This is a genomic window from Mediterraneibacter sp. NSJ-151, assembly GCF_022487435.1.
Lineage (GTDB): Bacteria > Bacillota > Clostridia > Lachnospirales > Lachnospiraceae > Schaedlerella > Schaedlerella hominis.
This window is the reverse complement of the sequence record NZ_JAKVPP010000015.1, coordinates 1-57671: the sequence shown is the minus strand read 5'-3', so window position 1 is coordinate 57671 and position 57671 is coordinate 1. Positions and strand designations below refer to the sequence as shown.

At 37.9% G+C, this 57671-nt stretch carries 50 protein-coding genes and 1 tRNA gene (1 of these 51 running past the window's edge); 10 read left to right on the top strand and 41 right to left on the bottom strand.

Going from position 1 to position 57671, the window contains the following annotated elements; translation table 11 throughout:
- The 4 genes from LQE94_RS13645 to polA all read right to left on the bottom strand — a co-directional run.
- Nucleotides 1-159, bottom strand: the 5' portion of a protein-coding gene (locus tag LQE94_RS13645) for an ACT domain-containing protein (protein WP_022075764.1). Its footprint begins 114 nt before the window's first position; 159 of the gene's 273 nt are visible here — the first part of the coding sequence; it begins with the start codon at nt 157-159; the stop codon falls past the left edge of the window.
- 100 nt (nt 160-259) lie between these two features.
- Entirely contained in the window at nt 260-1057 is a 798-nt protein-coding gene (locus tag LQE94_RS13640) for an MBL fold metallo-hydrolase (RefSeq protein WP_022075765.1), read from the bottom strand.
- Nucleotides 1054-1635 (bottom strand): dephospho-CoA kinase, encoded by a 582-nt coding sequence (gene coaE / locus LQE94_RS13635; protein WP_240577938.1) that lies wholly within the window; start codon nt 1633-1635, stop codon nt 1054-1056. Before coaE ends, LQE94_RS13640 begins: the two co-directional genes overlap by 4 nt.
- A 55-nt stretch (nt 1636-1690) precedes the next feature.
- Nucleotides 1691-4306 carry a DNA polymerase I gene (gene polA / locus LQE94_RS13630; RefSeq protein ID WP_022075767.1) on the bottom strand — a complete coding sequence of 872 codons (2616 nt, stop codon included), beginning with the start codon at nt 4304-4306 and terminating at the stop codon, nt 1691-1693.
- Between the two features lie 237 nt (nt 4307-4543).
- Here polA and LQE94_RS13625 point away from each other — a divergent pair, with 237 nt between their 5' ends.
- Nucleotides 4544-5161 (top strand): HAD family hydrolase, encoded by a 618-nt coding sequence (locus tag LQE94_RS13625; protein WP_240577937.1) that lies wholly within the window; start codon nt 4544-4546, stop codon nt 5159-5161.
- A 129-nt stretch (nt 5162-5290) separates the two neighbouring features.
- Here the strand turns inward: LQE94_RS13625 and LQE94_RS13620 are convergent, their stop codons facing one another.
- Nucleotides 5291-7279 (bottom strand): glycoside hydrolase family 31 protein, encoded by a 1989-nt coding sequence (locus LQE94_RS13620; protein ID WP_240577936.1) that lies wholly within the window; start codon nt 7277-7279, stop codon nt 5291-5293.
- Nucleotides 7280-7454: 175 nt separating this feature from the next.
- Between LQE94_RS13620 and LQE94_RS13615 the strand changes: the two genes are divergently transcribed.
- The 3 genes from LQE94_RS13615 to LQE94_RS13605 all read left to right on the top strand — a co-directional run bounded on the left by LQE94_RS13615 (nt 7455) and on the right by LQE94_RS13605 (nt 9724).
- Nucleotides 7455-8357 carry a helix-turn-helix transcriptional regulator gene (locus LQE94_RS13615; protein WP_240577935.1) on the top strand — a complete coding sequence of 301 codons (903 nt, stop codon included), beginning with the start codon at nt 7455-7457 and terminating at the stop codon, nt 8355-8357.
- 114 nt (nt 8358-8471) lie between these two features.
- Nucleotides 8472-9512 carry an SPFH domain-containing protein gene (locus LQE94_RS13610; RefSeq protein ID WP_240577934.1) on the top strand — a complete coding sequence of 347 codons (1041 nt, stop codon included), beginning with the start codon at nt 8472-8474 and terminating at the stop codon, nt 9510-9512.
- Nucleotides 9513-9514: 2 nt separating this feature from the next.
- A complete protein-coding gene (locus LQE94_RS13605) occupies nt 9515-9724 on the top strand; it encodes a PTS ascorbate transporter subunit IIC (RefSeq protein ID WP_117989646.1) in 210 nt (69 codons plus the stop codon).
- 285 nt (nt 9725-10009) lie between these two features.
- On the opposite strand, the gene LQE94_RS13600 is transcribed toward LQE94_RS13605, so the two are convergent.
- Nucleotides 10010-10092 (bottom strand) — tRNA-Leu (locus tag LQE94_RS13600).
- 274 nt (nt 10093-10366) lie between these two features.
- Here LQE94_RS13600 and LQE94_RS13595 point away from each other — a divergent pair.
- Nucleotides 10367-11140, top strand: a complete 774-nt coding sequence (locus LQE94_RS13595; RefSeq protein WP_240577933.1) for a sulfite exporter TauE/SafE family protein — start codon at nt 10367-10369, stop codon at nt 11138-11140.
- Between the two features lie 210 nt (nt 11141-11350).
- A complete protein-coding gene (locus LQE94_RS13590) occupies nt 11351-11527 on the top strand; it encodes a hypothetical protein (RefSeq protein WP_240577932.1) in 177 nt (58 codons plus the stop codon).
- Nucleotides 11528-11618: 91 nt separating this feature from the next.
- On the opposite strand, the gene gpmI is transcribed toward LQE94_RS13590, so the two are convergent.
- From gpmI to LQE94_RS13545, 9 genes are all read right to left on the bottom strand, one after another.
- On the bottom strand, nt 11619-13157 hold the full coding sequence (gene gpmI, locus LQE94_RS13585) for a 2,3-bisphosphoglycerate-independent phosphoglycerate mutase (RefSeq protein ID WP_240577931.1): 1539 nt from the start codon (nt 13155-13157) through the stop codon (nt 11619-11621).
- Nucleotides 13158-13236: 79 nt separating this feature from the next.
- Entirely contained in the window at nt 13237-13986 is a 750-nt protein-coding gene (tpiA, locus tag LQE94_RS13580) for a triose-phosphate isomerase (protein ID WP_117989620.1), read from the bottom strand.
- Nucleotides 13987-14059: 73 nt separating this feature from the next.
- Nucleotides 14060-15253, bottom strand: coding sequence for a phosphoglycerate kinase (locus LQE94_RS13575; RefSeq protein WP_022075780.1), 1194 nt, complete (start codon nt 15251-15253; stop codon nt 14060-14062).
- 146 nt (nt 15254-15399) lie between these two features.
- On the bottom strand, nt 15400-16413 hold the full coding sequence (gene gap, locus LQE94_RS13570; RefSeq protein WP_118723862.1) for a type I glyceraldehyde-3-phosphate dehydrogenase: 1014 nt from the start codon (nt 16411-16413) through the stop codon (nt 15400-15402).
- Nucleotides 16414-16577: 164 nt separating this feature from the next.
- On the bottom strand, nt 16578-17396 hold the full coding sequence (locus tag LQE94_RS13565; RefSeq protein WP_022075782.1) for a histidinol-phosphatase HisJ family protein: 819 nt from the start codon (nt 17394-17396) through the stop codon (nt 16578-16580).
- Nucleotides 17393-18463 (bottom strand): tRNA 2-thiouridine(34) synthase MnmA, encoded by a 1071-nt coding sequence (gene mnmA, locus LQE94_RS13560; RefSeq protein ID WP_022075783.1) that lies wholly within the window; start codon nt 18461-18463, stop codon nt 17393-17395. Before mnmA ends, LQE94_RS13565 begins: the two co-directional genes overlap by 4 nt.
- Nucleotides 18463-18906 (bottom strand): Fe-S cluster assembly scaffold protein NifU, encoded by a 444-nt coding sequence (gene nifU, locus LQE94_RS13555; RefSeq protein ID WP_118737107.1) that lies wholly within the window; start codon nt 18904-18906, stop codon nt 18463-18465. The genes mnmA and nifU overlap by 1 nt, the downstream gene beginning before the upstream one ends.
- 35 nt (nt 18907-18941) lie before the next feature.
- Nucleotides 18942-20126, bottom strand: coding sequence for a cysteine desulfurase NifS (gene nifS / locus LQE94_RS13550; RefSeq protein ID WP_118723864.1), 1185 nt, complete (start codon nt 20124-20126; stop codon nt 18942-18944).
- 44 nt (nt 20127-20170) lie between these two features.
- On the bottom strand, nt 20171-20632 hold the full coding sequence (locus LQE94_RS13545; RefSeq protein ID WP_118723978.1) for an RrF2 family transcriptional regulator: 462 nt from the start codon (nt 20630-20632) through the stop codon (nt 20171-20173).
- A gap of 206 nt (nt 20633-20838) precedes the next feature.
- On the opposite strand from LQE94_RS13545, the gene LQE94_RS13540 reads away from it, so the two are divergent.
- Nucleotides 20839-22164, top strand: a complete 1326-nt coding sequence (locus LQE94_RS13540) for a polysaccharide biosynthesis protein (protein WP_240577930.1) — start codon at nt 20839-20841, stop codon at nt 22162-22164.
- Between the two features lie 50 nt (nt 22165-22214).
- On the opposite strand, the gene LQE94_RS13535 is transcribed toward LQE94_RS13540, so the two are convergent.
- The 11 genes from LQE94_RS13535 to LQE94_RS13485 all read right to left on the bottom strand — a co-directional run bounded on the left by LQE94_RS13535 (nt 22215) and on the right by LQE94_RS13485 (nt 34568).
- Nucleotides 22215-22754 carry a stage II sporulation protein M gene (locus tag LQE94_RS13535; protein ID WP_118723866.1) on the bottom strand — a complete coding sequence of 180 codons (540 nt, stop codon included), beginning with the start codon at nt 22752-22754 and terminating at the stop codon, nt 22215-22217.
- A 70-nt stretch (nt 22755-22824) separates the two neighbouring features.
- Complete coding sequence (locus LQE94_RS13530) at nt 22825-23364, bottom strand: NUDIX hydrolase (RefSeq protein ID WP_022075789.1); 540 nt, start codon at nt 23362-23364, stop codon at nt 22825-22827.
- Between the two features lie 107 nt (nt 23365-23471).
- Nucleotides 23472-25022 (bottom strand): ribonuclease Y, encoded by a 1551-nt coding sequence (rny, locus tag LQE94_RS13525; protein ID WP_022075790.1) that lies wholly within the window; start codon nt 25020-25022, stop codon nt 23472-23474.
- Nucleotides 25023-25106: 84 nt separating this feature from the next.
- Nucleotides 25107-25721, bottom strand: a complete 615-nt coding sequence (locus tag LQE94_RS13520; RefSeq protein WP_118723868.1) for a regulatory protein RecX — start codon at nt 25719-25721, stop codon at nt 25107-25109.
- Between the two features lies 1 nt (nt 25722).
- A complete protein-coding gene (gene recA, locus LQE94_RS13515; RefSeq protein WP_022076408.1) occupies nt 25723-26811 on the bottom strand; it encodes a recombinase RecA in 1089 nt (362 codons plus the stop codon).
- 344 nt (nt 26812-27155) lie between these two features.
- Nucleotides 27156-27632, bottom strand: a complete 477-nt coding sequence (locus LQE94_RS13510) for a methylglyoxal synthase (RefSeq protein ID WP_022076407.1) — start codon at nt 27630-27632, stop codon at nt 27156-27158.
- A 142-nt stretch (nt 27633-27774) separates the two neighbouring features.
- The gene (locus LQE94_RS13505) at nt 27775-28446 is read right to left on the bottom strand and encodes an acyltransferase (RefSeq protein WP_022076406.1); all 672 of its coding nucleotides are present in this window, start codon (nt 28444-28446) and stop codon (nt 27775-27777) included.
- Between the two features lie 15 nt (nt 28447-28461).
- Nucleotides 28462-30489 carry a DNA topoisomerase gene (locus LQE94_RS13500; protein ID WP_240577929.1) on the bottom strand — a complete coding sequence of 676 codons (2028 nt, stop codon included), beginning with the start codon at nt 30487-30489 and terminating at the stop codon, nt 28462-28464.
- 23 nt (nt 30490-30512) lie between these two features.
- Entirely contained in the window at nt 30513-31559 is a 1047-nt protein-coding gene (locus tag LQE94_RS13495; RefSeq protein WP_186865129.1) for an aldose epimerase family protein, read from the bottom strand.
- A 21-nt stretch (nt 31560-31580) separates the two neighbouring features.
- Entirely contained in the window at nt 31581-33698 is a 2118-nt protein-coding gene (ppk1, locus tag LQE94_RS13490) for a polyphosphate kinase 1 (RefSeq protein WP_240577928.1), read from the bottom strand.
- 12 nt (nt 33699-33710) lie between these two features.
- The gene (locus LQE94_RS13485; RefSeq protein WP_240577927.1) at nt 33711-34568 is read right to left on the bottom strand and encodes a patatin-like phospholipase family protein; all 858 of its coding nucleotides are present in this window, start codon (nt 34566-34568) and stop codon (nt 33711-33713) included.
- Nucleotides 34569-34853: 285 nt separating this feature from the next.
- Between LQE94_RS13485 and LQE94_RS13480 the strand changes: the two genes are divergently transcribed.
- Entirely contained in the window at nt 34854-36491 is a 1638-nt protein-coding gene (locus LQE94_RS13480) for an ABC-F family ATP-binding cassette domain-containing protein (RefSeq protein ID WP_022076401.1), read from the top strand.
- Between the two features lie 232 nt (nt 36492-36723).
- Here the strand turns inward: LQE94_RS13480 and LQE94_RS13475 are convergent, their stop codons facing one another.
- From LQE94_RS13475 to LQE94_RS13460, 4 genes are read right to left on the bottom strand one after another with little or no spacing between them, the layout of a single operon-like run.
- On the bottom strand, nt 36724-37371 hold the full coding sequence (locus LQE94_RS13475) for a histidine phosphatase family protein (RefSeq protein ID WP_118723875.1): 648 nt from the start codon (nt 37369-37371) through the stop codon (nt 36724-36726).
- Nucleotides 37372-37390: 19 nt separating this feature from the next.
- Nucleotides 37391-37939, bottom strand: coding sequence for a DUF5662 family protein (locus LQE94_RS13470; protein WP_118723876.1), 549 nt, complete (start codon nt 37937-37939; stop codon nt 37391-37393).
- A gap of 18 nt (nt 37940-37957) precedes the next feature.
- Nucleotides 37958-39655 (bottom strand): alpha-amylase family glycosyl hydrolase, encoded by a 1698-nt coding sequence (locus LQE94_RS13465; RefSeq protein ID WP_240577926.1) that lies wholly within the window; start codon nt 39653-39655, stop codon nt 37958-37960.
- A 12-nt stretch (nt 39656-39667) separates the two neighbouring features.
- A complete protein-coding gene (locus LQE94_RS13460; protein WP_240577925.1) occupies nt 39668-40684 on the bottom strand; it encodes a sugar ABC transporter substrate-binding protein in 1017 nt (338 codons plus the stop codon).
- A gap of 158 nt (nt 40685-40842) precedes the next feature.
- Here LQE94_RS13460 and LQE94_RS13455 point away from each other — a divergent pair, with 158 nt between their 5' ends.
- Nucleotides 40843-41157 (top strand): DUF1292 domain-containing protein, encoded by a 315-nt coding sequence (locus tag LQE94_RS13455; RefSeq protein ID WP_117989597.1) that lies wholly within the window; start codon nt 40843-40845, stop codon nt 41155-41157.
- Here LQE94_RS13455 and LQE94_RS13450 read toward each other — a convergent pair.
- The 11 genes from LQE94_RS13450 to LQE94_RS13400 all read right to left on the bottom strand — a co-directional run bounded on the left by LQE94_RS13450 (nt 41140) and on the right by LQE94_RS13400 (nt 56868).
- Nucleotides 41140-43026 carry an ATP-dependent helicase gene (locus tag LQE94_RS13450; protein WP_240577959.1) on the bottom strand — a complete coding sequence of 629 codons (1887 nt, stop codon included), beginning with the start codon at nt 43024-43026 and terminating at the stop codon, nt 41140-41142. The two genes, LQE94_RS13455 and LQE94_RS13450, sit on opposite strands and share 18 nt — an antisense overlap.
- Before the next feature lie 73 nt (nt 43027-43099).
- A complete protein-coding gene (gltX, locus tag LQE94_RS13445) occupies nt 43100-44554 on the bottom strand; it encodes a glutamate--tRNA ligase (protein ID WP_022076394.1) in 1455 nt (484 codons plus the stop codon).
- A 124-nt stretch (nt 44555-44678) separates the two neighbouring features.
- Nucleotides 44679-45704 carry a leucine-rich repeat domain-containing protein gene (locus tag LQE94_RS13440; RefSeq protein WP_240577924.1) on the bottom strand — a complete coding sequence of 342 codons (1026 nt, stop codon included), beginning with the start codon at nt 45702-45704 and terminating at the stop codon, nt 44679-44681.
- A gap of 190 nt (nt 45705-45894) precedes the next feature.
- Complete coding sequence (gene purB, locus LQE94_RS13435) at nt 45895-47328, bottom strand: adenylosuccinate lyase (protein ID WP_240577923.1); 1434 nt, start codon at nt 47326-47328, stop codon at nt 45895-45897.
- Between the two features lie 71 nt (nt 47329-47399).
- Nucleotides 47400-48827 (bottom strand): amidophosphoribosyltransferase, encoded by a 1428-nt coding sequence (gene purF / locus LQE94_RS13430; protein ID WP_240577922.1) that lies wholly within the window; start codon nt 48825-48827, stop codon nt 47400-47402.
- A gap of 194 nt (nt 48828-49021) precedes the next feature.
- Complete coding sequence (locus tag LQE94_RS13425; protein ID WP_022076390.1) at nt 49022-49780, bottom strand: amino acid ABC transporter ATP-binding protein; 759 nt, start codon at nt 49778-49780, stop codon at nt 49022-49024.
- A gap of 11 nt (nt 49781-49791) precedes the next feature.
- Nucleotides 49792-50439, bottom strand: a complete 648-nt coding sequence (locus LQE94_RS13420) for an amino acid ABC transporter permease (protein WP_022076389.1) — start codon at nt 50437-50439, stop codon at nt 49792-49794.
- A gap of 122 nt (nt 50440-50561) precedes the next feature.
- Nucleotides 50562-51413 carry an amino acid ABC transporter substrate-binding protein gene (locus LQE94_RS13415; RefSeq protein ID WP_240577921.1) on the bottom strand — a complete coding sequence of 284 codons (852 nt, stop codon included), beginning with the start codon at nt 51411-51413 and terminating at the stop codon, nt 50562-50564.
- Between the two features lie 124 nt (nt 51414-51537).
- Entirely contained in the window at nt 51538-52305 is a 768-nt protein-coding gene (locus tag LQE94_RS13410) for a hypothetical protein (protein WP_022076387.1), read from the bottom strand.
- Nucleotides 52280-53563, bottom strand: a complete 1284-nt coding sequence (locus tag LQE94_RS13405) for a DUF5716 family protein (RefSeq protein WP_022076386.1) — start codon at nt 53561-53563, stop codon at nt 52280-52282. The genes LQE94_RS13410 and LQE94_RS13405 overlap by 26 nt, the downstream gene beginning before the upstream one ends.
- Nucleotides 53564-53577: 14 nt before the next feature.
- Nucleotides 53578-56868, bottom strand: coding sequence for a DUF5717 family protein (locus tag LQE94_RS13400; protein WP_240577920.1), 3291 nt, complete (start codon nt 56866-56868; stop codon nt 53578-53580).
- A gap of 210 nt (nt 56869-57078) precedes the next feature.
- On the opposite strand from LQE94_RS13400, the gene LQE94_RS13395 reads away from it, so the two are divergent.
- Nucleotides 57079-57576, top strand: a complete 498-nt coding sequence (locus LQE94_RS13395; RefSeq protein WP_240577919.1) for a cytidylate kinase-like family protein — start codon at nt 57079-57081, stop codon at nt 57574-57576.
- The last annotated feature ends 95 nt before the right edge of the window (nt 57577-57671 follow it).

Genomic DNA, 57671 nt, shown 5'->3' with positions numbered 1-57671 from the left:
ATTTGCTGCATCAACAACCATCATCATGTTAAAATATCCCTGTACGATTGTCTGAGAAATATCCAGAATATTAATCTGGTTGTCTGCCAAGTATGTACATACCTTTGCGATAATTCCTACGGTGTCTTTTCCCACTACAGTTACGATACATTTCTTCATGATTTTCTCCTCCTAATTGTCTCAAGATGTACATTGTTCCATATTATATTTCTGTCTATACCGGAAATCATATCCGGCACGCATACCTGAATATATCAGGCTAGACCTCTATGATATCAGATACCGAATCGCGCTTTGCGACCCACATATCCAGGTCTTCTCCTTTGTAAGCATTATCCGCCAGTGTCACTTCCAGCTTCACTGTTTCATATGCAAGTCTTGCATAATTATTCTCTTTGCTCAAGTGTCCCAGCATGATATGTTTCAAATTATCATGTAGTATATCACAAAGTAACTGACCTGACAATTCATTTGATAAATGACCTTTATCCCCAAGAATTCTTCTCTTTAACGGGTAAGGATATCCGCCTACTTCCAGCATATGTATATCATGGTTTGCTTCCAGTAAAACTGCATCCAGATTTTTTAGTTTTTTTACGATGTAATCATCATATGTTCCAAGATCTGTCGCAACTGCAACTGCTTTTCCTGCATTCTCCATCCGATATCCGCATGGTTCATTTGCATCATGCGAAATCTGAAATGGATGGATATCGATATCTCCCAACTGAAACATCTTATCTGTCTCGATTGGATGCAATAACCCTTCCGGCATTTTTCCAAGACTGGAAGATTTTTCAATTCCTCGGATTGTTCCCGGTGTTGCATAAATCGGTATCGCATATTTACGGCTAAATACCCCCAGTCCCTGGATATGATCTGAATGTTCATGTGTCACAAGAATTCCATCCAGTTCCTCTCCTTTCACATCCAGTTCTTTTAATCCTTCCTCAATACGCTTTTTGCTAATGCCTGTATCCACAAGCAAATGTGTATCATCGCTTCCTACATAAATACAGTTGCCACTGCTTCCGCTGGCAATGCTGCACATTCTCATAATATTTCTCCTATCTGCTTCTCTGTATCTTTAAAATCCCCACTGTTATCGATCACATGTGTACATACTTCCCGAAATAGTTCTTCTGAATTTTGTGATGCTATCATCCTTGTGATACGCTCATCGCTATATCCGCGGGATGCTTTTAATCTTTCTCTACGAATAGCTTCTTTCGTATAAATGTACCACATATCCTGACAGATATCTTCATATCCTGCCTCCGGCAACAGGGCCGACTCAATCACAAACAGTGGTGTATCTTTTTTCTGTTCCTCTATAATCTGACGGGTCACTTCCACCTTCACCTGGGGATGAACAATTTCATTTAACATTTCCAGCTTATCCGCATCTTGAAACACAATACTGCTTAAAACAGGTCTATTCAGCTCACCATCTTCTCCTATCACCTGTTCTCCGAATGTTTCTACGATTTTTTGAAAACATGGCTTTCCTCTTTTTTGTAATTCTTTTCCCACCTCATCAAGCTGACAAACTTTTGCCTTATATGTTTTTTCCAAATATCCAAGAACCTGACTCTTGCCCGAGCCAACTCCTCCTGTAATTCCTATTACTTTCATTTCATACTCCGCAATTATATTGCATATCTATATTGGCTTTGATATCGTTCCTTTGTTATTTTGCTTCATACCAGTTGTTTCCGCTGTGCATATCTACGATCAAAGGTACTTTTAGTTCTGCCGCATGCTCCATCTGGTCTTTTAAAATTGTCTGCACTTCTTCTACTTCATCCTGATATGCTTCGATCAACAATTCATCATGCACCTGCAAAATCAATCTGGATTTCATATTACGATTCTTTAATTCTCTGTTTACTCCGAGCATTGCTATTTTCATAATATCGGCAGCAGTTCCCTGGATCGGTGCGTTCATGGCTACTCGTTCTCCAAAATTTCTCTGCATAAAATTGCTTGATTTCAACTCCGGTACAGGTCGTCTTCTTCCATATAATGTCACTGCATATCCATGTTCTTTCGCATTTTCCACAGATTCATCCAAAAATGTCTTAATTCCCGGATAAGTTTGGAAATAATTCTCTATATATTGTGCTGCTTCTTTTCTTGTAATACTCAAATCCTGACTTAAACCAAATGAGCTGATTCCGTATACTATTCCAAAGTTTACAGCCTTTGCATTTCTTCTCTGCAAATCTGTTACTTCATCAAATGGAATATGGAATACCTGAGATGCCGTAATCCTATGAATATCTCTTGCCTCTCGGTATGCCTGAATCAACTGTTCATCCCCTGAACAGTGTGCCAATATACGCAATTCAATCTGAGAATAATCCGCATCTACAAAAACATATCCTTCTTCCGGGACAAACACCTTTCGAAGCAGTCGTCCAAGTTCTGTCCTGATTGGAATATTCTGCAAGTTCGGTTCTGTACTGCTGATACGTCCGGTAGCAGTAATCGTCTGATTAAAAGTTCCATGTATTCTTCCGTCTGTCTGAATAAAACCTGCAAGTCCGTCTGCATAAGTAGATTTCAGTTTTGTTAGCTGACGATATTCTAAAATCTCTGATACAATTGGATAATCCGGTGCCAGTTTATCTAATACATCTGCTGCTGTTGAATATCCGGTCTTTGTTTTTTTCCCGTTCGGCAGCCCCATCTTTTCAAACAAAATCACACCCAACTGTTTCGGTGAATTAATATTAAATACCTCTCCTGCTTTGTCATAAATATTCTTTTCAAGCTCCACAATTTTACTTCCGAGCTGCTCCCCATAAGTTTTCAAAGCGTCTGCCTCTATTTTCACCCCTGCATGCTCCATATCATACAAGGTAAATAATAATGGCATCTCGATCTCGTCAAACAATTTTTTCATCTTTGTCTCATCGAGCTTTTTCTTTAATATTTCTACAGATGCAAATGCTGTGTACGCTTCATAACAGGATTTTGTTTTTTCATCTGCTTTTTCATCAATTATCAAATTTAACTGTTCTCTGGCAATATCTTCAAAATCATAATCATTTTTCAAAGGATTCAACAAATATGCTGCCAAAATCGGATCAAAACAATGTTCTTCTTTTTCCACAGAAATCAATGATAAATATTTTTTCAGATTACATAATGCAAATGTATCTACCTTCTTTGCAAGCTCTGTAAGCTTTCCAAACAGATAATCCATGGTCACTTCCATGTCTGCCGGAATGGTATAAATTTTTTCTCTATCATAAGCCAGAGAAATTCTTCCGTATCCGGACTCGTGTGCAAATAATGGCAGAACATTTCCCGCATCTTCTGAAATTCCGACTCCCACAAGCTTTGTCTTCATTGCTTCCGCAAATACCTGTTCAATCTCTGCTTTTTCTGTGATTTCTTTAAAATATTCTTCTACATCATTCGAATCTGCCTCTACATCAAATCGTCCGAGAAGATTTTTAAACTGTAATCTCTGGAAATAATCATGTGCTTCCTTTGTATACATGTTGCCATGTCTGGCAGCCTCCAGATCAAATGGCACATCTGCATGGATATCAATTGTAGCAAGTGTTTTACTCAGTACTGCCTGATCCCAGAATTCATCCAGATTTTTGCTTGCTCTTGGCGGTTTTAACTCTGACACATGTTCGTGTGCATTTTCAATATTCCCGTATTCTACAATAATCTTTGTTGCAGTCTTCTCTCCGATTCCCGGCACGCCAGGAATATTATCCGCGGTATCTCCCATCAATGCCTTTACATCAATAAATTCAGTTGGTGTCACACCATATTTTTCCTTTACATCCGAAGCAAAGTAATCCTCTATCTCTGTACGGCCCTGCTTCGTCTTTGGAATTCTGATTTTGACATGTTCTGTTGCCAGCTGCAAAGTATCCCGATCCCCCGAGATAATCGCCACATCCATCCCTTTTTCTTCGCAGGAATGTGATATTGTTCCAAGCAGGTCATCTGCCTCTAAACCTGCTTTCTCGATCGTTGCAATATTCATTGCCTGCAGTACTTCTTTAATAACAGGAACCTGCTGTCTTAGTTCTTCTGCCATTGGTTTTCTTGTACCCTTATACTCCGGATACATCTCATGGCGAAATGTCGGCGCATGTACATCAAATGTAACAGTAAGATATTCTGGCTGTTCTTCATCTAATATTTTAAACAAAATATTCAAAAATCCATATATCGCATTGGTATGCAGTCCTTCCGCATTTGTCAAATCCGGAACACCGTAAAATGCTCTGTTCAAAATACTGTGTCCGTCTATCAAAACAATTTTCTCACGCATATCATCTTCTCCATTCAATGGCCTTTTAAATTCAAAAAGGCAATTCTTTCGCTTTTATGAGTATACACTAAATCCGCTTGTTTTTAAAGGGGAAGTTCTAACAGAAAGTACTCTAAAACTTGAAGATTTTTAGTTCTTCTGCTATATTATATTGCGTAATAATTGCAGTCTCTTACTCTTATGACTGCAATCCATAAATTTAGATTTTTTTACCACAATAAAAGGAGACTCTTATAAATGGATGGAATTATTTTTGATGTAGACGGAACGCTTTGGAACTCAACTGATGCTGTCGCAAAGGCATGGACAAAAGCGATCCGGGAAAACTCGGATCTTGATTTAATCGTTGATGCACCGCTTCTAAACAGAATCTTTGGCAAAACAATGGATGAAATCTGTGACATTGTTTTTCCTATGCTTCCTTTAAAAGAACGCACACACCTCGGAGATTTATGCTTTGAATATGAAAATCAACTGCTTGCAAAAGAACCTTGTCCTGTATTCGATGGAGTTGTAGAAACATTTCAAAAACTTTCCCAAAAGCACAAACTCTTTATTGTCAGTAACTGCGCCTGTGGTTATATAGAAGTTATGCTTTCTACTTCCGGTCTTGATAAATATGTTACAGACACGCTTTGTTTTGGTCAGACAAACACATCCAAAGGCAAAACGATCCGTACCTTAATGGAACGTAACAATCTAAAAGATGTTGTTTATGTCGGTGACACACAAGGCGATGCCGATGCATGCAAAGAAGCTGATGTTCCCTTCATTTTTGCAGAATATGGATTTGGTGATGTTCCTGATGCAAAGACAAAAATTAAAGACATCACTGACCTGACAACACTTTTTTAATTCTGCCGGATAATTTAAGGTGCAACAAATATTATCTTTCATTTGTTGCACCTTTTATGTATTTTCCCGGATGATTCACCTATGCTTCTGTCACCGTTTTATTTTTTATAAATTTTTTCAGTATGATTTTTACATCTTTAGTTTCCGATAATTTTCTACATTACCGTAATCTTTATGAATTCCATCATCTTCATATAGTGTATATTGTGCACCTTCAAATCCAATCATTTTCAAATTTTCTGTATCCAGCTCTGCCACAGATTCAGCTGTTTCTGCCAATGGAATGCATTTTCCACTTCGGATAAATAATGGCACTTCATTTAATGCAACCTCAACATAATGATTGCCTTTTTCCAAAATTTCTTCCAAGATTGTTCCGTCTGGTAAGAACTTGACAAACTTCATTGTCTCTGGAAGATAAACATAACGGCCTCGTGCATTCTGTTCGTAAACCGGTGCAATCATAATCTCATTTCCAAGCATTAACTGATCTTCTACACGAACAGCCCTCTTATCCTTTGGATATTCAAACGCCAATGGCTTAAAATACATATCGTCATTCAATGCAGCTTTCATATATTCACTGTACAAATATGGAATCAGACGATATCTGACACCTATTACATGCTGAAAATCTTCAATCTGCTCAAACTGATAACATTCCTGCTCTCTCGTGCCCTTTGCCGCATGATCACGCATCAATGGTGTAAAGACACCTAATGCAAGATGGCGTAACAACAAATCTCTTGTTGTATCTGCCCCAAATCCACCGAGGTCTGCTCCTGTATACAAGAAACCACACATATTCAAGGACGGCATCATTTTCAAATTTAACAAAATGTGTGACCACCAGGATTTGTTATCTCCTGTCCATATTCCACCATAACGATGCATGCCCACATACGAAGAACGCGAGAACATAAGAAAACGTTTCTCAGGATCAATCCGTTCAAATGCTTCTCCTGCTGCTCTGGTCATATTATACCCGAACAGATTGTGCACTTTGTCATGACGCACTTTCTTTCCATTTACAAGATGATAAAATCTACGATAATCTTCATGATTATTTGCAAGTCCAAATAATTTTCCACCTACTTCCCACAAGTTCACCTTGCCTTCTTCATCATCTGCAAATCGTCTTGCAACCTCCTTTGCTTCGGCAAGCCCTTCTTTTGAGTAGAAAATAGACGGCTCATTCATATCATTCCAAAAACCTTCAATTCCCTGCTCTGTCAAAAAACGATACTGGTCTCCAAACCATTTTCTTGCATCTGCATTCAATACATCTGGGAAATGTGTATCTCCCGGCCAAACTGCTGCCACAAAATCACTTCCGTCTTCACGTTTACAGAAGTATTGTTTTTCCACACCTTCTTCATAAATCGAATATCCATCTTCGACTTTAACACCTGCATCAATAATCGGTATCAAGCGAATATTTTTATCTTTCATTTCCTGTACAAATCCCGGGAAATCTTTAAAGTTTTCCTCATTTAATGTAAAATCTTTAAAATCCTGCATGTAATCAATATCCATATATATCATATCCAATGGAATATGATTCTCACGATATTTTGCTGCCACTTCACAAAAATCTTCTTTTGTCTCATATCCCCATCTGCTCTGTCCGAATCCAAACGCAAATTTAGGTGGGATATAACTACGTCCGATTGCTTTGCGGAACTGTTTTACAATATCGTATGCATTTTCTCCTTCAAATACATACAAATTCAAATCCGCATTTTCACAGGATACTTTCATTGTATCCATTCGTGTATATCCAATATCAAATGTCAATGTTGACGGATAATCAAAGAACATTCCAAATGTCTGCTTGCCGCTCACAATAATAAAATTATGTGCCGCATATAAAGAGCGTTTATCTTCTGTATGTTCAGGATCATCTGAACAGTCACTGATATAACAATAACCTCTCTTATTAATTCCTCGATTCGCCTCACCAAGACCATAAACGATATCATCGTCATCCATAATATAAGTAAATACAAATCCTTCTTTCTGTGAAATAGTTCCGTACTTTGGATTTCCTTTTGTTGCATCAACCTTCTCTACGATTGCTTCTGTGTCAAATGGATTTCCATATTCATAACGCTTCATTTTGATTCCTCCCTAGTTTTATTTTCGTCACTTGTCTGATAAATGGTTGCCTTATAATCACAGTATATCGTTATGGATTTGATATTTCTTGCAATATCCGCTATAATTATAACACAATATTGACTTTTTATAGGTGTTATAAATTTAATTGATACATTTGAAAGGACTTTGATTTATGTATAATAAAACTTATCTCGATACTTCCTTAAAGGAACATGCATCTCACGGAACCAAAAAGCATCCTATGATCGGACTCCACTTTGAATCAGGAAACAACTCATTTTATCCAAATCATTTCTTTGTGGAGCGCCACTGGCATCACACAATAGAAATCATCTTAATCCTCAAAGGAAGTTATGAATTTGAAATCAATCTGGAGCAATATATATTAAACGAAGGTGATATTGCTTTTTTAAATAGTGGGGATTTACATCAAATCACCGGGTTAAAAAAAGGCACCATACACGACGTATTCATTTTCAATCCTGAGCTTTTGGCTTTTCAATATTCTGATGCATTGCAGACAGATATCCTGCAGCCATTTATAAACCATGATAATATTTTTCCTCACGTATTACACCCAAATGATGCTCTTTATCCTGTGCTTTATCCACGGATTCAAAAAATTTTGCATGATTCTCTCTTACAAACTGAAAATTGGTATATTTCCTGTAAGTTGCAGTTATTGGAATTGATGAGCACGATGTATTTGCATCATTTTTTTCTTCAGAAAAACGATACACTTTCATCCTGTGAACGCCAGAAAATTGCACGCTACAAAAAACTTGTTTCCTATATGAAATTGCATTATCCTGAACATATTTCTTTAGATAACCTTGCTGAAATTGCGGAATGTAACAGCCAATACCTATGCCGTTTTTTCAAAGATATCACCGGTATGCCGCCAATGAAATACCTGATTCAATACCGTATCGAACAAGCTTGTGAAATGTTGCGAGATACTACTAAGAGCGTACTGGAGATTAGTTTGGACTGCGGATTTGAAAATGTAAGTTATTTTATTCGAAAATTTAAAGAGCTGAAAGGATCTACGCCTCAAAAGTATCGACAACTTTAATGACTCTTATCCCTTACCATTAATCTTTTATTTTTAGTATATTGACTTTTTCGCAAGAGATGATATCATAATGATATCAAATGAATTTCATTCTATTTCAAAGGAGGAATCAAGATGAATGAGAAAATATTGTCAACTAAAAAGAATGGAATGGGAATGCTTCTGCTTTTTTCTTTCCTTTATATGATTGCAATTGCCGGATGTATTTTTTCTGCTATATCCATGGGATTTTCAGTTACTGCACCTGCTATTACTGTATTGATTATCAGTATTATCTGGCTTAGTATTGGATGGGTTCCATTCCTCGGTCTGAAAGTCCTTAAACCACAGGAAGCTCTCGTACTTACTCTTTTCGGTAATTATGTGGGGACACTTAAAGAGGCTGGATTCTATTTTGTGAATCCTTTCTGTACAAGTGTAAATCCTGCTTCCAAAACAAAATTAAGCCAGAGTGGTGATGTTGATAATAATGCAAAGAAAAATGCAAATCTTTCTAACATTTTAGGAATTTCTACAACCGGAACATCAGAAGAATCTTCAAGCAAAAAGATTTCTCTCAAGGTTATGACACTCAATAATTCCCGTCAGAAAATTAATGACTGTCTCGGAAATCCAATTGAAATCGGGATTGCTGTCACATGGCGCGTAGTGGACACAGCGAAAGCTGTTTTCAATGTAGATAATTACAAAGAATATCTTTCCCTGCAATGTGATGGTGCGCTTCGTAATATTGTCCGCATCTACCCATATGATACTGCACCTGATGTAGATACAACGGGGGATGGTCAGGCAGATGAAGGAAGTCTGCGTGGCTCCAGTGAGATTGTTGCCGCGAGAATCCGCGAGGAAATTCAGAATAAAGTGGCTGATGCAGGTCTTGAGATTATTGAAGCAAGAATCACTTATCTTGCTTACGCCCCTGAAATTGCCGCTGTTATGCTTCAACGTCAGCAAGCCTCTGCAATCATCGATGCAAGAAAAATGATTGTTGACGGTGCTGTCGGAATGGTTGAAATGGCTCTTAATCAATTAAGTGAAAAAGATGTTGTAGAACTGGATGAAGAACGTAAGGCTGCTATGGTATCTAATCTACTGGTTGTTCTGTGTGGTAACCATGACACCCAACCAATTATTAATTCTGGAAGCCTGTACTAATTATGGCTGAAAAGGATAATAAAAAGAAACAAGTCCCTCTGCGCCTCTCCAACAAATTGTACGACGCAATTGCAGCCTGGGCAGAAGATGATTTTCGTTCTGTGAATGGTCAGATTGAATATCTTCTGACTGAATGCGTCCGACAACGAAAGAAAAATGGGAAATATGTTTCTGAACATCTGGATGAGCCGATTGATTTAGATATTTCTTAAAAAGATAGTTTATCTCAGTCGAGAAGACTCCCACCTCTTCAGGTGGTGAGTAATAGCAAATTTGTCTCAGTGGGAGTCCAATCTCCGACTGAGATAAACGCTCCGCGAGGATGCGCAGTGATTCTGATAGGAATATGTCAGCTTCGCTGACCAGAATCACGCGTCAAGTCTCACGGACGTTCGACTTGAATGATATGCAAAATAAAAAAGGTCCATTGGACCTTTTTTTCGTATACATAACAATAAAAAACCTGAGAACAATTACTGCTCTCAGGTCTTGATTCATGCGGATGGCGGGACTTGAACCCGCACGTAGTCACCTACGCAAGATTTTGAGTCTTGTGCGTCTGCCATTCCGCCACATCCGCTCGCGGTTCGTATTAACTCCGAACCGAGATTTATCTTACCATATCATTTCTACTTTTGCAATAGCTTTTTTTGATTTTTTTCAATTTTTTTCAAAAAAACATAAAATTTCTTTAATTCAATATGTTTTTATTAAAAAATCTCAAATTTTTGAGCTGCCAGACACTTCAAACCAACTACTTATATTTACACTTTATCCTTCTTTATGCTATACTTTGACATGTTCATCTATTCAGATTATGACACTAAATCTATTTTACTACAAGGAGAATTTTCATGAATACCATTATTACAATCGAACCGACGATTTCTATGTTTCTGATTGTCTGTCCGTTTTTATTTCTCGCTGGATTGGTTGACGCAATCGGCGGCGGAGGCGGTCTGATCTCGCTTCCTGCTTATCTGATTGCCGGACTTCCTACCCATACTGCGATTGCAACTAACAAACTTTCATCAACCTGCGGGACTACCCTTGCAACCGCCCGCTTTATCAAGAATAGCCTGGTAAATTTTAAATTAGCAGTTCCATCCGTTATTATGGCAATTATCGGCTCTGCCATCGGAGCTCATATTTCTCTGATTATTCCCGAAAAAATAATGATGCATGTACTGATTGTCATTCTGCCGATTGCTGCGTTTTTTGTACTAAACAAAAAGCTGTTCCATGATAATGAAACCGATGTTATTACACTTGATAAACGTACTTATCTCACTGCTTCCATTGCTGCTTTTGTGATTGGAATGTATGATGGATTTTATGGTCCGGGAACCGGTACATTTTTAATTATCGCCTTTACTGTATTTGCTAAACTTAGTATTAAAACAGCCAATGCACAGGCAAAAGTTATTAATCTTACAACCAATATCACTTCTTTAGTCATATTCTTTTTAAACGGGCAGGTACTTATTCCTCTTGGAATTGCTGCTGCCCTTTGTAATATGCTTGGAGGTTATCTTGGCGCAGGAATGGTAATGAAAAGTGGAGCTAAAATTGTTCGTCCTAGTATTTTACTTGTACTATTTCTGCTCCTGCTGAAAATCATCATATAGGGACGGAGTTTTCCGGCTCTTTTCCGATGGAAAAAGCTGGAAAACCCCGTCCCTATTCGTCCTATTCGGCTTTTTAATGTCAATAATGACCTATTTTTTACACAAAAACATATCTAAACAATTTATTTGAGTAATGCTATTATAATACACGTAGCAAGGGAAAAGAAATTTTCCAAAACAATTATGTAAGATAAGAAAAGGAGATATATTATGTTTGATTTTGCATTAACACCAGAAATGTCAAAAGAATTTTTTAACTATCAGGAAGAATTATTAAATAAAGTAGTTTCTTCAATCAAAAAATATTTTTCAGAAAATTGTGAGACAATTGTCAAGGGGCTTGCATGTATGAATGGTAATTTTTCTGGATATATGTACAGAAAGTAAGATGCCATGGCTGAAAATATTTTAATACTCAACAAATAAGGAGTAGAATTCCATTATAAGAATTCTGCTCCTTTTATTTTTTGTCTATTTATTATTTTACAAGTAAAGATTTACCTGTCATCTCAGCTGGCTGTTCCATTCCCATCAATTCGATTAATGTAGGAGCGATATCTGCCAGACATCCACCTTCTCTTAATTTGTATGCAGGATCTGCATTTACAAGAATAAATGGAACCGGATTTGTTGTGTGAGCTGTAAATGGCTCTCCAGTTTCATCATCGATCAGCTGCTCTGCATTTCCGTGGTCTGCACAAATAAACATCTGTCCATCTACTTCTTTGATGGCATCTACTGCTTTGCCAACACACTCATCAACAGCTTCAATCGCTTTGATTGCTGCATCTTCTACACCAGTATGTCCAACCATATCCGGATTAGCAAAGTTGATGATAATTACATCATACTTATCAGATTTGATTGCATCTACTAATTTATCGCACACTTCATATGCACTCATCTCAGGTTTCAAGTCATATGTTGCTACCTTTGGAGATTTTACAAGAATTCTGTCTTCTCCTTCATTTGGCTCTTCTACTCCACCATTAAAGAAGAATGTTACATGTGCATATTTTTCTGTTTCTGCAATACGAGCCTGTTTCAGACCATTTTTTGCAAGGAATTCTCCAAATGTATTTGTAATTTCATCTTTTACAAATGCAACCTGTTTGTTTTCGATTGTAACATCATACTCTGTAAAGCAAACAAATGTTGTTTTTACTCTTTCTCCTCTTTCGAATCCTGTAAATTCATCATCGCAAAGAGTTCTTGTGATCTCTCTTGCTCTGTCAGGACGGAAGTTAAAGAAGATAACAGAGTCATTTTCTTTGATTGTTGCGAGTGGTGCACCATCTTTTACAATGACTGTTGGAAGTACAAATTCATCTGTCACATCATTGTCATAAGATGCCTGAATTCCTGCTGTAGCAGACTCAGCTGTCTCGCCTTCCCCTTTAACGATTGCATTGTAAGCTTTTTCCACACGATCCCAACGATTATCACGATCCATTGCATAATAACGTCCTGATACGCTTGCAACCGCTCCAACACCAAGTTCTTTCATCTTAGCTTCTAACTGCTCTACATATTCTTTTCCTGATGCCGGAGGTGTGTCACGTCCATCAAGGAAGCAATGTACATATACTTTTTCAATTCCTTGTTTTTTAGCAAGTTCAAGAAGTCCAAATACATGTTCAATATGGCTGTGTACTCCACCATCAGACATTAATCCCATTAAATGCAGTGCAGAATCATTGCTCTTTACATTTTCGCAAGCTGCAATAAGTGCTTTATTCTCAAAGAACTCTCCATCCTGGATTGCTTTTGTGATCTTTGTAAGATCCTGATATACAATTCTTCCTGCTCCCATGTTCAGATGTCCTACTTCTGAGTTACCCATCTGTCCATCTGGAAGTCCTACAGCCATTCCACTTGCATAGCCTTTTACAAATGGATATTCTGCCATAAGCTTATCCATAACCGGAGTTTTACCTTCAGCAACAGCATTGCCCTTTTCTTTATCATTCAATCCATATCCATCAAGAATCATCAATACGGTTGGTTTTTTACTCATTATATGTGTTTCCTTTCTATCTTTAAGGTAACAGCAATCGTGGAGAGCCTGTTCGACTCCCCACGCCAATGCTTTTTAATTATTTGTAGTTCACAATTTTTCCAAAATCAGCTTTGAGGGAAGCTCCTCCAACAAGACCTCCATCGATATCTGCCTGAGCAAATAACTCTGCTGCATTACCAGCATTTACAGATCCGCCGTACTGAATGCGAATTGCTTCAGCTGTAGCTTCATCATAAACTTCAGCGATGCAAGCACGGATTCCTGCACAAACTTCTTCAGCCTGCTCTGTTGTAGCTGTTTTTCCTGTTCCGATAGCCCAGATTGGCTCGTAAGCGATAACTGCTTCTTTAGCCTGATCTGCTGTTACATTCTGGAATCCAACTTTAACCTGCTGGCGGATAAAGTCCATTGTAACACCCTGTTCTCTCTGCTCAAGAGTTTCTCCACAGCACATGATTGGTGTAAGACCATGCTCAAATGCTTTAAGAACTTTTTTATTTACATCTTCGTTTGTCTCTCCGAAGTAATCTCTTCTCTCAGAATGTCCAAGAACAACATATTTTACTCCTGCATCTACAAGCATTGCTGGAGAAATCTCTCCTGTGTAAGCTCCGCTCTCTTCGAAATACATGTTCTCAGCACCAACCTGGATGTTTGTTCCTTTTGTTGCTTCCACAACAGGAACGATGTCGATTGCTGGTACACAGAATACAACATCAACTTCTTCATTTGCTACTAATGGTTTTAATTCTTCTACAAGTGCTACTGCCTCACTTGGAGTTTTGTTCATTTTCCAGTTTCCTGCTACAATTTTCTTTCTTGCCATTTTATTGGCCTCCTCATCTATTTTTTGTTAAAACAATTTTATTATTCAAAATCATTTGCTGAATAACAGATAATTAACGGTCATTTGCTGCTGCAACACCTGGTAATTCTTTTCCTTCAAGGAATTCCAGAGAAGCTCCACCACCTGTTGAGATATGTGTCATCTTGTCACCATATCCAAGCTGGTTAACTGCTGCTGCAGAATCTCCACCACCAATGATTGTAACTGCATCAGTATCAGCAAGTGCTTTTGCAACTGTCTCTGTTCCTGTAGCGAATTTAGGCATCTCGAAACATCCCATTGGTCCGTTCCATACAACTGTCTTCGCATCTTTTACAGCGTCAGCATATAACTTAGCTGTCTCTGGACCTACATCAAGTCCCATCCATCCTTCTGGAATCTCTCCCATAGGAACTACTTTTGTATTTGCATCATTAGAGAATTCATCTGCAATGATTGCATCTACAGGAAGAAGAAGTTTTACACCTTTTTCTTCAGCTTTTTTGATCATATCCAATGCATACTGGCAGTAATCCTCTTCAAGAAGAGAATTTCCTACTTTTCCACCCTGAGCTTTACTGAATGTGAAGCACATTCCACCACCGATGATCAATGTATCTACTTTATCAAGTAAGTTCTCGATTACAGAGATTTTGCTTGAAACTTTAGAACCACCAAGGATTGCTACGAATGGTCTCTCTGGATTGTTTACTGCATTACCAAGGAAATCAATCTCTTTCTGCATTAAGTATCCAACAACTGCTGTATCAACGAACTGTGTTACACCAACGTTAGAGCAGTGTGCTCTATGAGCTGTTCCGAATGCATCGTTAACGAATACATCACACAGAGATGCAAGATCTTTGCTGAATGCCTCTCCGTTCTTTGTCTCTTCAGCTCTGTAACGAGTGTTCTCAAGAAGGATGATATCTCCATCTTTCATAGCTTCTACTGCTGCTCTTGCGTTTGGTCCTACTACTTCTGGATCAGCAGCAAATTTTACTTCCTGTCCAAGTAATTCTGATAAACGAACTGCTACTGGAGCAAGTGATAATTCTGGCTTTGGCTCTCCCTTTGGTTTTCCAAGGTGAGAACAAAGAATAATCTTTCCTCCATCTGCAACTAATTTTTTGATTGTTGGAAGAGCTGCTACAAGACGGTTTTCATCTGTAATTTTTCCATCGATCAATGGAACGTTGAAGTCGCATCTTACAAGAACTCTTTTGCCCTTTACGTTGATATCATCTACTGATTTTTTGTTAAGCATAGTTGTAATTCTCCTTTTTTATAAAGCATTTTAAATTTATAGAAAATCGTTCCTTATAAATTTAAAAAGGGTCCGGCCCCAATAAGACCGGACCCTTTGTGAGTCTATTTCCGGACATACATCCGTTTCATATTCCCAATTTCGGCTTACAGTAATGTTCCGAAATGTTTGATTGTTCTTACCATCTGGCTTGTGTAAGAGTTCTCGTTGTCATACCAAGATACAACCTGAACCTCTGTATTTCCATCACCTGTTGGAAGAGCCATTGTCTGTGTAGCATCGAACAGAGAACCAAATTTCATTCCTACGATATCGCTAGATACGATCTGATCTGTGTTGTATCCGAATGATTCGTTAGAAGCTGCTTTCATAGCTTCGTTGATCTGGTCAACTGTAACTTCACCTTTAACTACTGCTGTAAGGATTGTTGTTGATCCTGTTGGAGTAGGAACACGCTGAGCAGAACCAATCAGTTTTCCGTTCAGTTCTGGGATAACCAGACCGATTGCTTTTGCTGCACCTGTGCTGTTAGGTACGATATTAACTGCTGCTGCACGAGATCTTCTGAGGTCACCTTTTCTCTGTGGCCCATCAAGAGTCATCTGATCTCCTGTATATGCATGGATTGTGCACATGATACCAGACTGAATTTCTGCAAGATCATTCAATGCTTTAGCCATTGGAGCTAAACAGTTTGTTGTACAAGAAGCTGCTGAGATGATTGTATCATCTTTTGTAAGCTGCTCGTGGTTTACATTGTAAACGATTGTAGGAAGGTCATTTCCTGCTGGTGCAGAAATAATAACGTGTTTAGCACCTGCATCGATATGAGCCTGAGCTTTTGCTTTAGATGTGTAGAATCCTGTACACTCCAGAACAACGTCAACACCAATCTCTCCCCATGGAAGTTCAGCTGCGTTAGCTTTTGCGTAAATTTTGATTTCTTTTCCGTCAACTGTGATAGAGTCTTCTCCTGCCTCTACTTTGTCAGCCAGTGCATATCTTCCCTGTGTTGAATCATATTTCAACAGGTGAGCAAGCATGCTTGGAGATGTTAAATCGTTGATTGCTACAATTTCAAATCCCTCTGCTCCGAACATCTGTCTGAATGCAAGACGTCCAATACGTCCAAAACCATTAATCGCTACTTTTACTGCCATGATTAATTCCTCCTAAAGTTATATAAATTGTTAACTGTAATACAGTCTATCATGGTGATATCCATTTAACAAAGCTCAATTACTTTGTTAAAGATTCATCAACTGAGATTATTGTACTAAAACAAAAACAAAAATTCAAGTCCTAAATCCATTTTGTTTGTTTTTTATGTAAGTTGTTTAAAAATCGGTTTTCTTTCTTCAAATTCTGTATAATATTTAAACCCACAAGCCTTTAAGACATCATTTACCTTTCCGAAATCATATGCAATATGTTCCGGCTTATGTCCGTCCGCTCCAATCGTTATGATTTCTCCTCCAAGCTCCCGGTATCTTTTCAACACATCCGGGTGCGGATTACAAAACGGAAGTCCATATTTCCATCCTGCGGTATTTAACTCAATGCCCTTTCCAAGCTCAATAACGCGTTTTAGAATTTCATCAATAATATCTGAAAACTCTGTCTGTGAATATTCTTTTTCCTTGTAAGTCCCATAACGCACTACATAGTCCAAATGCCCCAGCACATCGAATGCTGTTACATGTTGCAGGTTTTCTAAAGTATTCTCAAATCCTTTTCTATATAATTCGCGGTCCGACAATTCAGCGAACCCCTCTCTGTAGTACGGATCTTTCCCATCTACCAGATGTACAGAACCAATTACAAAATCAAATGGATACTGTTGTGTCAGTTTTTGATAGAATTCTTGCAAATGAGTCTGCAGTCCAAGCTCTATTCCAATTCGAATATGTATCTTATCTTCATATTCTTTCTGTATTTTTTTCATGGTATGCATATATTCATCCAAATCGAATTGAAAAGCATCTTTCCCAAATTCTGTATCAGAAGGAAAATCTTTATCAAAATGATCTGTAATGCAAATTGATCTTAATCCTTTTGCTATTGCACCATCTATCATTTTTTCCACCGGCGTATCACTGTCTGTAGAAAAAATGGTGTGCATATGGCTGTCGCTTAATATCATATGATTGTTCCGCCTCCAAGTACATATTCTCCATCATACAATACAACTGCCTGTCCCGGGGTCACTGCTCTTTGTGGTTCTTCAAATGTACAGGTAATCTCATCTTCACCTGTTTTTTCTACCGTACACCAGGCACCTTTATGATTATATCTGATTTTTGCAAAAACTCTTTTTGGTTCCGGCAAATCTTCAACCGACATAAAATTCACCCTGTTTGCCTTTAATGTGGTTGTCATTGAATCTTCATTTGTTCCAATCACAACTTCATTTGTCTCCGGACGAATTTCCAATACAAAAGCCGGGTATCCCAATGACAGACCAAGACCTTTTCGTTGCCCCACTGTATAATGAATGATTCCTTTATGCTTTCCTAAAACCTTCCCATCTAATGTTACAAAATTACCTTCCGGAATTTTTACACCTGCATTTTCTTCTATATAAGCAGCATAGTCTCCATCCGGTACAAAACATATATCCTGACTGTCCGGCTTATTTGCAACCAATAATCCTATCTTCTCTGCTATCTTGCGAATCTCATCTTTTGAATACTGTCCGACTGGCATCAACGTTCTTTTCAGTTGTTCTTGTGTCAAATTGTACAGTGCATAAGTCTGATCCTTTGCCAGTGTAGCAGAACGCCGAATCGCATATCTGCCATTCTCAAGCTGATCAATTCTCGCATAATGTCCTGTCGCAATATAATCTGCTCCAATTGAAAGACTTCTTGTCAGCAAGGACTCCCATTTTACATATCGATTGCATGCAATACACGGATTTGGAGTTCTTCCATGAAGATATTCATCCACAAAATAATCTATCACATTTTCTTTGAATTCCTGTTTGAAATTCATTACATAATATGGAATTCCCAAATTTGCTGCTACGCGGCGTGCATCTTCTACTGCACTCAACCCGCAGCATCCACCATTTTCTTCTTGTACAGCCTGTTCTTCATCCTGCCAGATCTGCATTGTCACTCCTACTACATCATATCCTTGTTCTTTCAACAGATATGCTGCAACAGAAGAATCCACACCTCCGGACATTCCTACTACTACTGTGCTCATTAATATTCCTCTTCTTCCTCTTCTTCACCTTCATGGATATCTGATTTTGGTTTTTCAAGTCCTTCAATCTTAATACCATTTTTTTCTGCATAATCCCAAAGTGCTGCATGGATGGCTTCTTCGGCAAGCAGTGAGCAATGTACTTTTACCGGTGGAAGTCCATCAAGAGCCTCCATAACTGCTTTGTTTGTAATCTGCATTGCCTCCTGGATATTTTTACCTTTTACAAGTTCTGTTGCCATACTGCTTGTTGCAACTGCTGCACCGCATCCAAATGTTTTAAACTTTACATCACGGATGATCTGATTTTCATCAATATCAAGATAAATTCTCATGATATCTCCACATTTTGCATTACCTACTGTACCTACTCCACTTGCGTTTTCGATTTCTCCTACATTTCTTGGATGTTGAAAATGATCCATAACTTTTTCTGAATACATATTATATTTCCTCCTGGTTTTCTTTCGCTTATCTTTTATTTATTTTGTTTTTTCACAAAATCCTCATATAATGGAGACATCTTTCTTAAATTCTCCACAATTGCTTTTAAGTTGTCTACTACATAATCCAAATCTTCTTTTGACACTTCCTCACTCAATGTCATTCTCAAAGAACCATGTGCAATTTCATGTGGAAGTCCGATTGCCAAAAGTACATGGGATGGATCCAATGAACCTGATGTACATGCTGAACCACTTGAAGCACAAATACCTTTCATATCAAGCATGATCAAAAGGGATTCTCCTTCTACAAAGCGGAAACTGAAATTCACATTATTTGGTAAACGTTTTTTTCTATCTCCGTTAAGGCGGCAATACGGAATCTCATTTTCAATTCTTTCGATCAGATAATCTCTCAATTCTATTTCTTTTGCAGTACGTTCTTTCATTGTGCTGATTGCACGCTCTGTTGCTTTTCCTATTCCGACGATTCCAGGAACATTCTCTGTACCTGCACGACGTTTTCTTTCCTGTGCACCGCCATGAACAAACGAACGTATTTTAACACCTGTTCTAATATATAAGAAACCGATTCCCTTCGGTCCATTCAACTTATGTCCACTTGCACTAAGCATATCAATATGACATTCATCTACATTAATTGGAACCTGTCCAAATGCCTGAACCGCATCTGTATGGAAGAGAATTCCATGTTCATGTGCAATCTCACCAATCTCTTTGATTGGCTGAATTGTACCAATCTCATTATTTGCAAACATAACTGAAATTAAAATTGTATCCGGACGGATTGCAGCTTTGAGTTCCTCCAAATCCACGACACCATTCTCATCTACATTAAGGTATGTCACTTCATAGCCACGCTTCTCAAGATATTCACATGTATGCAGAATCGCATGGTGTTCGATTTTACTTGTGATAATATGTTTTCCTTTTTTCTCGTAAGCTTCCGCTGTTGCTTTCAGTGCCCAGTTGTCGGATTCCGAACCACCTGCTGTGAAATAAATTTCATTTGTTTTTGCACCCAATGCATTTGCAATTGTTTCTCTTTGCTTTGTAATCACTTCTTTGTTCGCAGCAGCAAATCCATAAATACTAGATGGATTTCCATAATGTTCTGTAAAATATGGAAGCATTGCTTCTACAACTTCCGGTGCAGTTTTTGTTGTTGCTGCATTATCTAAATAAATTAATCTGCTCATTGTATTTCCTCCGCCAGTTCTATTATCTTGTCTTATTTTTTATCTTAATTCTTACATTTCCCAGACTGTGTCATACCTGCATCACAGCATTTCTGTTTACTTTCTTCTACAAGTTGATCTAACATAATACTGTCTACCGTCTGATTGATACTGTCATTAATCTTTTGCCATACATATTTGGTAACGCAATTTTCCGAGGCTGAACAGCCTTCTTCAGCACTGAGCCCTGAACATTCTACCGGATCTAAACTTCCCTCCAATGCTCTTAATACATCTCCTACTGAAATCTCATGCATATCTTTTCCTAATATATACCCGCCTCCGGCGCCTCGTATACTTTTTACGATTTCTGCTTTCTTAAGCTTTGCCATAAGCTGTTCTAAATAACGTTCTGAGATTCCCTGTCTGTTGGAAATGCTTGTTATAGAAACAGGCTCCTCCTCACTATATTGTGCCAGATCGATCAGCGCACGCAGTCCATATCTTCCTTTTGTAGATAATTTCAATTTATCACCTTCTGACTTTTTATGCATCTATTTCCTAGTGTTTTATTTCCTACTGTTTTAATTCCTATTATTCTGCTAGGATTTTACATTGGTAGAATATCATTTTTCTATTGTTCTGTCAAGGAAGGGAATTGAATATTTTATAGAAATAGCATTTTGAAATCACAGTTTTTTCTTTTTATAATTGTGATTATATAAGGTTTTCTATGTCTAAAAAGCAATCAATTATTCTCGGAACAGTTATTTTAACATTAACTGGTTTTCTAAGCCGGTTTATAGGATTTTTTTATCGTATTTTTTTGAGTCGTGTTTTTGGTGAAGAAGGCATCGGTCTTTATCAGCTTATTTTCCCTGTATATGCACTTTGCATCTCATTTTCCATTTCTGGTATAGAAACCGCTCTTTCTCGTACCGTTGCCCGCAAACAGGCTCTTGGCAAACCCGATGAAGCCAAAGAAGTTTTATTATCAGGATTAACTATCGCTTTCTTTCTTTCCCTTTTTTGTACTTTCTTTATTCAAAAAAACGCATTCTTTATCGCCGATAGGCTTTTACATGATTCCCGCTGTAAAAACATGCTAATCATCTTGTCCTATGCTTTCCCTTTCTGTGCTATTCACAGTTGTATCTGTGGATATTATTATGGTCTTAAGGAAACTAAGATTCCTGCTATTTCGCAGCTTATAGAACAAAGTACTCGTATTTTATCCGTTTACATTTTTTTCTTCCTTCTAATCCGAAAAGGACATACCGTATCTATTTCCATAGCCGTCAGTGGTCTTGTTATAGGTGAATTATTTTCAACCGCATATGCCGCACAAATTTTTAATTATTTTTCTTGTACTTTGACTACAATAACTAATCTATGCAAAAATTTTCCCCGTCACTTACGCGAGTTATTATCTTTGTCCATTCCACTCACTGCCAATCGCGTATTAATTAATCTCTTACAGAGTATAGAAGCAATTTCCATCCCTGTGCAATTAAGACGTTTTCAGTATTCCGCTTCGGAGTCTCTTCGGATTTACGGTGTATTAAACGGAATGGCTTTGCCATGCATTCTTTTCCCTACGGCTGTCACTAGTTCATTGTCTATTATGTTGATGCCCGCTGTTGCTGAGATTCAGGCAGCTCAAGATCCTTCTTCTTTACTACGAATTATAAAAAAAGTAAGCAGATTTTGTTTTTCTCTTGGTTTATTCTCCTGTTTATGCTTTCTGCTTTTTGGTCATTTACTCGGAAATATTCTTTTTCATAGTGATTCAGCCGGAAATTTTATTGTAACGCTTTCTTGGATTTGCCCTTTCTTGTATGTAAATTCTTCTTTTTTAAGTATTATAAATGGTCTGGGTAAAACAGGATGGACATTTCTAATTAATACATTCGGCTTGTCTGTAAGAATTCTCAGTGTTTTTTATATCATCCCGCTCTTTGGAATACAAGGTTATTTATGGGGACTGCTCAGCAGTCAATTACTTGTCAGTCTTCTTTGCATTCTTCTTATCTATCACTGGTTTTCTATAAACCAATAAAAAATATGGTAGTTTCATGCATTTTAATTTACATGAAGCTACCATACTTTTTAGTACTGCCTTAAAATACTTCTTATTATTACCGGCGTCAGATATGCCTCTATCATCATCCCTATCATCAACATGCCAAAGACAAAAACTGTTTTCTGTCGGCTCCACTGTCCGCTCGGATATTGCATACAGTATATCAATAAAACTAAATATGCCGGCACATAACATATCGTTTGAGGAATTACGGATACAATACAAAGTAAAACTCCTTTCATTCCCATTTTTATAACTGCAACTGTCAGTAATATTCCAATCGAAAACGCACTGCCACTGACCACAATCGGCATTAACAGCTTCTTTATTTTTGTAAATGCCAATGCCATTAATAACGCAAACGGAATTAGACGGATTTGGACAATATAGAGGAAATAAATGTTTCCAAATGAGTTTATTTCTGTATACTTCTTTAAAATTTCAATATCAAAAAGATTCGTATCTACTATTGTCTGTTTCAAAAAGCAATTGGCATATAAAATACCAATTAAAAAGCCTGGCATAAAAAAAGCTAAAAGTTGCTTTTTCACCTGAAGTGATCTCACAGATATTCCTCCTGTTTTTCATAATTGATACTCCATTATATGCCAGGCATTTTAACTACATACTTTATTCTTATTGATGAAATTTTACTGCATACGCCATCAAAGCAGATACTGTTTTTGAATCTTCGATTTCCCCTGAAAAGATTTTTTCTTTCAATTCATCCAATGTATACTCTTTCAAATCGATAAATTCATCTTCATCCAGATGCTGATGTGATGGAATCAAATCTCTTGCTACAAATACTTCTATTTTTTCATTACAAAATGCTACTGTTGTCCGAAGAGTGATAAGCCATTCCAAATTGTTACTCTTATATCCTGTCTCTTCTTCCAGTTCTCTTGATGCACATTCGATTCCTGGTTCATCTACCGCATCCAACGCGCCTGCAGGTATCTCCAATGTATATCGATCTAATGCATTACGGTATTGTCTTACCATCAGAATTTTTCCTTCTTTTGTAACAGGAACAACAGCCGCAGCTCCTTTGTGGTTAATAAAATCCCAGGTTGCTGTATGATTCCCATCAATCTCCATCGTATCCTGATAAAAATCAATAATCGCGCCTTTAAATTTTAATTCTCTTTTTAATCTTTTAAAATGTTCACTCATTTTATCTCCTTTTCTTGTACCGGGCAAATATTCTACATACCGGATATACAAAGAAACCCTTGTCTTACGACAAGGGTCATACTTTTATAAAACAGTCCGATTATCTGTTATTTTGCATAATCTGTAACACGTGATTCACGAATTACATTTACTTTAATCTGACCCGGATATTCTAATTCAAATTCAATCTGTTTTGCAATATCTCTAGCCATAAGTACCATATCATCATCGGTTACCTGTTCTGGAACTACCATTACTCGAATCTCTCTACCTGCCTGAATAGCAAAAGATTTATCAACCCCTTTAAACTGGTTTGTAATCTCTTCTAACTGTTTTAATCTGTTTGTATATGTTTCAATTGTCTCTCTTCTTGCTCCCGGTCTTGCTGCAGAAATTGTGTCTGCTGCCTGAACCACACATGCAATCAAAGTTTGTGGTTCTGTATCTCCATGATGAGACTCTACTGTATTGATAACAGTTGCGGATTCTTTGTATTTTCTACAAAGATCAGCACCAATCTGAATATGAGATCCTTCTACATCATGATCAATTGATTTACCGATATCATGTAATAGACCTGCACGTTTTGCCATACGAACATCCAGACCAATCTCCCCGGCTAATAAACCTGAAAGCTGTGCTACTTCTACAGAATGTTTTAATGCATTCTGTCCGTAACTTGTTCTGAACTTCATACGTCCAAGTAAGCGAATCAATTCCGGATGGATACCTGTTACACCAACTTCCAGTGCTGCAGCCTCTCCTTCTTCTCGGATCATTGTTTCTACTTCTCTTTGTGCTTTTTCCACCATCTCCTCAATTCTTGCCGGATGGATACGACCATCTACGATCAATCTTTCCAGAGCAATTCTTGCGATTTCACGACGAATTGGGTCAAATCCGGACAATACAACCGCTTCCGGTGTATCATCAATAATCAGTTCAACACCTGTCAACGTCTCAAGGGTACGGATATTACGTCCCTCACGTCCGATAATTCTTCCTTTCATTTCATCGCTTGGAAGCTGTACAACAGAAATTGTTGTCTCAGCTACATGATCTGCTGCACAACGCTGAATGGCACTGACAACATATTCTTTTGCTTTCTTGTCAGCATCCGCTTTTGCCTGTGTCTCCAAGTCTTTGATCATCTTAGCTGTATCATGCTTCACATCATCTTCCACAGTTTTTAACAGATATTCTTTTGCTTGTTCGGAGGTAAGTCCTGAGATTCGTTCCAGTTCCTGTACTCTTTTTTGATTCAGCTCTTCCACTTTCAGTTCTTTCTGTCTGAGCTGTTCTTCCTTCGCTGTAAACCTTGCTTCGCGCTGTCCGATTGCCTCTGTTCTTTTGTCAACTGACGCTTCTTTTGCAAGCACACGTTTTTCATAAGACTGCAATTCGGCTCTTCTTTCCTTTGTCTCTTTCTCAAGTTCATTCTTTGTCTTTATAGACTCTTCCTTCACTTCCAAAAGAGCTTCTTTTTTCGTTGTTTCAGCAGTTTTAACGGCATCATCGATTATCTCTCTTGCCTTTGATTCTGCATTTCCAATTTTAGAATCTGCATCCTTCTTTAAATTGGAAATCGTAACAAAGTGAGTAACAATCCCAACTATCAACGCGAGGGCTATAGCAATAATTATACTTATTAATTGCACAGGAGCACCTCCTTATTAAATTTTCATTGTACATTTTTTCTCATAAATACAACATATAAATTTTATACTGTTTTCACAATTCTGTCAAGCATTGTCCTTATAGTTTTGTATCACTTGACGGATATCATCATATTGAAATCCTTTTCGTGCAAGATAACCATATAATTTGTGTAATTCTTGCTCGGAAGCATGCAAAATATCCACATTTCTTTTGCGGATCAGGCGCGAAATTGCCTCTTGCTCTGTGTTTTTTTCATAACATTGTTCAAACACCAGGTCAATTTGTTCTGATGACACTCCTTTTCCAAGTAACAATGCATAAATCTCTTTTCTGCTTTTTGTTTCTCGTTTGCTTTGTATAAAATTTTCAATATATGCTTCATCATTGATATAACCAAATGATTTTACATATGCGATTGCTTGTGATATCACATCTTCCGGATACATATTTCTTTTTAGTTTATCCCTCAATTGTGATTCTGTCCTTGCCATATCTGTCAGCAAATGCATCGCCCGCAATTTTGCCCTTTTTAACACGACATTCTTCTTAATCTGTTCATACAATTCTTCACTGAGTTCTCCATTCACTTCAATTCCAAATCGTGATATTTCTTTCTTATACAAAACGAAGGCGAACTGGCCATCCAGTTCCACCTTCCACTTTGTCTTTGTCAGTGCTTCTACTTTTGTTACCTGCATCTTATTTTTCTTCCGGACTTTCCACTTTTTCTACATCAGCAGGAGCTTTTTTTAACTTCAGATCCTCTGCAGCATCTTCTGCATATTCTGCCCCAAGATGATAGTGTGTTCTTACCTTTTTCTCGATTTCATCCATAATCTCTGGGTTTGCTTCCAGGAAAGATTTTGCGTTTTCACGTCCCTGTCCGATTTTTTCTCCTTCATAAGCATACCATGCACCACTCTTCTTCACAACATCGCAGTTTGCTGCAAGGTCCAGAATATCCCCTGATTTAGAAATTCCTTTTCCGAACATAATATCAAATTCTGCCTCTTTAAACGGAGGTGCAATCTTATTCTTCACAATCTTGATTCGGGTACGGTTACCTACCATCTCACCGCTTTGCTTTAATGTCTCAATACGACGCACGTCCATACGCACAGAAGCATAAAACTTCAACGCACGACCACCTGTTGTTGTCTCTGGATTACCGAACATAACTCCAACTTTTTCTCGCAACTGATTGATAAAAATAACAACGCAATTAGACTTACTGATAACCGGTGTCAATTTTCTCAACGCCTGTGACATTAATCTTGCCTGCAGACCGACATGACTGTCACCCATATCCCCTTCAATCTCCTGTCTCGGAACCAATGCTGCTACAGAGTCAATAACAATAATATCCATCGCTCCTGAACGCACCATCGTCTCAGCGATCTCAAGTGCCTGATCTCCGCTGTCCGGCTGCGAAATATATAACTCGTCGATATCAACACCTATATTCTTTGCATATACAGGATCCAATGCGTGCTCTGCATCTACAAATCCAGCAATTCCGCCTCTCTTCTGTACTTCTGCGATCATATGTAATGCAACTGTTGTCTTACCGCTTGACTCTGGTCCGTACACTTCAATAATTCTTCCCTTTGGCACTCCGCCAAGTCCCAATGCCAGATCAAGACTCAAACAGCCTGTAGGAACAGTCTCCACATTCACATGAGCTCCGGAATCTCCCAGCTTCATCACTGCCCCTTTACCAAAATCTTTCTCTAATTTTGCAATCGCTGCATCCAGCGCTTTCTTCTTCTCTTCATTTGCGTTCGCCATAGCTTGACTCTCCTTTTAAATTCGAACAGTTGTTCGTCCTTCTGTTAATATAGTAGTATAATTATTTCAAAAAGTCAATAAATATTTTTATCCACTTTACCACCTCGCTTTTTTCAGGCTCTATTCAATTTTTATATTTTTCTTTGGAAATAGTAAGAATCAAAAGATATTCTGACTCTTTATGCGATTTGAATCCTCGCACATTGATTCCACAGATTTTGTGGATAAATTTATTATAATATGGTTGTTTCATTTTTTGCAAGCAGTTTTTCAAATTTCTCATTACGATAACAAAAAAGAGCAGTCCCTGTCATAAAACAACGTTCTGCCCTCTTCTATCTATTCTATTTCATTCGGTTCACACGATCCTGAATTGTCTTACCAAAATTCTCAATCTTTCTCTCGTATGGCTTATCCATAAATTCAGAATGCAATATAAAGTCTGCTGTCGCCAGATTATTCGCTACCGGAATATCATATACGACTGCAATTCTAAGCAATGCTTTTACATCAGGATCATGTGGCTGCGCTTCCAACGGATCCCACAGGAAAATCATAAAATCAATCTGTCCTTCTACAATCTTAGCTCCAATCTGCTGGTCTCCTCCTAATGGTCCGCTGCAATATCCTTTTACCGGAAGTCCCGTCTTCTCTGAAATTAATTTTGCTGTTGTACCTGTACCACAAAGAAAATGTCCTTTTAAAATTTCTTTGTTTTTATCGCACCATTCTACCAATTCTTTCTTCTTTCCATCATGGGCTACAAGTGCTATATGTTTTGCTTTCCCAATTTCCAATGTTACAAAATTTTCATCCAACATAATGTCGTCCTCCTGTCTTCTTTCTCCTGTTATATAATTCAGACGGCGCCTTGTAACAAATTTTATCAAGGACATCGAATTGTATTTATTGTACCATAAATCTAGGCTTAACAGCAGTTTTTTTATTTGTTTTACCAATTTTTTACAAATTCTGTTTTTCTACCACTTCGCCCTGTTTTTTGTAAATACTTCCTGCCGGAACAAATCCTCTCACTGAAGACAATGGATAAATATTTGTGTGGCTTCCCACTACTGTTCCCGGATTCAAAATACTTCCGCATCCAACTTCTACTTCATCTCCAACCATAGCTCCAAACTTCTTCATCCCTGTCTCGATATTTCCTTCTTCTGTCTTAACAACAACCAGTTTCTTATCTGATTTTACATTGGATGTAATAGAACCTGCTCCCATGTGTGATTTATATCCAAGAATAGAGTCGCCTACATAATTATAATGTGGAACCTGTACTTTATTAAAAAGAACTACATTTTTTAATTCCGTTGAGTTTCCAACGACTGCGCCTTCACCTACGATTGCATTTCCTCTTATAAATGCACAATGTCTTACTTCCGCATTTTTCCCAATGATAGCCGGTCCGTTGATGTAAGCTGTCGGTGCAACTGTAGCGGATTTTGCAACCCAGACATTCTCTCCACGTTTTTCATATTCCTCTTCACTTAATGTTGCTCCCAGCTCCAAGATAAATGCACTGATTTTAGGAAGCACTTCCCATGGATAAGTAACTCCTTCAAATAAATCTTTTGCGATTGTCTCATCTAACGTATAAAGTTCTTTTACTGTTAATTCTTTCATTTTTGAATGCTCCTTCTATTTTGATTTTTTCACTTTTGTTGTATTTGTATGATAAAATATTGCCGCTCTATCATAACAATTTCTTAACTGATATTGATTATTTAAACCGCGTACCCCTTCTGTCCTGCTGACGATAAAGTGTTCGAGTTTCTGCATGTATTCATCTGGCGTGATATCTCCTTCTGCCACATAATTCAGTCCCTTTTCCCAACTTGCTGTCAATTCCGGATTTAATAAAGAGCGGATTGAGTGATTCACCACATCATAAATCATCTCACCTTGTAATGTCGGTGTAATAATCTGCGTTTTTTTATTTAACGATAAATACTTAATATTCACCAGCTTTTTCAAAATCTCAGCCCTCGTAGCACTTGTTCCAATCCCGCTTCCTTTAATCTGGGCACGTAATTCTTCATCTTCTATAAGCTGTCCTGCATTTTCCATTGCCAGAATCATAGACCCTGAATTATAACGCTTCGGAGGTGATGTCTCACCTTCTTTTATATTTAACGCCTTTACCGGCAAATGCATTCCTTTTTTTAATGCCTGCACAGTCTGAAAAAATGCAGCATCCAGATTCTGTGCATTATCATCTTCATTTTTCGAATCTTGTCCTATTTTTTTCTGTGGAACACCAACTACTTTTAAATAGCCCTCCTCTGCCAGCACTTTAAAACTTGAAAAAAAGCTTTCCTCTCTAATTTTTGTTGTGATTGAAACTTTTTGATATACTGCCGGCGGATAGAAAATACTTAAGAAACGCCTTACAATGCAATCATATACCTTTCCTGCTGTCACCGATACACTCTTTAATGCCGCTATCCCCTGACCGGTTGGAATAATTGCATAGTGATCTGTAATCTGCTTATCATTTACATATCGCGTTTTTGTCAGCCCTTTATGTGTTCCAAACTTCACGATTTCCTGTAAATAAGGTACTGCCATCGGATATTTCATTAACCCATTCAAATTATGTCCGATTTCTTTTGCAACTGCAGTCGACAATACTCTCGCATCTGTTCTTGGATACGTCACCAGTTTCTTCTCGTAAAGCTCCTGCACGATTCGCAATGTCTCATCCGGGCTGATTTTAAATCGTTTTGAACAATCATTCTGTAACTCTGCCAGATTATACAACAATGGTGGATTTTTCTTTTCTTTCTTTTTTTCAATGGATACAATTTCGCATTCCATTGGTTGTTTTTCCTTAAGATACGAAATCAACTCTTCTGCTTTTTTTCTTTCTTTAAATCCATTTTCTTTATACAGATCAAATGATTCAAAATAACGTGACCCTTTTACTGCACGCCATTCTCCCTCGAATGTCTGTCCTGATACATCTATCGTACTTAACACACGATAAAATGGTGTTTTTACAAAATCCCGGATTTCCCGCTCTCTTCTTACAACCATTCCAAGTACGCAGGTCATTACTCTGCCGACTGAAACAACCGCATATTTTGTATGCAGATAATTTGAAATACTATTTCCATATTTCAATGTCAACAATCGCGAAAAATTAATCCCCATCAAATAGTCTTCTTTTGCCCGCAAGTATGCTGAAGCACTTAAATTATCGTATTCTGACAAATCTTTCGCTTCCTTGATTCCTCTTAAGATTTCTTCTTCTGTCTGAGAATCGATCCAGACACGTTTTCTTTCTTTTCCTTCTACATGTGCCTCTTGCTCTACCAGACGATAAATATATTCTCCTTCACGTCCTGAGTCCGTACACACATAAATACAATCCACATCTTCTCGATTTAAAATATTACTCACAATCCGAAACTGCTTTTCCACCCCCGGAATCACTTCATACTTAAAATCCTGTGGGAGAAACGGCAGCGTGTCAAGATTCCATTTCTTCAAAGAAGCATCATAAGCTTCCGGATAACTCATCGTCACAAGGTGTCCCACACACCAGGTAACAATTGCTTCATCTGATTCCAGGAATCCATCCCCGCGTCTTGTTTTTAATTTTAATGCCTTGGCAAACTCCTGTGCCACACTCGGCTTTTCTGCTATATATACCGATTTCCCCATTCTTACCCTATCCGTTTCTACTACTATTTTGTTTCAAATTTGTAAGATGTCACTGTGTGATATGGCATGCCCTTTTTGCAGATTGGACTGGCAAAATTTTCGTGATGTACTGCATCTGGAAAATACTGTGTCTCGAAACATACTGCATCCCGAATACCGTATACTGCACCATTTTTTCCGTGTTCATTATCAAGGAAATTTGCTGTATACATCTGCATTCCCGGCAAATCTGTCCATACTTCCATAACAATCCCACTTTTTTCTGAAACTGCTTGTGCTACTTTATCAAATTTTCCATTATTTTTCAATACCCAGTTATGATCGTATCCTTTTCCCAACCGGACTGCTTCATAATCTGCATCAATTGCTTCACCAAGTGCTCTTGGCATTCTAAAGTCCATCGGTGTTCCTGTCACATCCACTAATTCACCTGTTGGAATCGACTGTGCATCTGCTCTTGTAAAATAATCCGCATCTAGTGTTACCAGTTCTTTTAAGACGTTCCCACTGTCATGTCCGTCAAGATTAAAATAACTATGATTTGTCATATTGATAATGGTATCCTGATCTGGAACCGCATCATATATAAGTCTCAGCTCATTGTCTTCTGTCAACTCATATGTAACATGCATATCCAGCGTTCCCGGATATCCCTGATCCCCATCCGGACTATGCAAAACAAATTCTATTTTAGAATCTGTTTTTTCACCCACATTCCATATTCTCTTATTATAATAATTTGTTCCACTGTGAAGATTATTTCCATTATCATTTTTCTCAAGTTCATATGTCTTATCCTGAATTGTAATAACAGCACCTCCGATACGGTTCGCATTACGACCTACCGGTGCGCCAAACGATCCGCCTCCTTTTTCGTATCCGGTCACATCATCATACCCCAAAACTACATCTCTTAATTTTCCTTCTTTATCCGGCACATTCAATTTTACTAATGCTGCACCATAGTTTGTTATAGATGCTGACATTCCATTTTCGTTTGTCAGTGTATATAAAACTGCTTCTTCTTTCTTTGATGTACTTCCAAATGTTTCGACACGAACTGCTTTCATAGTTGTTCTCCTTTTGCTGTCTTATTTTCTTTTTATTTTTAAAAATTTTTTTAATTTTTCAAACGGAGTGATATGTTTTTCTTTCTTTTCAGGACGCTTTGCTGTAATCGCATATTTCATAAATTCATCCTGTGCACAGATTATTCTGTCTCCCCGGTTCTTTTTCCGATAAGTTCCATCGCTCTTCATCTCTCTTGCTTTTACATTATCCGCAAGCATAATCTTCAAATCGCGGAGCAGACGTTTTTTAATATTTGGATCATAAACCGGACACGCAACTTCTACACGTTTTTCCGTATTTCTTGTCATCATATCTGCTGATCCGATATATATCGTAGCATTTTCATCTTTTCCAAACACAAATACTCTTGGATGTTCCAGATATCGTCCGACAATACTTGTCACTTTCAAATTCTCGGTCTCATCTTTAATCCCCGGCAATATACAACAAATTCCGCGAACAATCAGATCCACCTTCACACCTGCTTTGGAAGCTTCTGAAACTTTTCTCATGAAATCCATATCCGTCACCGAATTCATTTTCATCAAAATACGTCCTTCTGCTCCTTTTTTGATTTCTTCATCCATCAGGCTTAACACCTTTGTTTTTAAGCTGGTAGGTGATACGATCAAATGTTTATAAACTCCATCAAGATTACCGATTGACATGTTCTTAAAGAAAAGTGCTGCATCTTCTCCTATTGATTGATTTGAAGTCATCAGAGAATAATCCGTATATAATTTCGCTGTCTTTTCGTTGTAATTTCCTGTTCCAATCTGTGTAATATATTTGATCTCATTTCGGTTTCGATACGTGATCAGGCAGATTTTCGAATGTACTTTATATCCTTCAAACCCGTAAATTACCCTGCATCCTGCCTCTTCCATTCTTTCTGACCAGTCGATATTATTCTGCTCATCAAACCTTGCTCTAAGCTCAATCAATACGGTTACTTCTTTACCATTTTCCGCAGCTGCGCACAAATATTCCGCCAGACGTGTTTTCTTCGCCAGACGGTAAATGGTAATTTTAATTGTTATAACATCCGGGTCTGTAGATGCTTCTTTGATCAACTGCAAAAATGGTTCCATACTCTCATAAGGATAAGCCAGCATGATGTCTCTTTTCTTTATCTGTGTCATCACACTGCTACCTTCCACAAGAGAAACTGACGGCTGTGGTGAAAATGGTTCATCTATCAAGGAGCGCTTCATCGAATCCGGCACTTTATCGATAATCTTAAAAATAAAATCCAGTTTCATCGGCATCTTTGTACGGAAAATGCATTCATGTCCGATTTTAATTTTTTCGCAGAAATATTTTTCCATTTCTTTGCTCAATGGATTTGCCGTTTCGAGTCTTACTGCTGCCATTTTTCTTCTCTTATGTAATGTTTCCTTCATAACAAAACGAAAATCTTCATTATCAGCATAAGCCTCGTCATCTGGTGACACATCCGCATTTCTTGTCACGCAGATATAATTTTTTTCCGATACTTGATATTGTTCAAACACAATATCAAGATATTCCATAATTACTTTCTCCATTCGGATATAACGTATATCATGCCCCGGAAGATATAAAATATCTGAGACAAACTGTGGCACCGGAACGATTCCGATCATTGAGCGATCTTCATATTTCAACATTGCCACAACATAAATCTCTTTATTAAGCAAATGCGGAAACGGATGATTCGCATCGACTATCTGAGGAGACAAAATCGGAAGAATCTGTTCTTTAAAATATTTTTTTACATACTTCTTCTCCTGCTGCTCTAATTCTTTAAAATCAAGACCGCAGATTCCATATGGTGAAAGTTGCTTTTTAATCTCGCTATAGGTTTTATCACGTTCTTTGTAAAGTGGAGCTACCGCTTCATAAATTGCATGAAGCTGTTCCTGCGCTGTCATTCCGGATCTTTTGTCTATTTTTTTTGCATCCGCTTCTGCCATATCATAAAGACTGCCGACTCGGATCATAAAAAACTCATCCAGATTACTTGTGAAAATAGATACGAATTTCATGCGCTCCAACAACGGAACGCTCTCGTCCTGTGCCTCTTCTAATACTCTCTGATCAAAGCGAAGCCAGGATAATTCACGATTCTGTGTATATGCCAAATGTTCTTTCGCCATGTTATTCCTCCTCTAAACTTCCAGATATTTTATCAATCTATCATATTCACGTTCCATCAACTGATATCCATGATCGTAAAACTCCTTCAATGTTGCCGCATTACGCTCAATTCTGGACACTGGTTTCACTTCCGGACGAAGTACAAATATTTTTCCTTCTCTCTCAAGACGTTCAATATGATTCATTTCTTTATTATACATAAAACTTCTGGTAAGAATTGTCTTCACCAGATTTGGATATGCTGCATACTGTTTACGATACAGATGAACTATACTGCTTTTCATTGTTTTCTTACGATATCCTTTGTTTCTCGTCAATATAACCACAATTTTTTCGTTTCCCAATTCCTGTGCATGACGAATCGGAATAGAATCTGCCAGTCCGCCATCCAAATATGGAACCTCATCTACATTCACAATTGGACTTACCAGCGGCATACTGCAGGATGCACGACAGATTTTCATCAGTCGCTTCTCATCCTTTCCTTCCTCAAGATACTCTGCTTCTCCTGTCAGACAATTCGTTGCCACAATCTCACATTTAGTCTCTGATTTAAAATATGTTTCAAAATCAAATGGAAATATTTCATGAGGAAATTTATCAAAAATCATATCCATATTCATCAATGATTTTTCTTTAATAAAAGTACGTAAACCATTCACATAATTCAGACTTTTATCTGTCGGAATCATACAGTCTCTCGTCCGTCCCGGCTGTTTTGAAACATAATCTACTGCATTGCACGACCCTGCCGATACCCCGATCACATTTGAAAAATACAAATCTTTTTCCATCAGATAATCCAAAACACCTGATGTAAATACGCCTCTTGTTGCTCCGCCTTCTAGTACAATCGTTGCTTTCTCCATATATGTCATCCTCACTTTCTTGCGACTGGCTCCACAATAAAAATTTTAATAGCTCTATTATATAACGTTTTTTGCCTTTGGAAAATAACAATCTCCACAAATTTCTTAAAACATTTCCACTCTTTTTGAATAGAAAATGAAATTCTTCACAAAAAGCAATTTCCAAGGTCAACACACCTTGCCTTTTGCCTCCAAACCATGTTAATATAAGCGTTGGAGTTCTGATAACAATTGAAGCTTGTTATCCATTAACAAAGTTTTTTATTTTAAAGGAGAAACCAAAACATGATTAGTGCAAACAACGTAACACTGCGCGTCGGGAAGAAAGCGCTGTTTGAAGATGTTAATATCAAATTTACTGAAGGAAACTGTTATGGAATGATCGGTGCCAACGGTGCCGGAAAATCTACATTCTTAAAAATTCTTTCCGGACAGATTGAACCAACAAACGGAGAAATCGTGATCACTCCGGGACAGAGACTTTCTTTCCTGCAGCAGGATCATTTCAAATATGACGATTATCTTGTATTAGATACCGTTATTATGGGGAATGCCCGTCTGTATGAAATTATGAAGGAAAAAGAAGAAATTTATGCCAAAGAAGATTTCACAGATGAAGATGGTATCAAAGCCAGCGAACTGGAAGCAGAATTCGCTACCATGGACGGATGGAATGCAGAATCCGATGCTGCTACATTATTGAACGGACTCGGTATTGATACTGATTTACATTATAAATATCTTCGTGACCTGACAGGTGCTGAAAAAGTGAAAGTTCTGCTTGCTCAGGCTTTGTTCGGTAATCCGGATATTCTGCTTCTCGATGAGCCTACTAACCATTTGGACCTGGATGCGATTGCCTGGCTTGAAGAGTTTTTGATCAACTTCGAAAACACAGTTATTGTTGTATCCCATGACCGTTATTTCTTAAATAAAGTCTGTACACAGATTGCCGATATTGATTATGGTAAAATCCAGTTATACGCCGGTAACTATGATTTCTGGTATGAGTCCAGTCAGCTTTTGATCCGTCAGATGAAAGAAGCAAACAAAAAGAAAGAGGAAAAAATCAAAGAATTACAGGAGTTCATTTCTCGATTCAGTGCCAATGCTTCTAAATCCAAACAGGCTACTTCAAGAAAACGTGCTCTTGAAAAAATCGAACTGGATGAGATCAAACCTTCCAGCAGAAAATATCCTTATATTGATTTCCGACCAAATCGTGAGATTGGTAATGAAGTATTATCTGTTGAAGGAATTTCAAAAACAATTGATGGTGTAAAAGTTTTGGATAACATTTCCTTTACTCTAAATCATGATGACAAAGTTGCCTTTGTCGGAAGCAACGAGCTTGCAAAGACAGTTCTGTTTAAGATTCTGATCGGTGAGATGGAACCGGACGAAGGTGTTTATAAGTGGGGAATCACAACTTCTCAGGCATATTTTCCAAAAGATTTTGGCGGAGAATTCGATAATGATTATACAATCACAGAGTGGCTGACACAGTATTCAGAAAACAAAGATGCTACTTATGTCAGAGGATTCCTTGGTCGTATGCTCTTTGCCGGAGATGATGGTGTAAAACGTCTGAAAGTTTTATCCGGTGGTGAGAAAGTTCGTTGTCTTTTATCTAAGATGATGATTTCCGGTGCTAATGTATTACTCTTAGATGAGCCTACTAACCATTTAGATATGGAGTCTATCACTGCACTCAACAACGGTATGATCAAATTCCCTGGTGTTCTCTTATTTACATCTCGTGACCACCAGATTGTACAGACAACAGCTAATCGTATCATGGAGATTGTTCCTGGCGGAAAACTGATCGATAAGATCACAACTTACGATGAGTATCTTGAAAATGACGAGATGGCAAGAAAGAGACAGACTTATACTGTAGATAAAGAAGACGACGAAGATTAATTTTCTCACTTACTTTTTATCACAGTTCATAATTTGTTACTGTTCACTCCCGTGTCAATCACTACGCTGATTGGCACGGAGGATGCACGTTTTATCTTGAACGGCATCTCGCCCATTGCCAAAGGCAATTTAAAATGGCGAGATGCGTTGCTGGTCACAGGTACTGTGAACAGTAACCATAATTTAAGAGCTTCGGATGATATATTCGTCCGAAGCTCTTTTTATCTGGTTTTTATTTTCCTACTTTCCAGGTGCGAACCTGTTCTTTATAATAAATTACATTTTCTTTTATAATTTCCGGTTTTCCTTCCTTCACATCTACAATTGTAACTGCACAGTTTGCCGGAACTCCATTTTTCCAAAATGCCGCCACATCAAAATTTTCTTTGATATTGTTTAATAATGCTGTCATCGCAGCGCCGTGTGTAGTAACCAGAACATTCTTCTGAGATAGTTCCTTATTTTCACACAGCTCACGCAAAAACTCTCCTGTCCTTTTCATCAACTGCGGTACAGTTTCTCCGCCATCTATAGGAACATAATTTTCTGTATCCACAAAAAATTTATTAAACTCACCACTTTTCGGATCCATCTTTTCCCCGCCTATGCACATACCTTCATAAGCGCCGAAACAAATTTCCTGTATTCGTTTATCTTCTTTTATTTTTATATTACGTCCTTTCAAAATCACTTCCGCAGTCTTTTTTGCTCTGCTAAGCGGACTGGAATATGCTGCATCAAATCTGATATTCTCCAAGCCGTCCGCCGTCTCTTCTGCGAGATGGATTCCATATTTATTTAACGGAATATCGACAGCCCCCTGTACTTTATGCTCTTTGTTCCAATCTGTCTCTCCATGTCGTACAATATAAATCAGCATTGTTTTCTCCTCTTTTTCTCTAATATGAGAAATTTTTATCCTTCAGCACAACTTTTTTGATATATTCAAATGTTTCTGCTTCTCCTTTGTCTGCCAACATCCGAAGCAATTTTTCCAAAAGTGCTTTTGTATCTTCATGCATCACATATCCATCTGTTCCGCCATGTGTAAAATATTCCAGCGGATCAGAATCTTTGTATGCATCTCCTTTATACACCTTGCTTGCCGCAATACGATCCAGTACCATCTCCACCACATAATTTTTGGGCATCTTCATACCGATCAGAGCTTTCTTCCCATCAAGTCCGTAATCAATCCAATATTCATAATGATGCTTATTTCTTCCTTTATGATGAAGCCATGCTGAAGAATAACCGAGAGTTTCTCTTTCCGCATTATTCGGACTTCTAGTGCCCTGATAATACTTACATCCTACTCTGAATTCTGTCCAGCCGTATTTTGACATATCATGCAATAATCCCTGTCGATATAAGCCTACGCGAAAACACTCTTTCATAACCAATATTTTGTGTTTCGTAATTGTTCGAAAATGTTGTACTGCCTTCAAAATATCTTCCTACTTTCTTTATTTTCCACACAATACTACGATACTTCTCTCATCAAGCCGAACTGCCTTCTGCATTTCCTCCAGCTTTTCACCACACGTTTCTGTTGCTGTATCCATAACTCGATACCATTTTTTTCCTTTCGGCAAGGATGGCAATGCAAATGTATGCTTTAACCAGTGCATATTGTAGGCTATATAACAAGTATCCTGCTTTGCTTCATTATCACAATACAATACGCCGAGCTGCCTGCTATAAACAGCTGCCGGCGTCTGCCATGCCAGTTCTCCGTGAAATGAAATGTCAGGAAGCCCACATGCGGTCTTATCCATACCTAGCAATGGCATTTCTTTATGAAGAGAAGTATGTTCTTTTCTAAATTGAATCAATGTTCTCACATATTCAAACAATGCTTCATTCATCTTTTTCTTATTCCAATTCAGCCACGCCGTCTCATTATCCTGACAATACACGTTATTGTTTCCCTTCTGGGTATTGCCAAACTCATCTCCTGCAAGCAGGCATGGTGTTCCCTGAGATAGCAATAACAACATCAAAGCATTGCGGATTTGTTTTTTTCGTAATTCTACAATTGCCTTTTTCCTGCTTGGACCTTCTGCTCCGCAGTTCCAGCTATAGTTATAATCTGGTCCATCCTGGTTATTTTCTCCATTTTCTTCATTATGCTTTGCATCATATGATACAAGATCCTGAAGGGTAAAACCTGTCTGATTCGTCACATAATTATACTTATTATCTTCACTGGAATTATGTTTGATTGCCCAGGTAACGTCCGGGATCATGCCCTCATCTCCCTTCAAAAAGCGACGCATCACATTTTGGAATCCATCGTCTTTTTGGATCAGCTTAATTCCTTTTAAAAGAGGATCTTGCTTCATACTTTCCCACGGAGCATTATATGGATTGAGTACAAACCCATCTATATGATATTCCAGCATATAATATTTCAGACATTCAATTGCCATCTGCGGCAGTATCTCCGGTGTAAATGGCATCTCTACCACCACTTCAATACCTGCTCTATGACATGCTTTCACCATATCCTTCAATTCACGACACGCATGCCCTGAAGCACTGTAAGACGGCTTTGGAGCAAAATAATATCCTTTTCCATATCCCCAGTAATTTGTCTTATGTCCGACAATCTCTGAAAACTCATAAATCGGCATACACTGAATTTGATTTACGCCAAGAGACTTCAAATACGGTATCTTCTCGATTACTCCTAAAAATGTACCTTTGTGTTTTACCTTTGATGAGCTGTGTTTTGTAAATCCTCTTATATGTAAACTATATGCTATCACTTCATTCAATGGTAATTTTAAATGATGATCTTGTTCCCAGTCATACGCTGTTTCTGGAACCCGCCCACGGATTTCGTGTTTCTGCGGATTTGGTTTTTCTCCAAAACGTTTTGTTCGCGAAACTTCTCTTACATAAGGATCTATACAAACCTGTTTATCTATTTCAAAATTATATTCCTGTCTGTCTGCACGAAATCCCTCCAGACCAAGAAATCGAACTTCACCAATTCCTTCTTCTTCCAGCATATCAAATGTTTGTACCGGTTCTACTTTTCCTCTCTGATAGATCAATAAACGACATGTTTTCCCTGCCGGTACTGATACTGCAAAATTTGTATAACCCGGGTACGATGTTGCCCCCAGTGGCTGTGGTGTTCCTTCCACTCTCCTCATTCTGATGTCCTCCTACTGCCAGCCATTTGTTCCATATAGTTCTACATTATCTTTATTAATGATAAATGTTTCCTCTCGTATCTCTTCTTCATAATCTTTATCTTCCAGTACTGCCATAACTGTTTTTGCAGCATCTTTTCCGATATTAATCGGTGACTGTGCTCCTGTTCCCACAAATGCACTTCCTTCTTTTGCAATTTCTTCCTTTGCTTCCGGACAGCCGTCAGCTCCATAAATATAAATATCCTTACGTCCTGCCTCATTCACCGCCTGAAGTACTCCCAATGCAACTTCATCCGTTCCACACATGACTGCATTAATTTCCGGATATTGTTTCAAAAAACTCTTCATCTGTTCATATGCTTTTTGCTTTTCTCCATTCACATCAGCACGATTCAACACTTCAAATCCCGCATTGGAAATAGCTTGTTCAAATCCTGTAATTCGTTCATTTACAGAGTTGATACCCTTATTTTCAAAAATCAGGATTTTTCCTCCATCCGGACATTTTTCCTTCAAATCTTTTCCGCACACATATCCTGCATTTTTATTATCTGATCCTATAAATGCTGCCGTAAGATCAGAGTTTTTCACCTGTGTATCCAGATTGATAACCGGAATGCCTGCTTCTTTCAATGCTTCCAGTGCACTCTCAATCTGTTCCCAGTCTACCGGGCTCAAAAATACTGCATCTACTCCCATATCAATCATTTCCTGTATCTGCTGATTCTGTTTCTGAGCATCGTTCTCAGCTCCCATAGACACAATTCGAACATCTTCTCCGATAGATGTCTCTATCGCCTTTTCCAGTGCCTGGAAATATGGATTATCTAAATTGATACAACTATATCCAAACAGAAGCCCTGCTTCTTCCTCTTCTTGTGCTTCTTCCTGGGCTTCTTTTGCCTTTGCCTCTTCTGTCTCTTTTGTTGTATTATCCTGTGGTGTTCCTGCAGTTTTTTTACAACCTGCTAAAAGTAATGTTATCATCATGACTGCCATCAATATCGTAAATATACGTTTCTTCAATTTCAATCTCCTCCTGCAATAATTCAAATTCACTGATTCTATTCTAACTTTTTTTCATCGTTTGTCAATTCGTTTTCATCTTCTTCTTGCGTTTCATCTTTATCTTTGTTAAAGTAAATCTAGATAAATATTGTCAATACTTCAAAAAGGAGACTCTTATGGAACAGAATGAATTGGGTACTGTAACCCTGTATTTAGACAATGATGAAACAATTGAATGTCAGATTTTATGTATATTGGATGTAAATGAACAACAATACATTGCACTTCTTCCACCGGATGAAGAAGGCGGCGAAGAAAGCCCTGTATACATCTACCGCTACACACAGGATGCGGACGGAGAACCTGGACTGGAATCCATCGAAGATGATGAAGAATACGAAGCAGTCTGTGATGCATATGATGAATGGCTCGATACTATGGAGTACGAGGCACTTGATCTGGATGCACTTGGATTAGACTCCCTCGAATAATTCTTCAACAAAACGGGAAGGACTGATTTCCTTTCCGTTTTTATTTTTTACATAACTGATCTTTAAAACTTCTTTCGCTCTGGTCATTGCAACATAAAACAGTCTTCTTTCTTCTTCCAGCCCATTTTCTTCTAACGCACGTTTATAAGGAATACACCCTTCATTTGTGTGAATCAGATATACGGTATCAAATTCCAGTCCTTTTGACGCATGCATCGTCATTAAATGAATCCCTCGTCGATTTTCTCCACTCTTTTGCTCTTTCATTTTCAATGCGACACTATATTCTTCAATATGGGTAAACCATTCCTGTAAAGTCTCATATGGTTTTGCTGCTTCTTCAATCTCAGAAAGTACGTCAAACAGATCACTTTTTTGCATCTGATGCTGTGTTGCATATTCTCTTAAGAATTCATCGTACCCGATTCGTTTTCGCAAATATTGAATTGCTGCATAAGTGGCCATCTTTCCAAGCATCTTAATATCCCATTCCATCTGGTCTATACGATCTATCATCCAGGCTTTATCTTTGTAGAATTTCCGTACATCATCATAAAGACTTTTTTCTTTTCCCGAAACACTGTCCCTGCTGATATAACGTTTTGGTCGATTCATGATCTGTAAGAAATCTGCCCTCGTCAATTTACCAAGCGCTATACGAAAATATGCCTGGATATCTTTTGCAATAAAATGCTGATATAAATTTGGCATGTGTTCTTTCATTTGAAAAGGAATCTTACTGTCAATCAACTTTTCCACTAAAGCTCTCGCATCTGTGTGTACTCGGTATAACACAGCAATCTGTTCTGCCAAAACACCTTCTGCTATTCTCGATGCGATTTCTTCTGCAATGTATCTGCTCTCTTCTTCAGAATCCCTTACTTCCTGTACATGCAGACTCTTTCCGGCTTTCTTCTTCGTCTTAATCGCCTTATCAAAGCGCACCTCATTATGCTCAATTACTTTCAACGCATTTTTCACAATATTGGCTGTTGACCGGTAATTAATATCCAGCAAAATCTGTTTCGCTTCCGGATAGTCTTTTTGAAATTGAAACATCAGCTTCGCATCCGCACCCCTGAATCCGTAAATGGACTGGTCATCGTCACCTACAGCAAAAAGATTGTTCTGCGGAGCAGCCAGCATTTTAATCACGTCATACTGTACTTGATTGATATCTTGAAATTCATCAATCAATATATACTGAAACTTTTCCTGCCACAGCTTTAACAAATCCGGCCGGCTTGTAAACAACTGATAACACAGAACAAGCATATCATCGAAATCTATTTTTCTTAACTGCTTCCGCTCTCTTTCGTATTCCTGGTAAATATTCCGAAAGATATCCGGCCGGCATCTCTTTGATTCGTATGTATCTATCTGATTACGATTGTTTTTCACAACACCGATCTCGGTAATTACGTCTTTCAAAAAATCTTCTTCATCCATAATCTCCAGTTCGTCCTGATGATTCACAATCTGACGGACCAGTTTATACTTTTCTTCCTCCGATAAAATATTTTCCGATCCGAACCGATACGCCCATTTCAAAATACCATAATAGATTCCGTGAAACGTGCCCATTGTTACCGGAAGTTTTTTCCCTTCCATACTGGACTGTAATCGCAATTTCATCTCTGTTGCCGCATATTTAGTAAAAGTAATGACCAGAATTTCTTCTGGCCGTACATGTAATTCTTCTATTAGATATTTTATTCTGTTTACAATTGTCATTGTCTTCCCGGAACCGGGACCTGCCAATACAAGACATGGTCCCTTTCCGTGAAGCACGGCACTTTTCTGTGCCTGACTAAGTGAAGTCCGTCTGGCTTTCTGCGTGCCAGTGGCGCCGTTATAAGAAACAGGCATCTGCTTCTCTGTGTGGCTATCTGAACTCATCTTTACCTCTTTCAAATCTATCTTTTTACAAGTGCTATTTGAATTATGACAGTTTTTCAATTCCTGCTTTCAGACGACTCAGTGATTCTTCTTTTCCAAGAACCTCCATAAGCTCTGTAGCACCTCCAGGTGTATTCTGTTTTCCTGAAATTGCAGTACGGATTGGCCACATTACATAACCTACCTTGTATTCCTTTTCCGTTGCAAATGCTTTCAATGTCTCAAATAAAGCATCGTTGCTAAAATCATCCTGAGCTTCCAGTACAGGAACAACTTCTTTTAATAATTCCAGTGAATTCTCTGGATTTGTTTTCATTTTCTTATGTGTATACAATGCAACATCGTATTCCGGAACTTCCTCAAAGAAATCTATCTGATCTTTGATGTCAGGCAGAATCTCAATTCTTGACTTAACAAGTGCTGCGATTTTTCTCAGATCAAACTCTTTTGTGACAACTTCTTTGATATATGGTTCTGCCATCTTATAGAAACAATCATCATCCATTGCTTTCAAGTACTCACCATTCATCCATTTTAATTTCACTGTATCAAAGACTGCCGGAGACTTGCTCATATGTCTGTAGTCAAATGCTTCTACCAGCTCTTCTAAGCTAAAAATCTCACGATTGTCTGTTGGACACCATCCAAGAAGTGCCACATAATTTACAACCGCTTCAGAAATAAATCCCTGGTCGATCAAATCCTCATATGAAGAGTGTCCGCAACGCTTGCTTAACTTCTTATGGTTCTCATCCGTGATTAATGGACAGTGCACATATATCGGTACTTCCCATCCAAATGCCTCATATAATCTGTTATATTTTGGTGCAGAAGAAAGGTACTCATTTCCTCTTACAACATGTGTGATCTCCATCAAGTGGTCATCTACTACATTCGCAAAATTGTATGTTGGATATCCGTCCGACTTAATCAGGATCATATCATCTAATTCTGCATTTGGCACTGTAATATCACCATAAATCTCGTCATGGAATGTTGTTGTTCCTTCATTTGGTACATTCAAACGAATAACCCATGGTTTTCCTGCTGCCAGGTTTGCTTCTACTTCTTCTTTTGATAAATTCAGACAATGCTTGTCATATACCACAATCTCTGTTCCATTTTCTGATACAGATGTCTTCAGAGACTCTAAACGTTCTTTATCACAGAAACAATAGTATGCATCTCCCTGCTCAACCAGCTGCTTCGCATATTTTAAATAGATTCCCTGTGCGTTACGCTCACTCTGAACATATGGGCCATAGCCTTTATCCTTATCCGGACCTTCATCGTGTACAAGACCCGTCTTGGCAAGTGTACGATAAATAATATCAAGTGCTCCCTCCACAAATCTTTCCTGGTCTGTATCTTCTACACGAAGGATAAAATCTCCTCCCTCATGTTTTGCAATCAAATATGCATAAAGTGCTGTACGTAGATTTCCAACATGCATTCTTCCTGTTGGGCTTGGTGCAAATCTTGTTCTTACCTTACTCATTTTTTCATTCTCCACTTCTTGTTTTTTAACATAATTCTATTCAAATATCACTGTTTGTACATTTACAAACAGCAACATTAAAGCCACGCTCTATTATAAAGCAAGTGGGATAAATGTTCAAGTGTTACTGTTCACATCTCACCAATTGTGCTGCCCTGTCATCTTCTATCAAAAGCGTTCCACAGTCACGAATATCAATCACCGACAATCCTGTCTGTGCAAATGCATTTGCTGCAATTCTTTCTGTCTGTGTCGGAACAATATATCCTCCTGTTCTTCCTGCCGGAAATGCTAATAATGTTATTTCTTCTTCATCATATAGCACACCATCAATTGAGGTGTAATTTATATTTCCTTCTTCCACCATAATATCAAATAAATTATCAATCCCATCAAAGGCACCTGTTTCAATCACTGAGATATTAGATGGTATGTAAATCTCGTAAATATCAGTAAAGCCATTTATAAATGCATGACTGCGGATTCCAACGCAATTTTCTGATGGAAGTTCCAATACACCACTTCTACAATCCAGCATTTCTTCATTGATTCCATAAAGCATTCCGGCTTCATCAATTAAAAATGGCGTTGCTGTCTCTGCAATATCTGTTTTGGCATCCTCACTTTCTTCCGTATCATTTTTCGGAATATCATTTGATTCATTCACAATCGTATCCTTTGGCTCGTCTGTGATAACATCTTTTGCTTCATCCACAATCGTATCCTTCGGTTCGTCTGTGATAACATCTTTTGCTTCATCCACAACCGTATTCTTTGGTGTATCCATGATAATGTCTTTTGTTCCATCTACGATTATATTCTTTGGTACGTCTACAATATTTACTTTCGATTCAGCCGCAATTATAGCTTCCTCTTTCTCTGCAAGATTGTCTTTCGCCTCTGCCATAACAGTTTTGTCCGGCTCACTTACTATAATCTCCTGAGATTCTGCTGTAACAATTTTCTCCATCTTACTTACTGCAATATCATTTCTTGTTTCTTCTTGCTTTTCTGCACTTAAATATTCTTTTGTTCCTACAGCTTTTCTTGAAAATACAGCACCTGTTAAAATAGCAACACACAACATCCCCACAATTGTGCGTTTTATAATTGGTCTGTAAAATCCGTAAATTTCCAAACATGCTTCCATAGTTATCCCTCACCATCTCTTATTCTATAGATTCGGCAACATTTTATAGACAAAGCTATTTACTTTTTTTGCCAATTGTGAAAAATTCTATAAAAGAAAAAGGAACGCTGCAATCAAATGCAACATTCCTTTGCTTTTTTCTTCAAATCTTAACAGGATGTCCAGTAAAGCTGTATTTTTGTTCTGTACTTTATACGTTAATCTCTGCTTTTACACCAAGCACTTCTTTGTTCTTCTCTAACAATGGACGAATCACACGATTTAAATATGCATCAACCTGCTCTTTTGCACGTCCTACATATCTTGATGGTTCCATTGTCTTCTGAAGGTCTTCCAATGAAAGGTTGAACGCTGAATCTGCTGCAATAAGCTCAAGCAGATTGTTATCCAGACCTTTTTCTTTTACATTTCTTCCTGCTTCCATAGACAATTCACGGATTCTCTCATGTAATTCCTGTCTGTCTCCGCCTGCTTTTACTGCATCCATCATGATATTTTCTGTTGCCATAAATGGAAGCTCTGCCATCAGACGTTTCTCTATTACTTTTGGATATACAACCAGACCATCAACTACGTTCAGGCACAGATCCAAAATACCATCAATTGCAAGAAATCCCTCTGGTACACTGAGACGTTTGTTTGCTGAATCATCCAATGTTCTCTCAAACCACTGTGTAGCTGAAGTGATTGCCGGATTCAAAGCATCAATCATCACATATCTGGAAAGTGATGCGATACGCTCACTTCTCATCGGATTTCTCTTATAAGCCATTGCTGAAGAACCAATCTGCGTCTTCTCAAATGGCTCTTCTACTTCTTTCAAGTGCTGAAGAAGACGGATATCATTTGAGAATTTGTGTGCACTTGCCGCAATACCTGCAAGTACATTGAGCACTCTTGTATCCACTTTACGTGAATATGTCTGACCTGATACCGGATAGCAAGCTTTAAATCCAAGTTTTTCAGCAATCATCGGATCAATCTTGTCGATTGTCTCCTGATCTCCGTCAAAAAGTTCCAAAAAGCTTGCCTGTGTTCCTGTTGTTCCCTTTGAACCAAGCAATTTCAAGCTCTCAAGTACATATTCAAGATCTTCTAAATCCATCTCAAATTCCTGCATCCATAAAGTTGCTCTCTTACCAACTGTTGTTGGCTGTGCCGGCTGGAAGTGAGTAAATGCAAGTGTAGGCTGTGCTTTATACTCATCAGCAAATTTTGCCAGCTCTGCAATTACATTAATCAACTTTGTACGAACAAGTTTTAAAGCCTCTGCCATTACGATAATATCTGTGTTATCTCCAACATAACATGATGTTGCACCAAGGTGGATGATACCTTTTGCTTTTGGACACTGTACACCATATGCATATACATGTGACATCACATCATGACGTACAACTTTTTCACGTTCTCTTGCAACATCATAATTAATATCCTCTGCATGTGCTTTTAATTCTTCAATCTGCTCATCAGTAATATTGAGTCCTAATTCTTTTTCTGTCTCTGCAAGTGCAATCCATAACTTTCTCCATGTTTTAAATTTCTTGTCCTGAGAAAAAATATACTGCATTTCTTTACTTGCGTAACGTTCTGAAAGCGGACTTGTATAACGGTCTGTTGCCATAATTATATTCTCCTTTGTTGTTATCCTATTAGATTTATTATATAAGATATTAAAAAGTCTCGTCAAGTGCTTCAATCGAATGCATGACTGACATCTTCATTCGGAACCTCGATTGGGTATTTTCCTGTGAAACATGCATCACAATATTTTAAATCTCCAACCATATCTTTCAGCTTGTCAATTTCCATATATCCAAGTGAATCTGCTCCGATCATTTCACGAATTTGCTCTGTTGTATGTGAGTGTGCGATCAACTGTTCATTAGATGGAACATCTGTTCCAAAATAGCATGGATATAAAAACGGTGGTGAACTGATTCTTACATGAACCTCTGTTGCTCCGGCCTTTTTTAACATCTTAATGATATTTGCACAAGTTGTTCCACGTACAATGGAATCATCTACCATTACAATTCTTTTTCCTTTTACTACTTCTTCTATAACATTCAGCTTAATCTTAACACTTGACTCTCTTTCACTCTGTGTTGGTTTAATGAATGTACGGCCTACATAACTATTTTTATGAAATGCCATTCCATATGGAATACCTGATGCTTCAGAATATCCTTTTGCTGCCACCAGACCAGAATCCGGAACACCTACTACAAGGTCTGCCTCAACCGGGTATGATTCTGCCAATGCTTTTCCTGCTGTGATTCTTGCATGATATACATTCACATTGTCAATTGTACTATCTGTTCTTGCAAAATAAATATACTCAAAAATACATCTTGCCTGCTCTTCCTCTGGAATTGCCATGCTCATATCTGAAGCGATACCATTTTTTGTTATAGTAACAATCTCTCCTGGTTTTACATCACGAACAAATTCTGCACCAACTGCAGCGATTGCACAACTTTCAGATGCCAGCAGATAAGTATTATCTCTTTTTCCTATGCACAATGGTTTAAATCCCCAAGGATCACGTGCTCCGATCATTTTTCTCGGACTGCTGATGACAAGTGCATACGCACCTTTAATCTTCTTCATTGCATTTCTCACTGCGATTTCTGCAGTAGGTGTATTCAAACGTTCTCTTGCAATATGGTATGCAATTACTTCCGAATCAATTGTCGTCTGGAAAATCGCACCAGTGTACTCCAGTTCTTTTCTCAGTTCAACTGCATTTGTCAAGTTACCATTATGTGCTATTGCGAGTGTTCCTTTTACATAATTAATAACCAATGGCTGTGCATTCTCGACGCGTGTCGCACCTGCTGTAGAGTATCGAACATGTCCTACTCCCAGATTTCCTTTTAACTCTGTCAAAGACTCACGGTCAAACACATCATTGACATGTCCCAATCCTTTTTGGGAAAGGACCTTTCTCTTTCCATATGTATCTGTCACTGCGATTCCACAGCTTTCCTGTCCACGATGCTGCAATGCAAACAGTCCATAATAAACTGTAGAAGCGACATCGCCGCCATCCATATCGTAAGCACCAAAGACACCACACTCTTCACCCAATCCTGTTGTTACTTCTTCAAATTCGCTCATGAATGAAACTCCTTCATCTATTTTTATCCTGTTTTTGCCGAATAACCTGCACGATGATTATAATACAAGGCAGGTTGAAAATCAACATTTCTACCCGCCTTGTCCGTCTTCGCAGTCATTATTTATTTCAAATTTTATATATAAGTCTTCCTAATAATATTGGTTAATTTTTCACTTTTTCTGTCAGACCTATGCTATTCTTCTGCCAGTTTTCCCAAAAATTCTTTCATTCTGGCATTATCTGAGGCAAAGACTTCTTCCGGAGTTCCTTCCTCTGCAATTACACCTTTATCCATAAAAATAATCTTATCTGCAACTTTTCGTGCAAAATTCATTTCATGTGTAACAATAACCATAGTCATATGCTCTGACGCCAGACTTTTGATAACTTTCAAAATCTCACCGGTAAGTTCCGGATCCAATGCCGATGTTGGTTCATCAAAAAACAACATCTTCGGTTTCATTGCCAGAGCTCTTGCAATTGACACACGCTGCTGCTGTCCACCGGACAACTGATATGGATATGCATCTGCTTTATCCTCCAGTCCCATCTTTTTTAGCAGCTCTTTTGCTTCCTTATATACTTCCTCTTTCTTTCTTTTCTGTACTTTAATCGGCGCATCTGTTATATTTTTCATTACAGAAAAATGTGGAAATAAATTAAAATTCTGGAATACCAGTCCAAAGCAGGACTGTATCTCTTTTCTTTCTTCTTTCTTTGGAAATACTGGTTTTCCATTTTCTATCCAGGCCGCCTTTTTCCCCAGATACAGAATTTCACCATCGCTTATTGTCTCTAACATTGTCGCGCAGCGGAGTAATGTTGATTTTCCAGAACCGGATGGTCCAATAATAGCAAGTATTTCTCCTTGTTCAACGGATAAGGATATATCTTTAATAACCTGAACTCCGTCGAAATTCTTTTTTATATGATTCATTTCTAAAAGCTTCATACTGCCGTCTCCTATCGATAGTAATTCAATTTCTTTTCAAGCAGCTCCATCACACCTGCAACCGCATAGTTAAATATATAGTAAAAAACACCTGCTATAAAGAACGGCATAACCGTTGTCTGAGCCGCCGCAATCTGCTTTGCTACCGCAAACATTTCAATATAAGACAATGAATATACAAGCGATGTATCTTTTACCAGTGTTATAACTTCATTTGTCACTGATGGCAACACGATTTTCACGACCTGTGGCAATACAATTTTGCAGAATGTCTGCTGTTTAGAATATCCCAATAAAGTTGCTGCCTCATACTGTCCTTTCGGAATTGATTCAATTCCCGAACGATAAATTTCTGCAAAATATGCTGCATAATTTAAAGAACAGCCCAATAAGATTGCCGTCAATTTGTATCCACCTATGTTCATTCCCCACAAATAATATGGTCCGAAATACCATACCAAAAGCTGAAGCATCAACGGTGTTCCCCTCATAATAGAAATGTATACTTTAACCAGCCAGCTAACTGGTTTAAATTTGCTTACCCTACCGAAATATACAACCATTCCAAGCGGCAACGAAAATACTAATGTTAAAATAAATATTAAAAATGTCTGTCCAAACCCTGCGCCAAGCTGACGCAGCATTACTTCAAAACTCATTTTGCCTCCTCTCATGTAAAAAAACTTTCCCATTGCTTTTTACATTTCTATGCTAACGAAACTATGCCCCTCTGAATCTCTTCAGAGGGGTATAGTCATCCTGCACCATTCATCTTGTCTTATTATTTTAATGTTACCATATCGGCAATTTCATATTTCTCTGCCAGTTTTTCAACTGTACCATCTTCTGCCAGTTTCTCCAAATCTGCATTCACTTTGTCGCAAAGCTCTGTATTTCCTTTTTTGAATCCAATCGCATACTGCTCTTTATTCAAAGTTTCATCCAGGATTTTATATCCGTCTCCTCTGGAATTAATCTGATATTTTGCAACACCGATATCAATTGCAAGTGCATCCAGTGCTCCTGCCTGAAGCTCTGTAAATGCTGTATTGTAATCAGCAAACTCGTTAAGAGAACCGAATGTATCTGCCAGTGCTTTCTGCCCCCCCTCTTCTTCGCTGTTCAGAAGATCAAGTGCTGCGGAAGCTGCCTGCACACCTACTGTCTTTCCTGCAAGATCTGAAAGTTTTTCAATTCCTGAATTTTCAGCAACTACGATTACCTGGCTGTTATCAACATATGGTGTAGAGAATGTGTAATCATCTTCTCTTCCATTCATTGTAAATCCATTCCAGATGCAATCAATAGAACCAGAATTTAATTCCATATCTTTTGAATCCCAGTTAATTGGTTTTTTTACAAGTGTCCACCCTTCCAGATCACATACTGCCTGTGCAAGTTCCAAGTCAAAACCTGTATATTCTCCGTCATCATCCATGTATCCATATGGTGGATATTCTGCATCAAATCCTACTGTAAAAGTATTGCCTTCATTTGATACTGAATCCTTCGTGCTTTCTGTTTTTGTCTCTTTTGTATCTGTAGATGAAGAATCTTTACTGCTTCCGCATCCCACTGCCAATGTTGATACTGTCAACGCTGCAATCAATACTACTGCCAATTTCTTTTTCATTGTATCACCCTCCTGCGCCGGTGGTTTGCGTCATTCTTTTATCAATTGACCGCTTTACCACACTAAATTACTTAGGCAGTGTAACATATTTTAAGATACTTGTCAATTATTGACTGCACATAACTTATATATTGCTCCTACGATATTTGCGTTTCCACTCATCAATTTGTATTTCGTTATTCTCTGACAATGATTTTGCTTTTACATCTTCTACTTCTTGGCGCATCTGTGCATTCACTTCCACGTAATCCGCGTGTTTTGTAAGTAAAATATGATATTCTTCCATTGACATATATTTGTAAGATGCATAAAGATATGGTTTTAAATATTTTTTATCTTCACAAATTTTATACGCATGATCATACATTTTGGCAGCTTCCTGATATAAGAATAATTTTCCGTATGCTGCACCCAATCCTGCATAAATTTGTCCATAAAACTTATCCTCTACACTTTCGTCACGCTCTTCATTTAATATTTCCTGATAAACAAGGATTGCCTCTTCAATTTCTCCGCTTTCCAGCAGATTATCTCCTTTGAATTTCTGGCGCTCAATGTCTTTCTGGTTTTTCAGACGTTCCAGAACATTTTGAATTCGTATCATCTGTGCTTCACGGTAAATCTTTGATTCCTTTAATATCGTCAGTACAAATTTTTCTACTGAACCATGCATCTGCATCATCTCTCGCAATTGCTCTGACAAAGCAGAAAGTCCTAATTCTTCGTCCAGCCAGTTACACAATTGCTCATTCATAATGGTGTAATCGATCAGATAAAGATTATTACACAGATAATAGCACAGTTCTTCTATTGTATATATTTTGCAGTGGATCCTGGAAATCTCATAAGGATGTGCTGCATGCTGCTCATGACATAGAACTAAATTTCCCATCATTGCCTCCTAAATGAATAATCTTCTCTTTCTGAAAATCTGTCGCCGGATAAAATTCTCCGAATCCCATATCACGCACAATGATCTTACATGTCTTTTCATCCATAAACAGTGTTTCAATCATCAGGCGCATCGCATACTCAGAGCGTCTCGGAAATTTATCCATCGGGATTACTTCTGTTCGTACTGTTCCTTGAACAAGTGACTCAATATGCAATTCGATATCCTCTACCTTTTCCAATAAAACTTCCCACTGATTATTTGACTCGTACCACTGCGCTCCCCAGGATACGATTGGATACCACATCTCCTGACCGTTCACCCTGAGATTAAGTGTAATCTGATCTGTCAGCTTGCCATCCGACAAATAAACCGGATCTTCTACCTGCATATACATCTTTCTATAAGAGGTAAAGCAAGCACCTTTACTATATAGATTATTGCCTATGAAAGCTCTTCGTCCATTACAAAGCAGACGCAAAGCATTCGGATACCAGTTGTTCTCAAAGCCTTCACCTGTCAAAAACACAGATGAGACAATTCTCTTATCAAATACCCCTTCTATGAACTTACAGAACATAGAATCTGCTTCTCTGGCCTTGTCTTCGTTTAAAACCGGATATACTGCTGCCAATTCTTTCATATGTGCGCTTGCGACCTCGTCAACAGTCACAAATGTAGTTTTCCCACCGCCAAGTCCCGGTTTTAATCTTCTAAGCATATATGCCTTTATTTCATTGCGATCACAGCAAAACAGTGCTGCTTCATACTGCCATAATTCTTTTGGCTGATAAAACAGGTAATTACAAAAACTTTCTTTATAATCCTGAATAAAAATATGCTGTTTATCAATATTCATACGGACAGCAATTCCTCTTAATAGCTTTGCCAGTTCTTCTGTCAACTCCGGCACTGTAAAGACAATCCCATCAATTTTAGGGAATGCCTGCAAAGACATCTGAATGAACTTTGATAAGAGCCATACTGCATCATACGTATCTTCTCCAAATTCAACCTTTTCTCCGTCCAGACTTCTCTCCAGCAGCCTTGTCACAGTAAACCCCTCACTGATTGACACCAGTCTTTTAGCCTCTTTTCCATAAGCCCAGGTATCTCTAAGTTTTCCAATGATCAGCGGAATCTGATAATTATCAGATTCTGACTCCAATGTCTCCGGTTCCAACTGCTGATCATTATAGAAACTGATCTGGCAGGTTTTTTCATTTATTTCGTATCCTATTATATTTCCCTGCATCATGCAGATAAGCCTCCTTAATTTTCTCCGAATATATGAGCAGCGACAGCATCTTCTATCTCATACTCTTTCATCTTTGCTTCTTTTTCTTCTCCATCTAAAAGCAGAATATCATTGATTCTTCCATAACGTCCCCGTTCGCCTTGTTCCACTTTTTTTGTACACTCTGCTTTTTCGCTTCGATATACATTACCATCTATTATTTCTTTAAAATAATATTTTAATTTTTCATTGGCAAACAGGACAAATTTTTTAACATATAAATTTTCATACATTGGTGTCAATACTTCTGTTGAATAATCCACATTTTCAGAATCACCTTTCTGCAACTGATAATACAGCATGACTCTGCTACCCTTCTGACCTTTGTATTCAATTAATGTCTTATCCCACAGCTGCTGTTCAATCAGCCATTCTTTCTCATAATTCATAAAGAATGGGAAATATATCTGTTTTCCACATAAATCCTGCATAAACTTTTTCAATGTTTTTCTCATTGAAGAATCATATTCTTTCTGTGCATAATATTTCAGCACCGCAATCTTACAGATATCGATTGTCTCTTCACCTTTTTCAAATTCTTTGCAGATAATATCAATCACACTCTTACTGATTTTTCTATTTTCTACTACATACGCTCTCGACATATATGCCAGATAAGCCTGCTGCAGTCCAATATATGCACCTTCTGCATAATATTCCTCAAAAATGGCAGCCTCGCCAAATAAAGATTCTGAAAAAAGCATCTGTGTCAGGATTCGTTCTCCGAGCTTGTGAGTATGCACCTCATATTCCTTTGCTTCTCTCCAGAGTTCTTTCATCTCGATCGTAGCTCCACAATAATAATTTGCAAGATATGTCAGGATTACTTTGTCATACTGTCCTCTTTTAAACAGTCTGAAACATACATATGTAAGGAAATCATCGCATGCATAATTATTTTCACGGATTGTTTTACTGCTAAGTGCCAGCATCTCACTGTCTTCGTATTTTTCCACGCCATTTTTCTGTACGATTTCTAAAGTCAGTTCAGGGACAGCTTCTTCTTCCTGATTTATTTTCAAACTATTTAAATAGCGCTTACAAACATCCATGTAACGAAGTTCATAGAACATACGCTTGCTATCATATGGAATAGAATCTGTATAATGTCTTCCATCTTTGTTTTCCCACACAAGGCGGTCTGATTTTGCATACAGACAGATTAGTGTGCCCTGCTCTGAATATGGCACTCTCTGTGTAATCTTCCCATCTTCTGCAATGACATAAATAAATTTTATGTTATGTACCTTCGTTTTCACCTCATAAGAATAGCAAATATCATATAATGCCTTCACACGTTCCGGATTCAGTTCTTTTTCTGAAATAAATCTTTTATATATTGTTCTTAAATGTGCATTAATATGTCTGCGTTCCAACTGTCTCCATGCAAATGATTCCATCTCTTCACGATAATGTGCATAAATTTCGCTGCTCTCATCTTCATAGGTAATAACATTGGCATACAAAAATGCACATTTATTGTAATCAAGCATATTGCCATGCAAAAAATACAAATATACAGATCGTGGTAATGGCTTCTGAAACATATCTACATCCACTGATTCCATATAAAATTCGTAAAGCTGTGCGATTTTCAATTCCTCTTCAACAGCCTTTTCATACCACTCAAAATACTCTTTTCCTACACAGTTTCCTTTTATCAAAAGGGTACAGATAGAAGTCAGTATCATACTTTCCGGATATGCTTTATAGCACAGCACCAATGTCTGGAACAAATGTTTATCATATGCTTTCGACTGACTTGCCAGATTAGCTGTATAAAGTGCAAGCTCCTTTGTCATCAATCCGTATTTTGCCGCAAATAAAAGTACTCGGATTTCAAACATGCCTAATTTTTTCAAGCTTGTACTCTTTTCACGATAACAACGAAATACCTCCAGATAAAATATAAGACTGTTTGTCTTTTCTGTATTAAATAATTTTTCTAAAATACGAAGCTTCTCACTGAGGATTTTATATTCTGAATCTACATTGATCAGCATACATAAAATGCGCCAGCTGTCTGGATGCTTCATATATGATTTTGCAAGCTCTTCCGCTACTCTTCTCTGTCCGATCGTGTCATTGCTTAAAAATGTAGTCAAATATAAATAATACGAGCTAAGTTCCACATTCTTACCAATTGCAAATCGGTTATAATTGTATGATTCAAGCAGCGTTCTTGCCTGCTCCTTCTTTCCACCGATAATACAAATATGTGCCTGTAAAAGCAGATACCATTCATTATTCTCATCCATCTTACGCAGACGCTCTGCCTTATGGATAGAATCCTCCGTCCATTCTTCCAGCTCTTTCTTGCCTGATTCATATACAAGATAATCTTTCAGAATACTCAAATACTCTCTTGTCTCATCTCTCTTCTCTTCATCTCTGCATATATCTTTTTCAACAATGATTTCATATGACAATGTTTCATATGGCGTTTCAAGAATAATCTTGCCAAAGTTACTGCCTTTATGTAAACGTTCTGCACTAATAAAATACTCTACTCTATAAGAATTCCCTAAAAATTCTTCTGTCGATATCTTTGTATGTTCTACATATAAAAAGTCACCCTCTGTACGGACATCAATATCCAAATGTCCCCAAGTGTTCTTTTTCAATGTAAACTTTTCTTTTCTTGCCTCTTTCATAGAGGTAAAAGCTCGACTCTCTTCTTCCAGTGTCAGATAAATTTTTTCTTTTTGTTTACAGCCAACTAAAAATTCTTCCAATGCCTGTTGATCCAGTTCCCACTTACGCATATTGTCATAAAGTGCCTGGATTCTTTTATCTTCGTATTTTAAAATTTCATAAAAATCTCTGGAACGGAATAATTTTTCCGCTTCTGCCGGATCACGATAAGTTAATTTTTTAAAATCTTCTAAGCTCTGAACTTTTCCATAAGAAGTCATCACAAACGGCTTCTCAATCACTGCTGTAAAAGCAATATCATATTCTCCGCCATTACATACGATAGTGAACTTTCCATGTTCGACATGCCCCGGCACCAATCCGGTCCCATCATATGTATAGGATATATTTACAGGATTCCCATCAAATCCCTGTTCCTCACAATGTACACGAAAAGAAGACGGGTATACCAATCCTCGGATTGTCCCCTCTCCCTGGTTCTGTAATGAAAAACTGCCTTTATATATTTCGCCTTCTCCGACACGCATAATAATCCTTGTTTCCGGGAAAATAATGTCAGGCTGCGGGACATGAAAATCCCCTTTTGAAAGTCTTTTTATTTTATTTTTCAACTTCGTCACCTACTTATATTCTTTTACGCACACGACGCTACTATGAATTATAACATCATCCCTTTCATTCTTGCAATGGTGTATAAAAATATTTTCGAATTAAATTGTATACGCGCATACACTTTATTTTTCATCATTTTTTCACTTTGTTTTTAGTGAATCCTTTGCAAATAAGTGTTATAATGGAAAAATACAAAGGAGGAATGCATTATGAAATTAGTGATTACAATGAGTCGACGTTTCGGAACCGGTGCAAGCGTCATTGCAAATGAACTGTCAAAGCGCCTGGATATTCCGGTATATGACAAAGCATATATTGAGCAGAAATTAGGAGAACATGAATATGAAACAGAGGCTGATGCAATTCGTAAGCTTGCTGAGAAACCTTGTATTATACTTGGTCGATGTGCCTCCGATATCTTAAAAGACCGCATGAATGTTTTAAACATTTATGTTTGCGCTGCAAAAGAGGATCGTATCCATCGAATCATGAAACTAGAGAATCTTTCTTATGATGCTGCCAAAGAAAGGGTCGAAAAGACAGACGAACAGCGTGCCGCCTATTATTATGAACATACCGGTAAAACATGGGGCGATGTCAATGACTACCACATGATTCTTGACACAAGTGAGTTAGGTATTGATCACTGTGCCGATATCCTTATGCAGTATTTTGAAAGACTGGAGAGTGTGAAACTTTTTCTGTAAAATAGTATTTAGAAGGTTCTTCTATGATAAAATAGAATCATAGGAGGGCCTTTTATTATGGCAAGACAAAAGAAACCTGTACACAGGGTACAAAT

Excerpts from the sequence above, each read along its gene's own strand:
- tpiA (WP_117989620.1), bottom strand. The coding sequence starts at position 13,986 with ATGGCAAGAAAGAAAATTGTAGCAGGAAACTGGAAAATGAACAAAACT.
- LQE94_RS13510 (WP_022076407.1), bottom strand. The coding sequence starts at position 27,632 with ATGTTGGATGAAAATTTTGTAACATTGGAAATTGGGAAAGCAAAACAT.
- LQE94_RS13415 (WP_240577921.1), bottom strand. The coding sequence starts at position 51,413 with ATGAAAAAGAAATTGGCAGTAGTATTGATTGCAGCGTTGACAGTATCA.
- LQE94_RS13500 (WP_240577929.1), bottom strand. The coding sequence starts at position 30,489 with ATGGGGAAATCGGTATATATAGCAGAAAAGCCGAGTGTGGCACAGGAG.
- LQE94_RS13455 (WP_117989597.1), top strand. The coding sequence starts at position 40,843 with ATGGAACAGAATGAATTGGGTACTGTAACCCTGTATTTAGACAATGAT.
- LQE94_RS13395 (WP_240577919.1), top strand. The coding sequence starts at position 57,079 with ATGAAATTAGTGATTACAATGAGTCGACGTTTCGGAACCGGTGCAAGC.
- LQE94_RS13485 (WP_240577927.1), bottom strand. The coding sequence starts at position 34,568 with ATGGAGAAAGCAACGATTGTACTAGAAGGCGGAGCAACAAGAGGCGTA.
- polA (WP_022075767.1), bottom strand. The coding sequence starts at position 4,306 with ATGCGTGAGAAAATTGTTTTGATAGACGGACACAGTATTTTGAACAGA.
- LQE94_RS13505 (WP_022076406.1), bottom strand. The coding sequence starts at position 28,446 with ATGAAAGAATTAACAGTAAAAGAACTTTATACGTTAGATGAGACAATC.
- LQE94_RS13495 (WP_186865129.1), bottom strand. The coding sequence starts at position 31,559 with ATGAAAGCAGTTCGTGTCGAAACATTTGGAAGTACATCAAAGAAAGAA.
- LQE94_RS13530 (WP_022075789.1), bottom strand. The coding sequence starts at position 23,364 with ATGAGTGAACATTTTAAAAGATTAAAAAGAGAATTAAAATTTAAAGGC.
- LQE94_RS13640 (WP_022075765.1), bottom strand. The coding sequence starts at position 1,057 with ATGAGAATGTGCAGCATTGCCAGCGGAAGCAGTGGCAACTGTATTTAT.
- LQE94_RS13605 (WP_117989646.1), top strand. The coding sequence starts at position 9,515 with ATGGCTGAAAAGGATAATAAAAAGAAACAAGTCCCTCTGCGCCTCTCC.
- LQE94_RS13575 (WP_022075780.1), bottom strand. The coding sequence starts at position 15,253 with ATGCTTAACAAAAAATCAGTAGATGATATCAACGTAAAGGGCAAAAGA.
- LQE94_RS13425 (WP_022076390.1), bottom strand. The coding sequence starts at position 49,780 with ATGAAGCTTTTAGAAATGAATCATATAAAAAAGAATTTCGACGGAGTT.
- nifS (WP_118723864.1), bottom strand. The coding sequence starts at position 20,126 with ATGAGCAGATTAATTTATTTAGATAATGCAGCAACAACAAAAACTGCA.
- LQE94_RS13410 (WP_022076387.1), bottom strand. The coding sequence starts at position 52,305 with ATGGGAAATTTAGTTCTATGTCATGAGCAGCATGCAGCACATCCTTAT.
- gap (WP_118723862.1), bottom strand. The coding sequence starts at position 16,413 with ATGGCAGTAAAAGTAGCGATTAATGGTTTTGGACGTATTGGACGTCTT.
- nifU (WP_118737107.1), bottom strand. The coding sequence starts at position 18,906 with ATGTATTCAGAAAAAGTTATGGATCATTTTCAACATCCAAGAAATGTA.
- LQE94_RS13480 (WP_022076401.1), top strand. The coding sequence starts at position 34,854 with ATGATTAGTGCAAACAACGTAACACTGCGCGTCGGGAAGAAAGCGCTG.
- LQE94_RS13405 (WP_022076386.1), bottom strand. The coding sequence starts at position 53,563 with ATGATGCAGGGAAATATAATAGGATACGAAATAAATGAAAAAACCTGC.
- LQE94_RS13620 (WP_240577936.1), bottom strand. The coding sequence starts at position 7,279 with ATGAAGCGTTATGAATATGGAAATCCATTTGACACAGAAGCAATCGTA.
- LQE94_RS13565 (WP_022075782.1), bottom strand. The coding sequence starts at position 17,396 with ATGATATTAAGCGACAGCCATATGCACACCATTTTTTCTACAGACAGT.
- purB (WP_240577923.1), bottom strand. The coding sequence starts at position 47,328 with ATGGCAACAGACCGTTATACAAGTCCGCTTTCAGAACGTTACGCAAGT.
- ppk1 (WP_240577928.1), bottom strand. The coding sequence starts at position 33,698 with ATGGCGAAAGAACATTTGGCATATACACAGAATCGTGAATTATCCTGG.
- LQE94_RS13590 (WP_240577932.1), top strand. The coding sequence starts at position 11,351 with ATGTTTGATTTTGCATTAACACCAGAAATGTCAAAAGAATTTTTTAAC.
- recA (WP_022076408.1), bottom strand. The coding sequence starts at position 26,811 with ATGGCGAACGCAAATGAAGAGAAGAAGAAAGCGCTGGATGCAGCGATT.
- LQE94_RS13595 (WP_240577933.1), top strand. The coding sequence starts at position 10,367 with ATGAATACCATTATTACAATCGAACCGACGATTTCTATGTTTCTGATT.
- LQE94_RS13440 (WP_240577924.1), bottom strand. The coding sequence starts at position 45,704 with ATGGAAGCATGTTTGGAAATTTACGGATTTTACAGACCAATTATAAAA.
- LQE94_RS13615 (WP_240577935.1), top strand. The coding sequence starts at position 7,455 with ATGTATAATAAAACTTATCTCGATACTTCCTTAAAGGAACATGCATCT.
- gpmI (WP_240577931.1), bottom strand. The coding sequence starts at position 13,157 with ATGAGTAAAAAACCAACCGTATTGATGATTCTTGATGGATATGGATTG.
- LQE94_RS13520 (WP_118723868.1), bottom strand. The coding sequence starts at position 25,721 with ATGCAGGTAACAAAAGTAGAAGCACTGACAAAGACAAAGTGGAAGGTG.
- LQE94_RS13540 (WP_240577930.1), top strand. The coding sequence starts at position 20,839 with ATGTCTAAAAAGCAATCAATTATTCTCGGAACAGTTATTTTAACATTA.
- mnmA (WP_022075783.1), bottom strand. The coding sequence starts at position 18,463 with ATGAGCACAGTAGTAGTAGGAATGTCCGGAGGTGTGGATTCTTCTGTT.
- LQE94_RS13450 (WP_240577959.1), bottom strand. The coding sequence starts at position 43,026 with ATGCCTGTTTCTTATAACGGCGCCACTGGCACGCAGAAAGCCAGACGG.
- LQE94_RS13475 (WP_118723875.1), bottom strand. The coding sequence starts at position 37,371 with ATGCTGATTTATATTGTACGACATGGAGAGACAGATTGGAACAAAGAG.
- LQE94_RS13610 (WP_240577934.1), top strand. The coding sequence starts at position 8,472 with ATGAATGAGAAAATATTGTCAACTAAAAAGAATGGAATGGGAATGCTT.
- purF (WP_240577922.1), bottom strand. The coding sequence starts at position 48,827 with ATGAGCGAATTTGAAGAAGTAACAACAGGATTGGGTGAAGAGTGTGGT.
- LQE94_RS13625 (WP_240577937.1), top strand. The coding sequence starts at position 4,544 with ATGGATGGAATTATTTTTGATGTAGACGGAACGCTTTGGAACTCAACT.
- gltX (WP_022076394.1), bottom strand. The coding sequence starts at position 44,554 with ATGAGTAAGGTAAGAACAAGATTTGCACCAAGCCCAACAGGAAGAATG.
- LQE94_RS13420 (WP_022076389.1), bottom strand. The coding sequence starts at position 50,439 with ATGAGTTTTGAAGTAATGCTGCGTCAGCTTGGCGCAGGGTTTGGACAG.
- coaE (WP_240577938.1), bottom strand. The coding sequence starts at position 1,635 with ATGAAAGTAATAGGAATTACAGGAGGAGTTGGCTCGGGCAAGAGTCAG.
- LQE94_RS13465 (WP_240577926.1), bottom strand. The coding sequence starts at position 39,655 with ATGAGGAGAGTGGAAGGAACACCACAGCCACTGGGGGCAACATCGTAC.